The organism is Roseburia lenta (genome assembly GCF_014287435.1).
GTDB classification, from domain to species: Bacteria; Bacillota; Clostridia; order Lachnospirales; family Lachnospiraceae; genus Pararoseburia; species Pararoseburia lenta.
In genome coordinates this window covers 115,344-173,014 of record NZ_JACOPG010000004.1, presented here as the reverse complement: position 1 = coordinate 173,014, position 57,671 = coordinate 115,344, and the positions used below count along the sequence as shown (strand labels likewise).

50 protein-coding genes (2 of these 50 cut by a window edge) are annotated in these 57,671 nt (G+C 46.7%); 6 read left to right on the top strand and 44 right to left on the bottom strand.

Going from position 1 to position 57,671, the window contains the following annotated elements; genetic code table 11:
- The 18 genes from H8R94_RS10575 to argC form a co-directional block, all read right to left on the bottom strand.
- Window positions 1-383 carry the 5' portion of a SpoIIIAH-like family protein gene (locus H8R94_RS10575; protein ID WP_186854624.1) on the bottom strand. Its footprint begins 238 nt before the window's first position, so the window shows 383 of its 621 coding nt (coding positions 1-383); the start codon lies at window positions 381-383; its stop codon lies off the left edge, out of view.
- Window positions 380-934, bottom strand: coding sequence for a stage III sporulation protein AG (locus H8R94_RS10570; RefSeq protein ID WP_186854623.1), 555 nt, complete (start codon window positions 932-934; stop codon window positions 380-382). Before H8R94_RS10570 ends, H8R94_RS10575 begins: the two co-directional genes overlap by 4 nt.
- Complete coding sequence (locus H8R94_RS10565; protein ID WP_118282021.1) at window positions 934-1,227, bottom strand: stage III sporulation protein AF; 294 nt, start codon at window positions 1,225-1,227, stop codon at window positions 934-936. The genes H8R94_RS10570 and H8R94_RS10565 overlap by 1 nt, the downstream gene beginning before the upstream one ends.
- A gap of 1 nt (window position 1,228) precedes the next feature.
- Window positions 1,229-2,290: a stage III sporulation protein AE gene (locus H8R94_RS10560; protein ID WP_118535578.1), complete on the bottom strand. Its 1,062-nt coding sequence runs from the start codon at window positions 2,288-2,290 to the stop codon at window positions 1,229-1,231.
- Window positions 2,287-2,664 carry a SpoIIIAC/SpoIIIAD family protein gene (locus H8R94_RS10555; protein WP_186854622.1) on the bottom strand — a complete coding sequence of 126 codons (378 nt, stop codon included), beginning with the start codon at window positions 2,662-2,664 and terminating at the stop codon, window positions 2,287-2,289. Before H8R94_RS10555 ends, H8R94_RS10560 begins: the two co-directional genes overlap by 4 nt.
- 11 nt (window positions 2,665-2,675) lie before the next feature.
- Window positions 2,676-2,870 (bottom strand): stage III sporulation protein AC, encoded by a 195-nt coding sequence (gene spoIIIAC / locus H8R94_RS10550; RefSeq protein WP_118282024.1) that lies wholly within the window; start codon window positions 2,868-2,870, stop codon window positions 2,676-2,678.
- Window positions 2,871-2,874: 4 nt separating this feature from the next.
- Complete coding sequence (locus H8R94_RS10545) at window positions 2,875-3,390, bottom strand: hypothetical protein (protein WP_118535579.1); 516 nt, start codon at window positions 3,388-3,390, stop codon at window positions 2,875-2,877.
- Entirely contained in the window at window positions 3,369-4,310 is a 942-nt protein-coding gene (locus H8R94_RS10540; protein ID WP_147403380.1) for a stage III sporulation protein AA, read from the bottom strand. The genes H8R94_RS10545 and H8R94_RS10540 overlap by 22 nt, the downstream gene beginning before the upstream one ends.
- Before the next feature lie 48 nt (window positions 4,311-4,358).
- A complete protein-coding gene (locus H8R94_RS10535) occupies window positions 4,359-6,734 on the bottom strand; it encodes a DNA internalization-related competence protein ComEC/Rec2 (protein ID WP_186854621.1) in 2,376 nt (791 codons plus the stop codon).
- Between the two features lie 7 nt (window positions 6,735-6,741).
- Window positions 6,742-7,692: a GerMN domain-containing protein gene (locus H8R94_RS10530; protein WP_118282028.1), complete on the bottom strand. Its 951-nt coding sequence runs from the start codon at window positions 7,690-7,692 to the stop codon at window positions 6,742-6,744.
- A 33-nt stretch (window positions 7,693-7,725) separates the two neighbouring features.
- A complete protein-coding gene (locus tag H8R94_RS10525; RefSeq protein ID WP_118282029.1) occupies window positions 7,726-9,219 on the bottom strand; it encodes a sensor histidine kinase in 1,494 nt (497 codons plus the stop codon).
- Window positions 9,220-9,228: 9 nt separating this feature from the next.
- Window positions 9,229-9,921 carry a response regulator transcription factor gene (locus H8R94_RS10520; protein WP_118282030.1) on the bottom strand — a complete coding sequence of 231 codons (693 nt, stop codon included), beginning with the start codon at window positions 9,919-9,921 and terminating at the stop codon, window positions 9,229-9,231.
- Between the two features lie 11 nt (window positions 9,922-9,932).
- On the bottom strand, window positions 9,933-10,529 hold the full coding sequence (locus H8R94_RS10515) for a helix-hairpin-helix domain-containing protein (protein ID WP_118282031.1): 597 nt from the start codon (window positions 10,527-10,529) through the stop codon (window positions 9,933-9,935).
- 126 nt (window positions 10,530-10,655) lie between these two features.
- Window positions 10,656-11,858 (bottom strand): aspartate aminotransferase family protein, encoded by a 1,203-nt coding sequence (locus H8R94_RS10510; RefSeq protein ID WP_118282032.1) that lies wholly within the window; start codon window positions 11,856-11,858, stop codon window positions 10,656-10,658.
- Window positions 11,851-12,750 (bottom strand): acetylglutamate kinase, encoded by a 900-nt coding sequence (argB, locus tag H8R94_RS10505; RefSeq protein ID WP_118282033.1) that lies wholly within the window; start codon window positions 12,748-12,750, stop codon window positions 11,851-11,853. The genes H8R94_RS10510 and argB overlap by 8 nt, the downstream gene beginning before the upstream one ends.
- A 39-nt stretch (window positions 12,751-12,789) precedes the next feature.
- Complete coding sequence (gene argJ / locus H8R94_RS10500) at window positions 12,790-14,013, bottom strand: bifunctional glutamate N-acetyltransferase/amino-acid acetyltransferase ArgJ (protein ID WP_186854620.1); 1,224 nt, start codon at window positions 14,011-14,013, stop codon at window positions 12,790-12,792.
- A gap of 13 nt (window positions 14,014-14,026) precedes the next feature.
- Window positions 14,027-14,458 carry a GNAT family N-acetyltransferase gene (locus tag H8R94_RS10495; protein WP_243238504.1) on the bottom strand — a complete coding sequence of 144 codons (432 nt, stop codon included), beginning with the start codon at window positions 14,456-14,458 and terminating at the stop codon, window positions 14,027-14,029.
- Window positions 14,459-14,552: 94 nt separating this feature from the next.
- Window positions 14,553-15,620: an N-acetyl-gamma-glutamyl-phosphate reductase gene (gene argC, locus H8R94_RS10490; RefSeq protein WP_118282035.1), complete on the bottom strand. Its 1,068-nt coding sequence runs from the start codon at window positions 15,618-15,620 to the stop codon at window positions 14,553-14,555.
- A gap of 314 nt (window positions 15,621-15,934) precedes the next feature.
- Here argC and H8R94_RS10485 point away from each other — a divergent pair, with 314 nt between their 5' ends.
- Complete coding sequence (locus H8R94_RS10485; RefSeq protein WP_118282036.1) at window positions 15,935-17,161, top strand: argininosuccinate synthase; 1,227 nt, start codon at window positions 15,935-15,937, stop codon at window positions 17,159-17,161.
- A gap of 68 nt (window positions 17,162-17,229) precedes the next feature.
- On the opposite strand, the gene H8R94_RS10480 is transcribed toward H8R94_RS10485, so the two are convergent.
- Window positions 17,230-19,095, bottom strand: a complete 1,866-nt coding sequence (locus H8R94_RS10480; RefSeq protein WP_118282037.1) for a family 43 glycosylhydrolase — start codon at window positions 19,093-19,095, stop codon at window positions 17,230-17,232.
- Window positions 19,096-19,279: 184 nt separating this feature from the next.
- On the opposite strand from H8R94_RS10480, the gene H8R94_RS10475 reads away from it, so the two are divergent.
- Complete coding sequence (locus H8R94_RS10475; protein WP_186854619.1) at window positions 19,280-20,077, top strand: helix-turn-helix domain-containing protein; 798 nt, start codon at window positions 19,280-19,282, stop codon at window positions 20,075-20,077.
- On the opposite strand, the gene H8R94_RS10470 is transcribed toward H8R94_RS10475, so the two are convergent.
- Genes H8R94_RS10470 through H8R94_RS10455 form a run of 4 tightly spaced genes read right to left on the bottom strand, consistent with a single transcriptional unit; the run spans window position 20,078 to window position 25,590 of the window.
- Window positions 20,078-22,051, bottom strand: a complete 1,974-nt coding sequence (locus tag H8R94_RS10470) for a fructose-1,6-bisphosphatase (RefSeq protein ID WP_118282039.1) — start codon at window positions 22,049-22,051, stop codon at window positions 20,078-20,080.
- A 51-nt stretch (window positions 22,052-22,102) separates the two neighbouring features.
- Window positions 22,103-22,963, bottom strand: a complete 861-nt coding sequence (locus H8R94_RS10465; protein WP_118282040.1) for a DUF2225 domain-containing protein — start codon at window positions 22,961-22,963, stop codon at window positions 22,103-22,105.
- A 27-nt stretch (window positions 22,964-22,990) separates the two neighbouring features.
- Window positions 22,991-24,664, bottom strand: a complete 1,674-nt coding sequence (locus tag H8R94_RS10460; protein WP_118282041.1) for a glutamine--tRNA ligase/YqeY domain fusion protein — start codon at window positions 24,662-24,664, stop codon at window positions 22,991-22,993.
- 56 nt (window positions 24,665-24,720) lie between these two features.
- Window positions 24,721-25,590 (bottom strand): rhomboid family protein, encoded by an 870-nt coding sequence (locus H8R94_RS10455; protein ID WP_118282042.1) that lies wholly within the window; start codon window positions 25,588-25,590, stop codon window positions 24,721-24,723.
- Between the two features lie 252 nt (window positions 25,591-25,842).
- On the opposite strand from H8R94_RS10455, the gene H8R94_RS10450 reads away from it, so the two are divergent.
- The gene (locus H8R94_RS10450; RefSeq protein ID WP_186854618.1) at window positions 25,843-30,102 is read left to right on the top strand and encodes a 2-hydroxyacyl-CoA dehydratase; all 4,260 of its coding nucleotides are present in this window, start codon (window positions 25,843-25,845) and stop codon (window positions 30,100-30,102) included.
- A 46-nt stretch (window positions 30,103-30,148) separates the two neighbouring features.
- Here H8R94_RS10450 and H8R94_RS10445 read toward each other — a convergent pair whose 3' ends face one another.
- From H8R94_RS10445 to H8R94_RS10435, 3 genes are all read right to left on the bottom strand, one after another.
- Window positions 30,149-31,189, bottom strand: a complete 1,041-nt coding sequence (locus tag H8R94_RS10445; protein WP_118282044.1) for a DUF2804 domain-containing protein — start codon at window positions 31,187-31,189, stop codon at window positions 30,149-30,151.
- Window positions 31,190-31,328: 139 nt separating this feature from the next.
- Window positions 31,329-33,416, bottom strand: a complete 2,088-nt coding sequence (gene htpG, locus H8R94_RS10440; protein ID WP_186854617.1) for a molecular chaperone HtpG — start codon at window positions 33,414-33,416, stop codon at window positions 31,329-31,331.
- Window positions 33,417-33,547: 131 nt separating this feature from the next.
- Window positions 33,548-34,885 (bottom strand): MATE family efflux transporter, encoded by a 1,338-nt coding sequence (locus H8R94_RS10435; RefSeq protein ID WP_186854616.1) that lies wholly within the window; start codon window positions 34,883-34,885, stop codon window positions 33,548-33,550.
- A gap of 202 nt (window positions 34,886-35,087) precedes the next feature.
- Here H8R94_RS10435 and H8R94_RS10430 point away from each other — a divergent pair, with 202 nt between their 5' ends.
- Window positions 35,088-35,615, top strand: a complete 528-nt coding sequence (locus H8R94_RS10430) for a TetR/AcrR family transcriptional regulator (RefSeq protein WP_186854615.1) — start codon at window positions 35,088-35,090, stop codon at window positions 35,613-35,615.
- 84 nt (window positions 35,616-35,699) lie between these two features.
- Here the strand turns inward: H8R94_RS10430 and H8R94_RS10425 are convergent, their stop codons facing one another.
- From H8R94_RS10425 to rho, 14 genes are all read right to left on the bottom strand, one after another.
- Entirely contained in the window at window positions 35,700-36,212 is a 513-nt protein-coding gene (locus tag H8R94_RS10425) for a DUF6465 family protein (RefSeq protein WP_118282048.1), read from the bottom strand.
- Between the two features lie 78 nt (window positions 36,213-36,290).
- Complete coding sequence (locus tag H8R94_RS10420) at window positions 36,291-37,289, bottom strand: peptidylprolyl isomerase (RefSeq protein ID WP_118535597.1); 999 nt, start codon at window positions 37,287-37,289, stop codon at window positions 36,291-36,293.
- A gap of 4 nt (window positions 37,290-37,293) precedes the next feature.
- Window positions 37,294-37,560, bottom strand: coding sequence for a glyoxalase (locus tag H8R94_RS10415; RefSeq protein WP_118282050.1), 267 nt, complete (start codon window positions 37,558-37,560; stop codon window positions 37,294-37,296).
- Window positions 37,561-37,665: 105 nt separating this feature from the next.
- Complete coding sequence (gene addA, locus H8R94_RS10410) at window positions 37,666-41,298, bottom strand: helicase-exonuclease AddAB subunit AddA (protein ID WP_186854614.1); 3,633 nt, start codon at window positions 41,296-41,298, stop codon at window positions 37,666-37,668.
- Between the two features lies 1 nt (window position 41,299).
- Window positions 41,300-44,806, bottom strand: coding sequence for a PD-(D/E)XK nuclease family protein (locus H8R94_RS10405; protein ID WP_186854613.1), 3,507 nt, complete (start codon window positions 44,804-44,806; stop codon window positions 41,300-41,302).
- Between the two features lie 17 nt (window positions 44,807-44,823).
- Window positions 44,824-45,627: a DUF975 family protein gene (locus H8R94_RS10400; RefSeq protein ID WP_186854612.1), complete on the bottom strand. Its 804-nt coding sequence runs from the start codon at window positions 45,625-45,627 to the stop codon at window positions 44,824-44,826.
- A 54-nt stretch (window positions 45,628-45,681) separates the two neighbouring features.
- Window positions 45,682-45,948, bottom strand: a complete 267-nt coding sequence (locus H8R94_RS12495) for a restriction endonuclease (protein WP_243069571.1) — start codon at window positions 45,946-45,948, stop codon at window positions 45,682-45,684.
- Window positions 45,949-45,963: 15 nt separating this feature from the next.
- Window positions 45,964-46,275, bottom strand: a complete 312-nt coding sequence (locus tag H8R94_RS10395) for a type II toxin-antitoxin system RelE/ParE family toxin (protein ID WP_186854611.1) — start codon at window positions 46,273-46,275, stop codon at window positions 45,964-45,966.
- Window positions 46,265-46,525 carry a type II toxin-antitoxin system Phd/YefM family antitoxin gene (locus H8R94_RS10390; RefSeq protein WP_186854610.1) on the bottom strand — a complete coding sequence of 87 codons (261 nt, stop codon included), beginning with the start codon at window positions 46,523-46,525 and terminating at the stop codon, window positions 46,265-46,267. The genes H8R94_RS10395 and H8R94_RS10390 overlap by 11 nt, the downstream gene beginning before the upstream one ends.
- Window positions 46,526-46,727: 202 nt before the next feature.
- Window positions 46,728-47,804 (bottom strand): peptide chain release factor 1, encoded by a 1,077-nt coding sequence (prfA, locus tag H8R94_RS10385; RefSeq protein WP_118282055.1) that lies wholly within the window; start codon window positions 47,802-47,804, stop codon window positions 46,728-46,730.
- Window positions 47,805-47,863: 59 nt separating this feature from the next.
- Entirely contained in the window at window positions 47,864-48,700 is an 837-nt protein-coding gene (gene prmC / locus H8R94_RS10380) for a peptide chain release factor N(5)-glutamine methyltransferase (protein ID WP_118535601.1), read from the bottom strand.
- Window positions 48,690-49,616: a DUF1385 domain-containing protein gene (locus H8R94_RS10375; RefSeq protein WP_186854609.1), complete on the bottom strand. Its 927-nt coding sequence runs from the start codon at window positions 49,614-49,616 to the stop codon at window positions 48,690-48,692. Before H8R94_RS10375 ends, prmC begins: the two co-directional genes overlap by 11 nt.
- Window positions 49,617-49,706: 90 nt before the next feature.
- Entirely contained in the window at window positions 49,707-49,910 is a 204-nt protein-coding gene (rpmE, locus tag H8R94_RS10370) for a 50S ribosomal protein L31 (RefSeq protein WP_118282061.1), read from the bottom strand.
- Between the two features lie 153 nt (window positions 49,911-50,063).
- Window positions 50,064-51,524: a transcription termination factor Rho gene (gene rho, locus H8R94_RS10365; protein WP_186854608.1), complete on the bottom strand. Its 1,461-nt coding sequence runs from the start codon at window positions 51,522-51,524 to the stop codon at window positions 50,064-50,066.
- Between the two features lie 218 nt (window positions 51,525-51,742).
- Here rho and H8R94_RS10360 point away from each other — a divergent pair, with 218 nt between their 5' ends.
- Together H8R94_RS10360 and H8R94_RS10355 are read left to right on the top strand one after the other, a co-directional pair.
- A complete protein-coding gene (locus H8R94_RS10360; protein ID WP_178010488.1) occupies window positions 51,743-52,897 on the top strand; it encodes an NAD(P)-dependent malic enzyme in 1,155 nt (384 codons plus the stop codon).
- A 55-nt stretch (window positions 52,898-52,952) separates the two neighbouring features.
- The gene (locus H8R94_RS10355; RefSeq protein ID WP_158573076.1) at window positions 52,953-53,468 is read left to right on the top strand and encodes a DUF4364 family protein; all 516 of its coding nucleotides are present in this window, start codon (window positions 52,953-52,955) and stop codon (window positions 53,466-53,468) included.
- 65 nt (window positions 53,469-53,533) lie between these two features.
- On the opposite strand, the gene H8R94_RS10350 is transcribed toward H8R94_RS10355, so the two are convergent.
- The 4 genes from H8R94_RS10350 to nifJ form a co-directional block, all read right to left on the bottom strand.
- Window positions 53,534-54,100, bottom strand: a complete 567-nt coding sequence (locus H8R94_RS10350; protein ID WP_186854607.1) for a flavin reductase family protein — start codon at window positions 54,098-54,100, stop codon at window positions 53,534-53,536.
- A 19-nt stretch (window positions 54,101-54,119) separates the two neighbouring features.
- Window positions 54,120-55,769, bottom strand: a complete 1,650-nt coding sequence (locus H8R94_RS10345) for a putative manganese-dependent inorganic diphosphatase (protein WP_186854606.1) — start codon at window positions 55,767-55,769, stop codon at window positions 54,120-54,122.
- Window positions 55,770-55,841: 72 nt separating this feature from the next.
- Window positions 55,842-56,471, bottom strand: a complete 630-nt coding sequence (locus H8R94_RS10340; RefSeq protein ID WP_118282077.1) for a hypothetical protein — start codon at window positions 56,469-56,471, stop codon at window positions 55,842-55,844.
- A gap of 387 nt (window positions 56,472-56,858) precedes the next feature.
- A protein-coding gene (gene nifJ / locus H8R94_RS10335) for a pyruvate:ferredoxin (flavodoxin) oxidoreductase (protein ID WP_186854605.1) crosses the window boundary here: on the bottom strand, window positions 56,859-57,671 show its 3' portion. It continues 2,736 nt past the right edge of the window; 813 of the gene's 3,549 nt are visible here — the last part of the coding sequence; the start codon falls outside the window, past its right edge — the gene reads right to left on this strand; it ends in the stop codon at window positions 56,859-56,861.

Sequence of the window (57,671 nt, the reverse complement as noted above, 5' to 3'; positions counted from 1 at the left end):
TGTTTTTCCACATCCGTCAAAGCAGCATTATTGACCACTTCCATCAGCGTTGCCTTGCTGGCTGCCCTGGTCTGCTCCCGATCCATCTTAAGGCTTGCCGCTTTTGACACCTGCACATTAGTACTGTCCGTCAGTACCGTCTCCCCTGCACTGTCATCCCCCATATCATCACTGCTTGCCTCCGTATCGGTCAGGATCTCCTCCTCGCTCAGGGATGCCGACGCCTCCGTATCTTTTGCTTTTTCCTCCTTGCTGTCCTTTGCCGCCATAGTCGCAATATCTTTTTCATCATTTTCATATGTATAATTGAGATAACCGGCTCCGGCAATGAGAAGTGCCAAGGCTGCTACCACGATCTGATTTTTTCGGAATATACGTTTCATGTTCCCTCCTGTGATCCCATTTCTACTATTGATATCTTATGTGCGTCCACGGAAAATAATGCCTGAATCGCCTCATAGATCGCCACTTTTGTCCGATTGTCCGATGCTCCCTCCGCCACCACGCAGACCCCACGGATCTTTGGCTCAATGGTCTTGGTCTCATAGGGTGCATCCTGCGAGAGTACGGTCGTGCGGTCAGAACTCATCTCCTCCTTGGTCGTCTCCCCCTCTTTGGTCGTGGATGACTGGCTGCTGATGTCCTGTGCCACGACATTCTCCCCCTGATCTTCCAAGGTGATCATGACCCGGACCGCTCCTACGCCATCCATCTGCCCCAACAGGTCTTCCAGTTCTCTCTCCATCTGTTCCACATAAGAAGAACTTTCCGTTTCCGTGGTCTGTACTGACTCTTGCGTTCCGGCATCCTGCTTCTTGGAATCGACCGGTATGGCTATAACCAAGAGCAACACACCGATCAAAATGCACACGATCCATTTCTGTCTGTCCATATTCCTTAGCATTTTTTCTGCCAATTTCTTCCAGTTTTTCATCATTCCTCCTGCCCATTTACCACTGCATCTATATAATTCTGATCCAAATAGGAATAGTCCTCGGCTTCCTTTTTTCTTTGCTCCCACTGCGCATAATACTGGGAAAAAGTCTGATTCCACTGCTTTTCGTAATCTTGTTTTCCGATCCCTAAAATGGAAGTCAGGCAAAAGAGTACCAAGACCATCTCCAGAAAAAAGCGCAGATATCTGCGATACTGCCCGGAGGGGAGCAGGTACAAAAACATGGCAAAGATCAGAAAAAGAGAAATATACGCCTTGATCCACGCGATCACATCATCTGCCTCCTATTAATGTCGTCATTGCCACCGTGATAAAGATCAGTATGGCGCAGTTGGTCAGCAGTTTAAAAAGCATACCGCCTCCCTTTGCCGCCACCAGTATAGCATTGCTGATCCTTTTATCTGCCACCGGCTCCACAAAGGCTGCCAGAACCCGGTAAAAAAATGTCATGATTCCCACTTTGGACAAGGGTACGGCAACCAGGATCACAAGTACGACCAGAGCCGCCGCCCCGATGCCGCTGCGTATGACATCGCTTGCCGCCAGAAAAAGATCCGATGCCGCCGACAATGTCGAACCGATCCCCGGCACAAATGCCAGCGATTTTCTCAGCGTCTGTCTGGCAAAGGTATCTGTGACCGGGGCAATGGCATTCTTGATGATATTTAGCCCAAGAACTACGGATGTTAAGATCTTGAGTGCCCAGGAAACCATATTTTCCAAAAGATCCGTCAGTTTGGAAAATCTTCCTTCCTCCATGACATAATTCAAAAGCCCCATGACAACATATATGCGGATCAGCGGCACCAGACCGTCCGCTAAGATCCACTGCACCAGATAGACCACAAGAAAACCCAGTTCATAAAATCCCATAGCCGTTGCATCCCCGCCCGCCACCACAACGGTCGTCGCAAAGACGGGGACAAATGCCGTCATAAAATCCAGCACCACCGCAATGGTCTGCTGCACGACCTGATCCAATAGCAGTACCGACTTCATCAATAGCACCATCAAAAGTGCATAGACCAGTAAAAAGCAGACATTTGATATGTAGGACTGTTCAAAGACCTGCGCAAAATTTTTCAAAAGGGAAAAGGCAATCGTCAAAAGCAGGATATAGATCAGATACTTTCGGTTGGTCTCCCACTCGCCCCAAAAAAACTGCCAGACCATCTGCCCCAGGCCCTGACTGATGTCATATTCCCCAGAGATCAGTTTTTCTACAATTTGTTCAAACCGCAGATCTCCCCATCCGTCACTGCCCCTTAAGGCATCTTCAATACCACTTAAGTCCAATGAGGAAAACAGGCGATCCACTGCGCTTCCTTCCGTCATAAAAATGCCTCCACCGTCGATAAGAACGCCATCAGAACCGGCATCCCCAGTGCTAAGATCGACAACTTCGCCAATACCTGAATCTGCCCGGCAATGCTGGCATAACCCGCATCTTTGCAGATGGCAGATGCAAACTCTGAAATATAAGTAATACCGATCATTTTTAAGATCACGCCCATATACAGGGCATCCACATGGATCAGGTCTGCCAGACTCTGTATGTAATCCATGACATCCCTGATCTTTGCCAGCACACAAAAAAAGATAAAAAGGCAACAAGCCAAGGAAAGCATCATGGCAATTTCCGGTTTCTGCTGCCGGAACAAAAGCGCCAGCAAGACCGTCACAATGCCAGCCACCGCAACACCTATCAAAGTACCGCCCCCTAAAGATCAAATAATTTTTGCATCATCTCAAAGAGATCTAAAATGTAAGGCACGACCCAGAACAAAACGACCAGAAGTCCGCCCAGCGAGATAAAAAAAGCCTGTTCATCCCTGCCACTGTGTTTTAAGACCTGATTTAAGATAGTCACGATAATACCAACTGCTGCAATTTTAAATAAGAGTTCAATGGGCATATCCTTACAGTAACAGCACCAGAACCAGCATGAGACCCATCCCGGTCGTAGCCGCCGTCACCTTTCCCCTTTCTTTTTTTGTTTGTTGCTCCTTCTCCAGTAACTTTGCAAAAGAATCGTAATAGATACCAAATTCCTCCGCCTGTCCGGGCAGGCAGGCAGAAAATAAGGAGCAAAGAGCCTGTACAAACAGACGTCTTTCCTCCTCTTTCGTAAGCCTTCGCATATCCGGTGTCATTTCTTGCCAGAGCGTCGGTTCCATATCTTCTTTTTTATGCTTCTGCATTTCCCTTAACACTGCCGCAAAGTAATCGGATAAAACCGGGATACCGTGCCCGCTTTCCTGCCTTAGGATGGCATGCATGGGCAGGTTTCTCTGGGCTACCGCCTGCCGTATCCGAAGCAGACTCGCCTGCATTTCCTGTAAAAAGTACCATCTTTGTCGGGAATTATACCACTGCTGTAGCAAAAGTCCCGCTCCCCCCAAAAGAAAGGTGGCTATGCCGATTCCTTTACACATAACAGTTCCCCCGCTTCATCATATAAGAAAAACTGCCGTCTGCCGGACTTTTTGTCGATCCAGAGCAGACGCCGGAAATGACATTTTTCCAAAAGCGGCTCCCACTCTCTTTTCTGCTGATACTCCAAAAGGCTTCCGGCATGCATGGTCGCAAGGACGCCCACCCCACAGTGCATGGCATAGACCAGACTTTCCAGATCCTTTTTCCCACCGATCTCGTCCACCGCCAAGATCTGCGGCGCCATGGTGCGGATCGCCTGCATACAGCCCGCCTCCTTGGCGTAACCGGAATAGACATCCGTATGCAGTCCCACATCATTTTGCGGAATGCCAAAATTGGCTGCCGCCACTTCATATCTTTCGTCGATCAATGCCAGCCCCCGACAGGTCGGACGGTCGGATAGAACCCGTACCAGATCCCGCAAAAAAGTAGTCTTTCCCATGCCAGGTGCCGCCAGGATCAGTGTATGTAAAAATGTCTCCCCCTCTATGAGCCATGGCTCTATCCACGCCGCGCATCCCTTCTTCTCATGGGGAATGCGGATGGAAAAATACATGGGATATTCCATGCCTATCCGTCCGTCTTCCTCTGCCATATACTGCCCGCATAGTCCCAGACGGATGCCGCCATCCAAGGCGAGAAATCCCTGCCGCATTTGCCTGGCATAGGCATAGCGGGAATACTCACAAACATAGGTCAGCATTTCCCGCAGGTCTTCCTCCCCCAGTGCAAGTCCGCCTTTTGCCTGTGTCATCAGGCGCTTTTCCCGGGGATCCAGATAAAAGGATGCCTGCGACGTCACAAACTGTACCGGTCTTTGGATGCGGATGCGGATCTCTTCTAAATCCTCCCGATACCATGTCACCTGCGACAGGATCTCCCGCAGCCTAACCGGAAATATTTTCATTAACTCGTCCATTTGTTCTTCAGCCATAGTCTAATATATGAATGCTTTACCGTTTTATGATCATTTTGCAAATTTTACTTGGGCAGGGCTTTCCTGATCGAATAAAATTCGGATCTGTCCTGCATCCATAGTGATATAAATATCATCTTTTCCCATCACATCTTCCAAGCGCTCCAAGGTCTCCTTGCCGGGATGTCCGTAAGAGTTATTCTTTCCACAGGAGATCAAGGCAATCTTCGGAGCCAAGGCATCCAAAAAGTCCTCGCCACTGGAATACTTCGAGCCATGGTGCGCCACTTTTAAAAAGACCAACGTCCCATTCTCTTCAAGCGCGCTTTGAACCTCTGCCACCAAAGACGCTTCCTGGTCCATGGCTATATCTCCGGTAAAAAGTCCTTGAAAATCTCCACAGGTCAATAAAAGACAAAGGCTCATGGCATTGCAATCCGCGGCAAAATCCCTGCTGATCGCCTGAGTCGGTCCGACACATTGCAGTCTCAGGTCTCCGCTGATCAGCCGATCTCCCACTTCCATATAAAGGATCTGGCTTCCCTGCTTTTTTGCCGTCTGTATCAGTTTCTCCATGGCATCCCCATCTTCCACCCCCTCCTTTTGCGCCTTAGCAAAGACCAGGTGCTCGATTTCATAACCCCTCTCCAGACACTCCTGCAAGCCGTTGATATGATCCAGATCCGTATGGGACACAAACCAGTAGTCTATCTTGCGGATGCCATGGTATTTTAAGAAAGGCAGGATCCGATACGTGCCGACCTTGGTCACATCCGTACTTCCCCCATCTATAAAAAAATGATCGCCGGCACTACTTTGCAGATAAATGCCATCCCCCTGTCCAACATCCAGCATGACCATCTGATTCTGCGTCTTTTTGGGACAGAACAAAAATACAAGTCCAAACAGTCCGCAAAGCAGAGCCTGCCCATATCTGCGCCCCACTTTTTCCTTCTTCTTTTCCTTCGTCCTGCCATTTTTACCCTTGAGCAAAAAAAGTCCCAGATATAAAAGCCCATAATAGAGAAAGATCCTTCCCCATGCCGGAGCGCCCACGATCTGTCTTGCCCCCGGCAGACGCAGGGTCAGATCTGCCATCCATTCGTAAAAATACAGGAGCACATGACAGATCGTAAGGATCTTGCCTGCCAGTCCCTGCCAAAAAAGACCTACCAACCCACCGATCAGTCCACAGCCCAGCAAAAGCCCCAGCAAAGGAAGTAGTACCAGATTTAAAACGATACTGTATAGCGGGATTTCATAATAAAACCTTGCCACAAGGGGCAGGGTAAACAACTGTAGCCCCAGTGAAAAGACAAAAGCATCCACTGCCTTCCCTTTCCCTTTTACCACTTCCACCAGAGGTGATGCAAAGGAAATAACACCAAGTACAGCCACAAAAGAAAAGATAACCCCAGTATTTTTCATACAAAGCGGATCTTGCACGACCAGAACAATCCCTGCCAGCATGAGGGCATTGCCCGAATCATAGACCTCCCCCAAGACATTTGCCAGAAGATAGATCCCATACATAAAAACAGCACGTTTGGTCGAACTTCCCATACCGCAAAGGATGCCATAGGAGACCACCAGACTCCCCGCAAGGATACCGGCGGTAAAGAAGCCTGTGCCCCTGCGTCGTAAGAAATTATAGATTGCCATGCCAACGACCGAGATATGCAGACCTGATATGGCTAAAATATGCGACAGTCCTGCCATCTGATATAAAGACTTGACCTCGGCATCCAGTCCGTCACGCTCCCCCAATGCCAGCGTTTTCATGACACCGCTCTCCTCGCCCGGCAGCCAGTTTTCATACGAGCGCGCCATATTTCCACGCAGATCATATAAGACCTGCCGCAGACAAAAACGCGGGACTATGCTTTTTATTTTTGCTGTCTCTTCCAACTTTGCGGCGATCCCACTACTCTCATAATAGGACAATTCATCAAAATTGCCGTCATTACGCGCCTGTCGAAATGCCTGTATCCTTGCCTTTCCTATATAAATGCTTCCTATGATTTCATCATCCGATCCCGGATAAAGAATAACTGATGAGCAAGTCATCTGCTCTTTTTGATCCCGCAGGATGACATCCCGCAGATAATAGATTGGCTGATCCGCCTTTTTCTCTTTCTTGTAGATCTCCCCTTGAAATTCGATCTCTTTTGCATCTGCCAAGAAATCCTGAATGTTCTTCTGCCTTTCTACTGCCCTCATGCCCCAGATGCTTCCCAAAAGAAATGCCATACACCAAAACAGCATCCGCCTCTTTCGCATGTTTATCGGCAAATATGGTCTAAGCCCCAGCAAAAGCCACAGAACATAGACCGCAAAAGCCGGACACCAGTAAAGGCTGTCATATATTTTCCATCCAACCCCAAGGAGAAATGCCATGCCGATCTGGCATAGATTTCTTCTTAACATGATCCCCTTAGTCTCCTTCTTTCATCAGGTCACGCTCTACCGCCTGCATGACCATAGATGTATCTCTTTCATAAGATGTTCCCAGTGAAAATTCCAGAGTAGAATCCGATGTGCTCTGCGCACCGTCTACCAGGATCTGCACCTTATTGATGTTATCCAGTTCCGTCAAAGAATTGACGATCGCATACAAGACAACATTGCTGTTGATCCCGGTTGGCGTCTTTAAAAATGCCGAATCCAGATTGACATAGCAGACACCGTCTGTCACCGTTACATTTAAGATCTTTGTCCCGGATGGAAAAACGGACTTAGCATCATCCGAATCCGGTCCCTTGAGCAAATAATCCATAATCAGGCGCTCTCTGGCTACATTCTTATTGTAATAAACATCCTTTTCCTGCTTGACCAAAGACTGCCCATCTGCACTGGCAAAGTACAATGTCAGTTTTGTCTTTTCCAGACTTCCGGTCTCTGCACCGTAGTCATTGATAAAAGTATCATCATTCATACTGCCGACCAGCGAGCCGTTGGCATCCAGAAGCGGATCTTCGCCAACATAAAAGGCAACACTGTCGATTCCCTTGATCTGTACCAAAGTCTTTACAATGGCTGCCCGCATCAGAACCTCCGTATAACCGGTCAATTCCTCATATTCCCGGTCAAAATACAGACTGAGCAGTCCATTATCCAGAACACGGTCTGTGATCTTGATACTGTCTGAGATCGTCTTGCGATAGTCGACACTGTCCGGATCTGTGGCAAGTGCCTGTAAGGCTTCATCGATCATAGCATCCGTCTTTGTCGCATCCATATGATAACCGACAGCACCGATCCCATCTCCCAAGGCATTGATATAATAGATCTTCATATTCTCTTTTTCTTTGGATCCGCCACATCCCGTCAGCAGACCACATAGCATAACGAGCGCCATGAGACACCCGATCCCTCTTTTTTTCATAGAAGTGTGCTCCTCATCACATTGCTTCCTGCCTTAATCATGTACCATCTTATGCTGTTTTCTGTTTTTATGGCTTCCGGCACTATTCTGTGGGCTGATATAGTTCAGCGGAATACGCACATCAAACATGGTTCCCTCACCCAGGACGCTATGTACCTTGATATCGCCATTGTGCATGGTGATGGCATTTTTCGTGATGGCAAGTCCCAGACCAGTACCACCGATCTCTCTGGAATGTGACTTATCCACACGGTAAAATCTTTCAAAAATAAAGTCCAGACTCTCCTGTGGGATTCCCATACCGGAATCCTCGACCTTAATGTAGCAATACTGATGGTCTGCATTCAAGGACACATGCACCCAGCCGCCCTCCTGGTTGTACTTGATCCCGTTTTCGACCAGATTGGTGATTGCAAGAGATATCTTGACTTCATCCACCTCAGCCGCAACCGGACGGAAACTCTCAAAAACGACCTCGACCTGCTGCTTTTCCGCGATCGGTCGTAAGCGTTTTAAGATCAGTTCAATCAACTCATTCATATTGACAGCGGACACATTCAAAGATGCCGCTGCACGATCCATCTTGACCAGACTTAAAAGATCATTGATGATCTTGGTCTCGCGGTCGATCTCCTCGCCGATATCTGCCATAAATTCCCGGTAGAGTTCCACCGGCACATTATCCTGTCCGTTCAGGGAATCTGCCAGCACTTTCATGGAAGTCAGCGGTGTCTTTAATTCATGTGACACATTGGATACAAATTCCTGTCGGGACTCATCCACCACCTTCATGCGGGCGATCAGGCTGTTTAATTTTTTGGAAACCTCAGCCGACTCCGTATAATCATCTACGGCGATCTCCTCTCCGTTATCGCTGCCCTTTTCCCTTGCCTCAATGGCTGTACCAAGTTTTCTAAAAGGTCTGGTAAAGCGGCCGGAAAAAAGAATCGCCAGTGCGATCACGACCACATATAAGACCAAGAGGGTAATGATGGCTACCGACTGGAAATATTCCAGATTGGTCGTGATATAAGTCATGGACTTATTCATCACCAGTACCCCTAAGACTTCATTATCATCCTTGCTCGTAGATAAAATGGGTATGGCTACTACCAGATAAGCATTTTCCTTATCATAATAGGATGCCGTCTTGCCGGTAAATGCCGTGATGACATCCGACCAGACGATCGTCTTGCCCTCGTCCACCCCATAGGTATCCTTGATGACATTTAAGGAAGAATTTACGATCATCATTCTACCGGAATAGGTCAAAGACAAGGCACTCAGTTGCTCATCTACATTTTTGGAATCTTTTTCATTCAGATAGCCGCTCGACATGATCTGCTTACCTAAGATCTGTCCATTGGCAACCATGTCCGTCACGTCGCTCTCCACGGAGCGTCTCACATATAAACTGGAAAAAAGCACAGAAAACAGCGTAGCAGGCAGGATCCCCACCAAAAGGACCACCACTACAATATGTGCCCTAAGACTTTTGATCATTTCTTTGAGTTTCTGTTTTTTCATGTCCTACCTCTAAACCTGCTGATAGTAGTAGCCTACCCCCCACTTAGTGTGCACATACTTTGGTTCACTGGCATTTGGCTCGATCTTCTCACGCAGACGCCGGATATGCACATCCACGGTACGCGCATCTCCCGGATAGTCCTCGCCCCAGATAGCACGGAGCAACTCATCCCTGCTGTAGACCTTGCCCGGATTGGTCACTAAAAGTAAGAGCATATCAAATTCTTTGGAGGTCACATTGATCTCCTGATCTAAAATAAAAAGACGGCGGTTTTCTGTATTGATGGTAAAATCTCCGCTTTTGATCTCTGTGATCTTTTGTTCCTTGACGACCTGTGGCGTCGTTCTGCGCATTATGGCCTTGATACGCGCCTTGACCTCTAAGATATTGAAAGGCTTGGTGATATAATCATCTGCACCATACTCTAAGCCTAAGATCTTATCCATATCATCCCCTTTTGCCGTCAGCATAACGATCGGCATATTGGAAAATTCACGGATACGCTGGCAGACTTCAAATCCATCCATCTTTGGCAGCATCACATCCAAAAGTATCATATCGTATGGTGTCGCCATGGCTTTATCCAGCGCTTCCTGTCCATCATAGGCACAATCCACTTCCATGCCGTCCTGCTCCAGACTAAAGCGGATCCCCTTTACGATCAATTTTTCATCATCCACCACTAATACTTTTTTTGCCATTTTTCAAAACCTCAATTCACTGTAATTGCATCTGCGATCTTTTGATAGGTCGCATCACCGATCCCGGATACTGCTTTTAGATCTTCCACTGCCGCAAAGGCTCCGTGCTCCTGCCGATAGGCGACAATGCTTTCTGCCCTGGTCTGTCCGATTCCCTTTAAACTTGTCAGTTCCTCCGTGGAAGCCGTATTGATGTTGACCTTTCCATCCGATGTCGAAGAACTTTCCTCTGTCGGTGCCAGCCCCTCTGCCGCTTCCTCTTTGGTATAGACATGGATCTTCTGCCCATCCGAAAGCCGCTCCGCCTGATTCAAAGAGACATCATACGCCTCTGGCAGCAGACCGCCCGCAGCCTCGATCAGTTCATACACGCGGCTGTCTGCAGGAAAAGTGTAAACACCGGGATCTGCCACTGCCCCACTGATCTGCACATAGATCTCTGTCTTTTTCTCTGTCTCTTCTGTTGTGTCCGCGGAATCCGTCGCATCTTCTGATGTGTCCTCACTAGAAAGATCAGACTGCTTTTCTAAATAAGATGTAGACTTGCAAGCCGTACATCCTAGCAAGATAAGAACTACAATACCAAGTAGTATGATTTGTTTTTTCACTTTACACTCCTTTCAAACAATAAGAAAAGGGAGCAGCAATGTCTGCTACCCCCTCTGGATCGCTGAAAGGAAACATGAATGCTATGCAAATCATTTTATCCAAAAGCGTCAATTATTACAAGAGTTTTACGAAATTATGTCACAAACCCCGGTCAAAATTTCTACCATATGATCGATATCTTCTTTTTCGATGACCAGTGGCGGCAAAAGTCGCAAGACATTCCCACCGGCTGAGAGCACGATCAGCCCTGCCTCCAGTGCCTTTGTCACAATAGAACCAACCGGGATACGCGCATCGATCACAATGCCCTGCATGAGTCCCATGCCACGTCTGCCTGTCATAAAGTCATATTTTGCGACCAGACCATCCAATGCCTTCTCAAAATATGGCGTCAGTTCTTTGACATGGTCAGTAATATGGCGGTTTTCCATCATATCCAATGTCTTATCAACTGCCGCACATACCAGCGGATTGCCTCCGTAAGTCGTACCATGGTCGCCCGGTACCAAAGAGTGCTCTGCCACGCGGTCGGTGAGTGCAAAGGCGCCGACCGGCACGCCTGCTCCAAGTGCTTTTGCGCAGGTCATGATGTCCGGCTTTACACCGTATTTCTGCCATGCAAACATGTAGCCTGTCCTGCCCATGCCGCACTGGATCTCGTCTAAGATCAATAAGATATCATGCGCATCACACAGATCCCGGACGCCCTGTAAAAAGTCCGCTTCTGCCGGATACAGACCACCCTCGCCCTGCACAGTCTCCATGATAATGGCACAAGTCTTGTCCGTGATCTGTGCCTTGACACTATCCAGATCGTTAAAATTGGCAAAACGCACGCCATCCATCAGCGGTAAAAATGGTTCTCTGTAGTGCTCCGTACCGGTCACAGACAAAGATCCCACTGTCCTGCCGTGGAAAGAATGTTCCATGGCAATGATCTCATGTCCGGCAAATCCATCGCGCAGATAAGCATATTTCTTGGCAGTCTTAATGGCTCCTTCAATCGCCTCGGCACCACTGTTGGTAAAGAATACCTTATCCATGCCGGATACCTGACAAAGTTTTTTGGCTGCCGAGATCATTGGCGGATGATAGTAGAGGTTGGAGGTATGGGTAATCTTGTCGATCTGATCCATGAGTGCCTGTTTGTATTCGCCGTCATTGTAACCAAATGCCATAACGCCGATCCCGGATGCAAAATCCAGATATTCCTTGCCATCCGTATCATAGATATGCACACCGTTCCCCTTTTCAAATACGACCGGGAACCGATTGTAGACATGGAACAAAGATTCTTCTGCTGTAGCAATATATTCTTCTTTATTCATGATTAAACTTTTTCTCCTTATCATCTAAAATAGCCGTTCCGATTCCCTTATTGGTAAAGATCTCCAAAAGCAGGCAGTGTGCGATACGCCCGTCCAGAATATGTACCCGGGAAACCCCTTTTTCGATTGCTTCCATACAGTTATTCAGTTTTGGCAGCATACCGCCACCGATAAAGCCGTCTGCGATCAGTTCTCTTGCTTCGGATACGGTCAATTCTGAGATCAGCGTTGATTTGTCCGCAGGATCTTTATAGACACCCTCGATATCCGTCAAGAATGCCAGTTTTTCTGCCTGTACTGCCTGCGCAATGGCACAAGCCGCATCATCCGCATTGATATTGTAAGTCTCATAATTGGCATCCATACCGATCGGGCAGACAATCGGGAGAAAATCGCGTTCCAGAAGATCCTCTAAGATCTTTGGATTGACTTCTGTGATCTCACCTACATAGCCGATATCCTGACCGTCGGAATATTTCTTTTCTACACGCAGCAGTCCGCCATCCTTGCCACTGATACCGATGGCATTGACCCCCAGTTCCTCGACCATCTGTACTAAAGACTTGTTGACCTTATTTAAGACCATCTCTGCGATCTCCATGGTCGCAGCATCCGTCTTGCGGAGTCCGTTGACAAATTCCGGCTGCATGCCTGTTTTTTCAACCCAGCGACTGATCTCCTTACCGCCGCCATGTACGATGATCGGCTTAAATCCGACCAGTTTTAAAAGTGTCACATCCTGAATAACATGTTTTTTTAATTCTTCGTCGATCATGGCACTTCCGCCATACTTTACAACAATGATCTTTCGGTTAAAACGCTGGATGTAAGGCAAAGCCTCGATCAGAACCTGTGCCTTTTCCATGACTTCCTGCATATTTTTCTCTTCCACTTTTGTATCCTCCTTATCGCGGATCTATGACATTCTTCATTAAGAACGATAATCGGCATTGATCTTGACATAATCATAGGTCAGGTCGCATCCCCAGGCAGTTGCCTCGGCATCCCCCTGTTTCATATCGCAGATGGCTGTCACAGCATCTGCCGTCAAGATCTTTGTGGCTTCTTCCTCACTGTAACCGGTTGCCACACCGTTTTCTATGATCTTCAATCTGCCATTGCTGCTCTCAAAGTAGAGATCTACCTTTTCCGGATCAAAGTCCACACCGGCATAACCCAGCGCGCAAAGGATCCTGCCCCAGTTGGCATCATGACCGTAGATCGCTGCCTTGGTCAGACTGGATGTAACGACAGATTTGGCGAGGGTCACTGCCTCTGCCTTGCTGGAAGCATTTATGACCTTGACCTCGAATAAGGCGGTCGCGCCTTCACCATCGCCCGCCATCATCTTGGCAAGTGTCTTGTTGACTTCAAAAAGAACTTCTACAAAAGCCTGATAATCAGCATTTTTCTCCGTAATCTCAGTATTGCCTGCCATACCATTAGCAAGCACCAGACAGGTATCATTGGTGGAAGTATCGCCATCCACAGAGATCATATTGTAAGTGTCGTCCACAACGCTGCTGAGTGCCTCCTGCAAAAGTTCGTGGGAGATTGCCAGATCCGTTGTGATAAAAGCAAGCATGGTACACATATTGGGATGGATCATACCGCTTCCCTTGCTCATACCGCCGACCGTCACGGTCTTTCCGTCCACCGTAAAGGTCACTGCCGCTTCCTTCTTGTGGGTATCGGTCGTCATGATGGCTTGTGCGGCTGCGGCTGCTGCCTGCCGCGTGTCCTCTAACTTAGGCACCATTGCCCCAATGCCCGCGCGCAGACGATCCATAGGCAGCTGCATGCCGATCACACCGGTCGATGCGACTAAGACTGCCTGACTCGGGATCCCAAGTGCAGATCCTGCCGCGTCAGCCGTCTCCTTACAATAGCCCATGCCTTCCTGTCCGGTACAGGCATTGGCGATCCCGGCATTCATGACTACCGCCTGAACGAAAGGACTCTCCCCTACCACCTGCTGATCCCATTTGACCGGTGCAGCCTTTACCACATTGCGGGTAAAAGTACCTGCTGCAACCGCCGGCACCTTGCTATAGATCATAGCCATGTCATCTCTGCCCTGATATTTGATTCCGGCTGCGGTGTGCGCTGCCAGAAAGCCCTTTGCTGCGGTAACTCCGCCATCTATCTTTTCCATCTTTGCCACTCCTTTATTTGTTAAATCGTGTTATGTTTTCTTCATTTAAAATAAAATCATATACATTCAGATCCTGACGCAATTTCCACCCTTCCTCATGCCAGAAGGCATTGCCTAAAGCATTGTCCTTAAATGCCACCAGAGAGATCTTATTGATGCCCTCCTCCTGCAGACGCCGCATACAGGTCGTTGCCATGGCTTTTCCGATGCCGTGCTTGCGGTAGCCCTCTGCCACGCAGACATGATAGAAGCATCCCTGTCTGCCATCGTGCCCGCAGAGAATGGATCCCACGATCCTGCCGTCCGCCTCAGCCACGATACTGGTGGTCGGATTTCGCTTGATAAAACGTAAAACGCCTTCCTTGGAATCATCGATGCTGCGAATGGCAAATCCGTTGATCTGCATCCACAGCGCATGCACCTCAGCAAAATCTCCTTTTTCCATAGTGCGGAGTTGCACTCCTTCCGGCAATCGAAAATCCTTATTCTGTCTCATTTTTTCTGTCAATCTTTTCTTCTCCTGATCTGCTATCACATTTTTACGGAAACATGGGAACCAGTTCCAATCCTTCCTGTTCTTTAAAGCCAAACAAAAGATTCATATTCTGTACGGCTTGTCCTGCTGCGCCCTTAACCAGATTGTCCAGTGCGCCCATAAGGATCACGCGGTGCGTTCTCGGATCCACTTTCAGGCAGACATCCACAAAATTAGAACCTTCTACCCACTTGGTCTCCGGTGTCATGCCAGCCTCTAAAACACGCACAAAATATTCCTTATCATAATACTTGTGATAAACATCCAGCAGCATGTCCTCGGTCGGATAGTCAACATGCCCATCCGGGTAAGCCACCTTTTTTAAGGAAGCGTATGCCGTTACCAAGATGCCACGGTTCATAGGCACAAGATGCGGTGTAAAGGAAATGGTCACGTCCTCCCCACAGGCATAGCCCAACTGTTCCTCGATCTCCGGGGTATGGCGGTGTGTCGCTACACCGTATGCCTTCATATTCTCATTGACTTCACAGAAAAGGTTTTGTACCTTTGCCCCTCTGCCCGCGCCGGATGTACCGGACTTAGCATCTACGATCAGGGTGTGGTGATCGATCAGCCCCTCTTTGACAAATGGATAAGTCGTCAAAATGGAACAGGTCGTATAACAGCCCGGATTGGCTACCAGACGCACACCCTGCATCTTGTCGCGGTTGATCTCACACAGACCGTAAACCGCTTCCTCTATAAACTGTGGGCTCTTGTGTGTGATGCCATACCACTTCTCATAAGTAGCGACATCTTTGATGCGGTAGTCTGCGCTCAGATCTATGATCTTAACCTGACTCAGGATCTCCTCTGTCAATATGGATGCCAGATAACCCTGCGGTGTTGCCGTAAAGATCACATCCACCTGTCTTGCCAGTTCCTGCAGATTATCGTCCAGACAGGTTGCATCCACAATATCAAACATATTACGATAGACATGTGCATATTTCTCGTCCACATAAGAACGGGAACCATACCACACAATCTCTACTTCTTTATGTCCTAGCAAAAGGCGGACCAGTTCACCGCCTGCATAACCGGTTGCTCCAATAATTCCTGCTTTTATCATCTTTCGCCCTCTTTTCTTAATCGAAAAATCTCTTTTTTCATATTAGTACATTCTCCCCTGTTCGTAAAGAGGAAAATGTAAGTTTTTTACAATTTTAATGAATATTTATGCACCGCGCTTTTTTATTCTTTGTTTAGTTTGTGAGTTTATATATCTTACCATGTTTATTTATTCTTTTAAAATGCATATTTTTACACTTGCACTGCCAAAGTATTTGTTGTATATTATTTCTAGGTCTGATGTAAGAGAAAAGACGATATTTCAGATACAAATTGCACGATCGCGTGCCTATCAATAAGGAGGAACATTTCATTATGAAAGAAAAAGTAGTATTAGCCTACTCAGGCGGGCTGGACACCACAGCCATTATCCCATGGCTCAAGGAGAATTACGGATACGATGTCGTATGTTGCTGTATCGACTGCGGTCAGGGCGAAGAATTGGACGGATTGGAAGAACGTGCCAGATTATCCGGTGCTTCCAAGTTATATATCGAAGATATCACGGATGAATTTTGTGATGATTATATCATTCCTTGTGTGCAGGCAGGTGCGGTTTATGAGAATAAATATCTGCTCGGTACTTCCATGGCTCGTCCGGGCATCGCAAAGAAATTAGTGGAAGTTGCCCGCAAAGAGGGAGCCGTTGCCATCTGTCACGGTGCTACCGGTAAGGGAAATGACCAGATCCGTTTTGAACTCGGTATCAAGGCTCTTGCCCCTGACATCAAGGTTATCGCTCCTTGGCGTGATGACAAGTGGAAGATGGATTCCCGCGAATCCGAGATCGAATACTGCAAGGCTCACGGCATTGATCTTCCATTCTCTACCGACCAGTCTTACAGCCGTGACCGTAACTTATGGCATATCAGTCACGAAGGTCTGGAACTCGAAGATCCTTCTTTAGAGCCAAATTACGATCATATGTTAGTTCTGGGCGTTACACCACAGAAGGCTCCTGACCAGGGCGAATATGTTACTATGACCTTTGAAAAGGGTATTCCTACTTCTGTCAATGGTAAAAAGATGAAAGTTTCCGACATCATCCGTGAATTGAACCGCCTGGGCGGCAAACATGGTATCGGTATCGTAGATATCGTAGAAAACCGTGTTGTTGGTATGAAGAGCCGTGGCGTATATGAAACACCGGGCGGAACCATCCTCATGGAAGCACATTCTCAGTTAGAGGAACTGGTACTTGACCGTGCTACCATGGAAGTCAAGAAAGACATGGGCAACAAATTAGCACAGGTCGTTTACGAAGGTAAATGGTTTACCCCACTGCGCGAAGCCATTCAGGCTTTCGTTACTTCTACCCAGGAATACGTAACAGGCGAAGTCAAGTTCCAGTTATACAAGGGCAACATCATCAAGGCCGGTACGACTTCTCCATACTCACTCTACAGTGAGTCACTTGCAAGTTTCACGACCGGAGATCTCTACGATCACCATGATGCTGAAGGCTTTATCACACTCTTTGGTCTTCCGCTCAAGGTTCGTGCTATGAAGATGCAGGAATTAGAAAAGAATAAGGCAAAATAACCTAAAAGGTGCCTATGATAAGAATACCCATCACAGTAAAAACAAACTGTGATGGGTATTTTTAATGATTACATTTTATTTTTAACAGGCAGGCATTTACCATGGGTGATGCCATTTTCGTTAAAAGCATCAATGCGCACATAATACTGTGACATCTGCGAAACTAATGCACGTATGGTTTTTTCCTTATCTCCAAAGACCCGATAGCTGTGATACAATTTATCTTTTTCATGTCCCCAGAGAATCTCATACCCAACTGCACTCCCCTTCCATGCCAGATTCATATCTGTGCCGCTTATTCTCTCCGCCGTTACATCCGTAACCGGCGCCGGGGCTTGCCCATCACCAAGTCCAAAAATACGGATCCCTGCCATGCAGGCACTCGGTTCATGTGGCTGACTTACGACCGTAACCCGGATAAATCTATACATAATTCCCTGCTCCCATACCAAAAAATCGTGTGGCAAACTTGTTGTTACCTGTTCTTTATCTGCCAGTGTCTCCCAGTTTTTTCCATCTTCTGAGCCCTCTAACAGATAATTGATCGGATCCAGTTCATCTTCAATATATCGACTTCCCTTGATACGCTCGGTCAACTCCTCCGGATTCTCTTTCTCCATCCTCTCTTGCGGCATGTCCACTTCCTTATGATCATCCATAAAATTAAGTTGGATAGCATGAATATCCATTGCTTTCCCCAGATCAACCATAATCCACGGTTGGCTGTCTTCATCCAAGGCTTTCCACCAAGTCTGACAATTTTCGTCAACCACATTGGCGGCAGATTTTCCTGCTTCTTTCTGACTCGATGCTTTAACCTGTTTTCCATAGGATAAAAGCATCCAATCCGGTTCTCTCCACGGATCTTGCTCCTTATTTTCATCCAGAAGAATCGGCCAATCTCCGTAACGTTGATTGCAGAAAAGTTCTCCATCCCTATCAAATCCTGCCGGCCAGAGGCCAAGACGTCGTTCAAATTCATGATTGCAGGAAATGCGCATCGTTGCTGTATGCCACCAATTATTTTTTAGATCCTGCATTGTTGATCCATGTCCTGCTCCCGGCATAAACCCTCCCGGGCTATATGAATACGGATTGTTTTTTGCCAAGGTAAAAGGTCCCAATGGGTGGTCTGCTTCATAAACTCCATCCGGGTAAATATTGTACTCTGTTCCTGCTGCTGCATATTGCAGATAGTATTTCCCCTGATATTTGGTCATCCACGCCCCTTCCATATTCGGTGTTGGACCTAATAAGCGTTCCATAAAAAGGCGTCTTTCCTCTGGCAAAAGTTCTATCAGTTCATATACGTCTGCTACCTCACTCGGATTTTTCCCAAACTGTGCACTCAACCCCTGAATAAGCATTTGCTCAAATGCCATATCTCTCCGCTTCTGTTCATTATGATCCTCTCCCACACGTTCATAGCCATAATCATTCTTATGATTATCAAATAAAGCCATCGGCTGGCCAATCTGTTTCATAGTCTTTGGATCAAGTTCCACACCGTAAATCGGTTCCACAGAGGAACATCCCCAGTAAAAATAGACACGTCCGTCATCATCCACAAAGAGATTCGGATCCCAAAAATCAAAAGTCCCCTCTATTTTTTCAAAGACACCTGATTCCGGATCTTTTGTCCGGTAAAAATCACAATTGGCATCTCTGCGGGATGCACTGAAATACAAGTATTCCCCCATCACGCGCACATCCGGGGCATAATCATAAACCGGTAATCCCTGCAATTTTTTCACTTGCCAATTTACCATATCCTCGCTGACTAAATATCCTTTTGTCATGGATGGAAACATATAGTATTTTCCATGAAATACTACCAGTGACGGATCTGCCGCCTCTCTATAAATGACCGCCCGATCGTCTTTTTTTACATACTGATAGCGATAGGGTATATTGATCGGATTGCAATAATACATCCTTTTCTCCTCCTCTTTTTACCTTTTATTCCAGAAGCATTATGTATAGTTCCAAGATGATATCCATTGTACTTGTAAAGGAGTCTAAGGAATAGAAGATAACTCTTGAAAAACAGTAAAGTTCTATGCTATTATCCAAATTATCATTGAATTATCTTTTTATCAAAAAGGAGTGCGCAAAAAAATGTATCTGGATTCCCTACTAGAGGATATTTTTTCTACCCATAACAATTTTTATGATGTAACAAAGGAGAATTTTCCACAGAATTATAAGATGGATGACTTTTATGCAGAACTTCGTTTTATTAACGAGCGCAATGCGTCAGAACAACGTCTGCATCAGGCGATCGTGGAAGGGAATGCCGCAAAAGCCAAGCATGAACTCCGTTTAACAAAGCAGACGCTCCAACATAGTGATGGACATATTTGTTCTATTCCCATTTCCCCACTGCGTCAGTTTAAAGATTCTGCCCTTTCAATGAATACACTTTTCCGCAAGGATATTGAGCAAAATTATGTACCCAATATCTACATCAATCACTACGCCTCACGCTTTACCTATCTAATCGAGATAGCAAGTAGTTTTGATGAAGTCGGACAGATCATTGAAAAAATGATTGATACCTATTGTATGCTATCCAACACATTTTCCCTTGCTGCCTACACCAGACCAATTCAAGATTGTATCCTCTATTTAGAACTGCACATGAATGAAGAAATTTCCGTAGAACATCTTGCAAAAGAATTGTCGTTGACACCAAACTACCTTTCTACGCTCTTTAAAAAAGAAGTAGGAAAGACAATAACCCAATATCTGCTCTGCCGTCGTATCTCTGAAGCCTGTTTGCTCCTGCGTTGCACGACATCCAGTATTGCTGATATTGCAGCCTCTGTTGGCATCAACGACTCTAATTACTTTACAAAATTATTTAAAAAACAAATGTATATGACACCTATGCAATATAGAAAAAGACACAGATAATCAACGTTCATGCCGCTCAGGGATCAGCCCTGTGCGATAGGCTTCCAAAAGCCCTTGCAAATCCGCAACATTTTCTTTTAATTCCCGCCCGATATCCGTATCTGCCACGCGCTTGCGCTTCAAGACCTGCTGGACCAGAATACGGTCGGAATGGATATCACTTCCCTGCTCTACTGCCTTGGCTACCGATGTAAAAGGCTCATGGGCTGCCAAGACCAGTCCATAGGAATTGTAGATCAGTGTATATCCGGCAATACCGGTCTTTGGCTGATAGGCTTTAGACAGACCACCGTCAATGATGAGCAGTTTGCCGTTACATTTGACCGGCGATTCTCCCGCCTTTGCCTCGACCGGGATGTGTCCGTTAATAATGTGGGCATCTGCGCCCGACAAACCAAATTCCTTTAAGACGGCATCTGCCATCTTTTCATCATTGAGCATCTGATAGTATGGGTTCTTCGGCTCTACATGCAAGGCTTTGTCTGCCACGAAATAGCGTTCAAAGGTCGCCATCTTTTCCTTGCCGAATACCGGTGAATCCGGATTCTCCCACAAATACCAGAGGATCGCCTGCCCGCGTATTCTTTCCCTGTCGTCCGTCGCATAATAGCCTTTCCTGGCATAGGAATCCAATACATCATACAGGGCTCTGCCCGTATAAGTCTTTCCGAATAAGCGGACCGGTAAGAACTTGCCATCCTTGGTCAGCGGAATACAGCCATGATACAAAAGGTTGCCATTGTAGACCTTGTAAAGGCTTCCATGAGAGTACAAAAACTGTATGTGCTGCTGCAATTTCTCGCAATGCATAAAGGATTGCTGGATCTGGTCGATCACTTCCTGTTCCTGCTCGGTCAAAAGATATGGATGCTCAGGATCTAATGTCGGAAAATGCTTATCCTTCATCGGATAAGAAATGCCATCGATCGTCACACTGCCCTGGGAAAGATCGATCTTATCCAGCAGCAGACGGTCTTCCATGCCAAAATCCGGATGGGATAAGATCATCTGTCCCTCGATCTTAAACTGCATGAGGGTAATTGCCTTGTGCATCTTTTCTTCCAGACTGGTATCTAAGGTCAGATGCTTCGCCTGGTCTAAATTCTGATAAGCACTCTGCTCACGGAAACAGAGACATGGATCATCCCCATAATATTCCATCGCCAGTTTGGCAAGCGGCAAAAGATTGATGCCATAGCCCTCCTCCAAGGTCGCCAGATTGCCGTAGCGCGCCGCAATACGGATGACATTGCAAATGCAAGGTCTGCTTCCTGCCGCTGCTCCCATCCACAGGATGTCATGATTGCCCCACTGGATATCCACGGAATGATGGTTCATAAGAGAATCCAGGATCAGGTGTGGGCTTGGTCCCCTGTCATAAATATCACCCACCACATGCAGATGATCGACGACCATACGGCGGATCAGGTCTGCACATGCCACGATCATCTCTCTTGCCCTGCCTGTCGTGATGACCGAATGGATGATCTCATTGTAATAAGCCTCCTGGTCTGCCTCATCCGGTCTGCCGCTCATCAACTCCTCGATCACATAGGCAAAATCCGTCGGCATTGCTTTTCGTACCTTGGAACGCGTGTACTTGGATGCCGCACTCCGGCAGAGCAGGATCATACGGTGGATGGTCACCTGATACCATTCCTCGATGTCCTTTTCCTTGGCCTCCACCTGCTCTAACTTTTCCCGCGGATAATAGATAAGCGCTGCCAGTTCCTTTTTTTCTTCCATGCGCAGTGTCGGTCCGAATACATCATCGATCTTTCTTCGGATCGCCCCGGATGCATTACGCAGGATGTGACGGAATTGTAAATATTCGCCATGCACATCGGTGATAAAATGCTCTGTCCCCTTTGGCAGATTTAGGATTGCCTGTAAGTTGATGATCTCCGTTGCCGCAGACGCGACATTCGGATACTGCTTTGCTAAACCCTTGTAAAAACGAATTTCCTGCTCCATCTTCTCCTCTTAACTTCCAAACCGGACAGAAAAACTCTGCCCGGTCTTATACTAATTTGCCTTTGCCTTCAAGTCTGCTACGATCTGTTCCTTTAACTCCAGACACTTATCCTTCATGCGCTTGGATGTGCCGGAAGATGTGATCAGACGACTGATCAGTTTGGACGCAATGTCATAATCTTTATAGTGGACTGCCATGTTTGCCAGAATATAATCGACCGTATTGGCATCCATACCATTGTAAGGCGGCATCTCTGTGCTGGTCACTTTCATAAAGCCATCGTATGCCTGACGGTAAAATCCCTCATATTCTTTCTGGCAGTTTTCGATACGTTTCTTATTCATCGGCGTATCATCCGGTATGGTCTTAATCTCGGCACGGCGCAGCCACGCGATGTTTAAGCATATGTATGCCTTCTCACTCAGTTTTGCCTTTTTTGCCATAGCGGAAACCAGCGCCAGTTTGTACTTTTCTACCGCATAATCATAGGTGTAGACTTCCATCTTTGGCTCTTCGACCGGCTTAAAATTGGCTGAGATCTGCTCACGGATCCATTTGCGCTGTGTCGGTGACAAATGTTCAAAATTTCGGCGCAGGGCTGCATATCCGCAGGACGGGCAGGCACATACACCGTACTTTAAGGTATCGACATACTCATGGTTTGGACGAAGATCCGCATCCGGTTCCTTTCTCTTGACCTTGGAACTCTTTACCCCTTTGACAACAAATTCCTTGTCGCAGATCGGGCACTTCATCTTGTGATCCAAAAGGAAATCCTTTTCAGTCAATTCTACCACTTCTGCCTTTGCCTTTTCGGTCTGTTTCTTTTTCGCCTCGCTGCCATCATTTAAGATGTCTAACTCGCCATCGCCTTTCAGGCCAAATTTCTCTAATCCAGATAATAAATTCATTATTTCACACTTTCTGCTAAAACCAACTTAGGCTGTCGGCAATTTGTAGGAAGACTTCAAAGATACGATCCGGTTGAATACCAGATGCTCCTTGGAAGAATCCTTTGCATCTACGCAGAAGAAGCCCTGACGTACAAACTGGAAACTGTCATACGCCTCTGCCTCTGCGATGGATGGCTCCACATAACAATTCTCCAAAACCGTCAGAGAATTTGGATTTAAGTTGAGGCTACCATCCTCATTGTAAACGCCGGCTTCCTCATCTACGATATTCTCATAGAGGCGGATGGTTGCCGGAACGGCTGTCTCGCAGGATACCCAGTGGATAGTGCCCTTTACCTTTCGTCCATCCGGGCTGTTACCGCCTCTGGATGCCGGATCATAGGTACAATGGATCTCTGTGATATTGCCATTTTCGTCCTTTTCAAAAGAATTACAGGTCACGAAGTAAGCATTCATCAGGCGCACTTCATTGCCCGGGAACATACGGAAATACTTGCGTGGCGGTTCTTCCATAAAATCATTGCGCTCAATATAGATCTCTCTGGAAAATGGTACCTGACGGGTGCCAAGTTCCGGATTTTCCAGGTTATTCGGTGCTTCCAGATACTCGATCTGTCCTTCCGGATAATTGTCGATCACAACCTTGATTGGATCAAGCACTGCCATCACACGGCTCTTTTTGTTCTTTAAGTCCTCACGGATACAATACTCAAGCATGGCATAATCTACAGAAGAATTGCTCTTTGACACGCCACAGAGTTCTACGAACTTTGCAATGGACTCCGGTGTGAAGCCACGGCGGCGCAGGGCTGCAATGGATACCAGACGCGGATCATCCCAGCCGTCTACGATGCCTTCTTCTACCAGACGCTTGATGTAACGCTTGCCGGTAACGACATTGGTCAGATACATCTTGGCAAATTCGATCTGTCTTGGCGGATGTGCAAAACCGACCTCACGAACGACCCAGTCATAGAGTGGTCTGTGGTCTTCAAATTCCAGTGTGCAGATAGAATGTGTGATGCCCTCGATCGCATCCTCGATCGGATGTGCGAAATCATACATAGGATAAATGCACCACTTATCACCGGTGTTGTGATGATGCATATGTGCCACACGGTAGAGAATCGGATCTCTCATATTGATATTCGGTGATGTCATATCGATCTTGGCACGCAGTACCATGGAGCCGTCCTCGTATTTGCCGTTTTTCATATCTTCAAAGATCTGTAAATTTTCTTCGATGCTACGGCCTGCATTCGGATCTTCCTTGCCAGGCTCTGTCAAAGTACCGCGGTACTCACGGATCTGGTCTGCATTTAAGTCAGAGCAGTATGCCCTGCCCTTTTTGATCAGAGTAATAGCTGCTTCATACATCTGGTCAAAATAGTTGGATGCAAAATACAGATGGTCGCCCCAGTCTGCGCCCAGCCACTGAATATCTTTTTTGATGGACTCTACAAATTCCTCACGTTCCTTGGTTGGGTTGGTGTCGTCAAAACGCATGTGAAATTCGCCATTGTATTTTTTTGCCAGACCATAGTTTAACAGGATGGACTTGGCATGACCGATATGCAGATAACCATTTGGCTCCGGCGGGAAACGGGTACATACGGTGTCGTAAACCCCCTCTGCCAGGTCCTTGTCGATCTCCATCTCGATAAAATTCTTTGATACTACTTCTTTTTCGTTCTCCATTGATCTATTCCTCTCCATCTGTGGACTTATCCACTTATATTCCTCTTTGGTATTGCCTACTGGATGTGTTTGTGTGTAAACAGATGATCCTGACAATATTCATAATTGCCGTTGCATTTTGAGCAGAAACGGAATTCCAGTTCCGGGTTTGTCAGTTCTGTCCTGCCGCATACCGCACACTTGTGTCTTGCGATCGGTGCGCCGCTCCTGTCTCTCCTTGGTCCTGCACCGGCTGCCGCCTTGCGCTTATATTCCTGCTTGCGGTGGATCTCACGCGGATCCACACGTCTGTAATTGCGGGATGACAGATAAAAGATCAGGAAGTTGAGCAGGGAGCAGATGATCGCCACACGACCTGACCAGGAGGATCCCACCAGACTGATCGCGATCATAACGGCATAAACCACTGCCATCCACTTCATCTTGATCGGAATGATAAAGTACAAAAGCACTTCCATATCCGGGAAGCATACGGCAAATGCTAAAAAGATCGACAGGTTGATGTACTGCATACTAAAATAACCGCCAACACCTGCTACCGGACTGCCGGTCACCGCACCGTAAATAAAATACAAAACAAAAGCACCGATCAGAGTCGCAAGCATGCCTCCAATGATATAGGCATTAAAGCGAAATGTCCCCCATGCATTCTCCAGCGCCGTTCCCAACTGATAATACAAAAGGAGCATGATCGCAAAGAACAGGATATTGGGAGTCTCCGGGATCATGATCCAGGTAAAGATACGCCAGATCTGGAACTTATGGATAATATAATAAGGTTCTAAGGTCATATAGGTCAGAAAGTTTACACTGGTAATGCGGCTTCCCAACATCAAAAAATACCCCAGCACATAGCCCCCGATCAAATAACGCATCAGATTCGGAATGGCATATTTACCCAGAGCACGTTCTAACTTATTTAGCATAAAAGTATTCTCCTCACTCTCGCAATATCTTAAGAAATGGTATAGTCACCGACGATATTGCATAATTATTTTAATTATAGGGTGCTTCCCACTTTTTGTCAACGAATCCGCTTCTTGTTTTTTGTCGATTTGTGTCGTATAATAACTCTGTTTGTTTTCTATATAATAAATAGGAAAAGACAGACTTCAATCTATGGGATTAACGGGAGTAAACAGTTATCATATAAGTTTTTAGAAAGGGTTTACATCATTATGAATGAAAAATTGTACAAGTTAGGAATCGACATCGGTTCTACAACCGTCAAAATTGCAATCCTTGATGAGCAGGACAATCTTATCTTTTCTGATTACGAACGCCATTTTGCCAACATTCAGGAAACCTTAAGTAACCTGTTACATAAAGCATTTGACAGCACCGGCGAGATCATGGTATCTCCGATGATCACCGGTTCCGGCGGTCTGACACTTGCCAAGCATCTGGGCATTGATTTTGTCCAGGAGGTTATCGCAGTCTCTACTGCCCTGACCCACTATGCACCACAGACAGACGTTGCCATTGAACTTGGTGGTGAGGATGCCAAGATCATCTACTTTGAAAACGGTAACGTAGAACAGCGTATGAACGGTATCTGTGCCGGTGGTACCGGTTCCTTTATCGACCAGATGGCTTCTCTGATCCAGACAGATGCCTCCGGTCTGAACGAATATGCCAAGAATTACAAGGCGATCTACCCGATCGCAGCCAGATGTGGTGTATTTGCCAAGACAGATATCCAGCCCCTCATCAACGAAGGAGCCACCAAGGAAGACCTGTCTGCCTCCATTTTCCAGGCGGTTGTCAACCAGACCATTTCCGGTCTTGCCTGCGGTAAGCCGATCCGCGGTCATGTTGCCTTTTTAGGAGGTCCTTTGCATTTCCTGGATCAGTTAAAAATGACCTTCATCCGTACCTTAAATCTGGATGATGAGCATGCCATCACGCCGGAGAACTCACATCTGTTCGCCGCGATCGGTTCAGCCCTTAATTATAAGGAAGAAAAGCAGTTTGCCATCACCGATATTATGGCAAAATTGTCTTCCAATATTCATATGGAATTTGAAGTAGCCCGCATGGAGCCACTCTTTGCCTCAAAAGAAGAATACGATACCTTTATCAAGCGCCACGGCAACAACCATGTCCGTACCGCTGACCTTGCCTCTTACCACGGCAACTGCTATCTGGGTATCGATGCCGGTTCGACCACGACCAAGATTGCACTGGTAGATGAGGACGGCTCACTGCTCTACTCTTTCTACAGCAACAACAACGGCAGCCCGCTTGCTACCGCCATCGGTGCCATCAAAGACATCTACAGCAAGTTGCCGGAGGATGCCCACATCGTTCATTCCTGCTCCACAGGATACGGCGAGGCACTCTTAAAGTCCGCACTCATGCTTGACGAAGGCGAAGTCGAGACCGTGGCACACTACTATGCTGCTGCCTTCTTTAACCCGGAGGTCGATTGTATCTTAGACATCGGCGGACAGGATATGAAATGCATCAAGATCAAGAACCAGACCGTTGACAGCGTGCAGTTGAATGAGGCATGTTCTTCCGGTTGCGGATCCTTTATCGAGACTTTTGCAAAATCTTTGAACTTTACCGTTGCGGATTTTGCTAAGGAAGCCTTGTTTGCCAAGAATCCGATTGATCTTGGTACAAGATGTACGGTATTTATGAACTCCAAGGTAAAGCAGGCGCAAAAGGAAGGTGCGACCGTGGCTGATATTTCTGCCGGTCTTGCTTATTCCGTGATCAAAAATGCCCTCTTTAAGGTTATCAAACTCTCCGATCCGAAAGAACTCGGAGAACACGTTGTCGTACAGGGCGGTACTTTTTACAATGACGCCGTGCTTCGTTCTTTCGAGCGCATTTCCGGCTGCCAGGCAGTAAGACCTGACATCGCCGGTATCATGGGTGCTTTCGGTTGTGCCCTGATTGCCAGAGAACGCCACGAAGAAGACTATCAGACCACTATGCTGACCATTGACCAGATCAATGAACTGACCTATACGACCAAACTTGCCCGTTGTCAGGGATGCACCAACCACTGTCTTTTGACCATCAACCGTTTCTCCGGCAACCGCAGTTACATTACCGGTAACCGTTGTGAAAAGGGTCTGGGCAAGGAAAAGAACAAAGAAAATATTCCAAACCTTTTTGAATATAAGAACAAGCGTATCTTTGATTACGAACCACTGCCAAGAGAAGAAGCAAAACGTGGCACGGTCGGACTTCCGAGAGTTTTGAATATGTACGAAAACTACCCATTCTGGGCAACTTTCTTTAAAAAACTCGGATTTTCCGTTGTCTTATCTCCTTCTTCTTCCAGAAAGATCTATGAGATGGGCATTGAATCCATTCCAAGTGAATCCGAATGTTATCCTGCCAAGTTGGCACACGGACATATCCAGTGGCTCATTGATGAGGGCAATGTAGACTTTATCTTCTATCCGGCACTCTTCTATGAAAGAAACGAGTTCCCGGATGCCGGTAACCACTACAACTGTCCGATCGTTACCTCTTATTCGGAAAACATCAAGAATAATGTGGACGAGATCACTTCCGGCAAGGTGCGTTTTATCAATCCTTTCATGTCCTTTGGCAGCGAGGAGAAGGCAAGCCTGACACTGGTCAAATGCTTCAAGGAAGAATTTGACATCCCAGAATCCGAAGTGCGCGAGGCTGTCACCGATGCCTGGAAAGAGCAGGAAGTGACCCGTCTGGAAATGATGAAAAAGGGTGAAGAAGTCCTCAAATATATGAAGGAAACCGGTAGACGCGGTATCGTTCTGGCAGGTCGTCCATACCATGTCGATCCTGAGATCAACCATGGTATCCCGGAACTGATCAACTCTTACGGCATCTGTGTTTTGACCGAGGATTCTGTGTCACATCTGGGTAATCTGGAGCGTCCGATCCTGGTTATGGATCAGTGGATGTATCATTCCAGACTTTACTCTGCCGCCAACTTTGTCAAGACCAGAGACGATCTGGATATGATCCAACTCAACTCTTTCGGCTGCGGTGTCGATGCCGTAACAACCGATATGGTCAGTGATATTTTGACAGGCTCCGGCAAGATCTATACCTGCTTAAAGATCGATGAAGTAAATAACTTGGGTGCTGCAAGGATCCGTATCCGCTCTCTCCTCTCTGCCATCCGTGTCAGAGAAAAGAAAGCCGAAAAGCGCGAGATCAAACCGGCAAACTTTGAGCGTGTCATCTTTACCGAGGAAATGCGCAAGGATTACACCATCATCTGTCCGCAAATGTCGCCGATCCATTTTGAACTTTTGGAACCAGCATTTGTTGCCGCAGGATACCATTTATCCATCCCACAGATCTCTGCCAGAGAATGTGTAGATGTCGGTCTGAAATATGTAAATAACGATGCCTGCTATCCGTCTCTGATCGTTGTCGGTCAGATCATGGCTGCCATTGCTTCCGGCAATTACGACATGAACAAGACAGCAATCCTCATCACCCAGACCGGTGGCGGATGCCGTGCGACCAACTATATCGCCTTTATCCGTCGTGCCCTTGCCAAGGCAGGTTACCCGGATGTTCCGGTCGTATCCTTAAATATGGTCGGATTGGAAAAGAATCCGGGATTTAAGATCACACCGGCTCTGATCCAGCATGGCCTATACGCCTTGGAATTTGGCGACATCTTCCTGCGCTGCTTATACCGCATGCGTCCATATGAAGTGACACCGGGTTCTGCCAATGCCCTGCATGAAAAATGGAAAGAGCGCGTCATTGCCTTTGTAACCCAGGACGGCTTCCTTTCCCATCGCAAGTACAAGCAGATGTGCCGCCAGATCATCCGCGATTTCGACTGTCTGCCGATCACAGATGAGAAGAAACCGCGTGTCGGCGTTGTCGGCGAAATTCTGGTAAAATACCATCCGGCAGCCAACAATGACGTAGTAACGCTTTTGGAATCTGAAGGTGCAGAAGCCGTTGTACCGGATCTGACAGACTTCCTGCTCTACTGCTGCTACAACCAGATCTACAAGGCAGACAATCTGGGCGAGTCCAAAAAGACAGCCCGCCTCAATAAGATGCTCATCCGTTTCTTTGAATGGATGCGAAAAGATGCTAGAGACGAACTGGCAAAGAGCAAGCACTTTGAACCGACCTGCTATATCGAAGACACAGCCAAAAATGCTGAGTCCATCGTATCCATTGGTAACCAGACCGGTGAAGGCTGGTTCTTAACCGGTGAAATGTTAGAACTCATGCATCAGGGCGTGCCGAATATCATTTGTGCCCAGCCGTTTGCATGTCTGCCAAACCACATTGTCGGAAAGGGTGTTATCAAAGAATTGCGCCACGAATATCCAAAGGCAAATATCGTTGCCATTGACTATGATCCGGGCGCATCGGAAGTAAACCAGCTCAACCGTATCAAACTTATGCTTTCTACGGCGCACAAGAACTTAAAAAAAGAAATTGCTTCCAAATAAACTTACATAAAAGCAGGTCAGCCTCACAAGAGACTGACCTGTTTTTTTAATAGCGGTTATGCACTTTTTCCGCAAAACATAAGACATCTTTTATATGAAGATGCGTGCCGTCATCTAAGACCGCCACGCCGCTCATTTTGCCAAAGACCTGGTGCTGATCGGAGACGATCAGTTTGTAGTCCATACAGGCACTGCGGTCAAGAATTGGCATAAACTCCATCTCAAAGCGTCCATCGCTGGAAGAAAAAGTCCAAGGCTTGCAATAATCGTCCTGTGGGATGTGGAAGGTCACATCATCGATCTTGTGTGCCACGCCATCATAAAAGATGACATTTTCAGTCGCCGCCTTGGTATTGCCAAATCCGTAGCCGATATTGAAGCCAAAGGCATGCCCATCTAAGTCACAGTTGCCGGATCCCCAATACCAGGTATTGTCATAAGTCCAGACTCCCCTGCCCCAATCCAGCGTTCCAAAATGCCTTGCCGGATCAAAGACATAGCGTTTGCCGTCATAGTCTGCCCAGCCGCTCGCCCGCATACAGTTGATCTTTTGATTGTAGTAAAAATGTCCGTCCTTATCCCAAGGGGTCGCAATGACCATGGTATCCATGTCCGGTTCTTCCAAGACAATATCACAGGAAAAAGGCTTCTTCTGATAAAAGTCTGCAAAATTGCCCCGGATATGCCGCACCCGCTTGCCCTCTATTTCTTCCAGACAATAAGATAATTGTAGCCTGCCCTTATCATAGACAATATCTCCGGCGGAAGAATTGCCCGGCAAGTGAAACTTTCCCATAGGAAAAGCATCCAAAATGGTCTCTGTGTGCTCCCAAGGATGCTCTCCCAATTCCAGCAAAGATACCGACTGTAAGCCCACATAGCCATCATCCGATAGGGTAAATGCCACGGCACATGCATCCCCTACCACCAGATAATAGTCCCATTCCTTGATACGGAACCTGGCTGCCTTGATCTTTGTCCGGTCATAGACCTGCAACTGTCTTCTCGACCAGCCCGGCTCTGCGATGTTTCCCCTGGCATCTAAGAGCGGCTGTCTTTTTGTCACTTCATGATTTCTTTCTGCCATAATCTGATCCCCCTGTTTTTATGCACATCCATGAAAAACTTCTCTTACTTTCATCATAATACGCATTTCTTTTCTGTCAATATAAAAAAAGACCGGATACAGACCTTTCTCTGTATCCGGTACATTTTTATTTTATATCTTACTTATCCTGTGCCAAAAGCATCATGATCTTGTTGCTACGGGCAACAAATGCTGTCATGGCTTCCGGTGCAAGTGGCTTATTTGCCAGACATGCCAGATCGTACAACTGCTGTGCGAACATCTCTACATTCTCGCCATCTGCATGCTCAAACATGTATTTGACAAGGTCGTTGTCCACATTGAGTACCAGCGTCTCGTCTCCGCCAAACATAGACGGATCCATGCCGTACATATTGTACATCTTCATCATTTCCTGCATACGTCTGCTTTCCTCAGAAACTGTCAGCATAGAAGAAATGTCCTTGTTCTTGAACTTCTCTACCTTTACGGTCAGATTGTCCTTGCCGCATGCCTTCTTAAAGAGTGCAGAAAGGGCATCCTGTGCAGCCTTCAAGTCTTCCTCAGAAGCCTCCTCAACCAAGTTTTCTGTCAGATCTGCATCGATTCGCAAGAACTTGTAGTCTTGATTGCGCTGCTCTAACTGTGTGATAAAGGAATTGTCGATCGTGTGGTCCAGAACAACCGCATTCATGCCCTGCTCACGGAACAGGTTGATATACTGGCTCTGCTGCTGCATATCAGTCACATAGAAGATGGTCTTTCTCTTATCTTCCGGCTCACCTTCAGCCGCACCGGCATCTTCCTTTACTTCCTCGACATCCACGGTCTCGCCGTTTTCATCCGTTGCCTTTTCCTCGGTCTTTTCTTCTGCAACAAGGAGTTCCGGTAAGGTCGTGTACTTGCCGTCAATATCCTTAAAGAGGATATAGTCATTCATCTTGTCACAGAACTTATTGTCCTTTAAGCAGCCAAACTTGATAAATGGGCTGATGTCATCCCAATATTTCTCATAATTTTCCTTGTCGGTCTTGCACATACCAATGAGTTTGTCAGCCACCTTCTTGGTAATGTACTCAGAAATCTTGGTAACAAATCCATCATTCTGCAAAGCGGAACGGGATACGTTCAGCGGCAGGTCCGGGCAGTCGATGACACCCTTTAAGAGCATCAGAAATTCCGGAATAACTTCCTTGATGTTGTCCGCGATAAATACCTGATTGTTGTATAACTTGATCGTACCCTCGATCGAATCGTACTCGGTGTTGATCTTCGGGAAGTACAAGATACCTTTCAGGTTGAATGGATAATCCATATTCAGATGGATCCAGAAAAGCGGCTCCTTGTAATCCATAAATACCTTCCGGTAAAAGGCGATATAATCTTCATCTGTACATTCGCTCGGGTTCTTTGTCCAAAGTGGGTTGGTATCGTTCAAAGGAACCGGACGCTTTACGATCTTGAGTTGGTCTTTGGCAGGCTCTACCTCGACCATCTCCTTGCTGCCATCCTCTTTTTCCTTTTCTTCCATCTTGGCATCGGTATGGATTTCCTCGATCACGGTATCGGTGTCGCGCTTGTCTGCTACATCGATGGTCTCATATTCTTCCGGTGCATCTTTCTTTGAAAGATAGATCTCCGTCGGCATGAATGAGCAATACTTTTCAATGACTTCTCTTGCACGGTATTCATTGGCAAATTCCAGGCAGTCCTCATTTAAGAACAAAGTGATCTTGGTTCCGACTTCTGTCTTGTCTCCGTCACCCATCTCGAACTCAGTACCGCCGTCACATTCCCAATGTACAGCCTTGGCACCTTCCTTATAAGATAAGGTATCGATATGTACCTCATCCGCAACCATGAAGGCAGAATAAAATCCCAATCCGAAATGACCGATGATCTGCTCCTCACTTGCCTTGTCCTTGTACTTCTCCAAGAAGTCGGTAGCACCGGAAAAAGCGATCTGATTGATGTATTCCTCTACTTCTTCTGCCGTCATACCAAGACCGTTATCGATAAAGGTAAGGGTCTTGTCCTCCGGGCTGACGATAACCTGGATCTTTGCCTTATAGTCTTCCGGGAGCTCGTATTCTCCCATCATATCCAGTTTCTTTAACTTAGTAATGGCATCACAGCCATTGGAGATCAATTCTCTATAAAAAATATCATGATCTGAATATAACCATTTCTTGATTACCGGAAAAATGTTTTCGCTTGTAATTGATAAACTTCCACGTTTGTTTTCCATTTCTATCATTCCTTCTTTCTATAAAATAGAACGGATGTCGCCATCTCTCACGTTCTAGAAAATATAATAAGACAGCCAAATGCAAAAGTCAACAAAAAATTAGCACTCATTCAAAATGAGTGCTAATAATTTTATTTTGACCTTATAATACAAAGGTTTTTTCGCATTAGATAAACGATCAGGGCAACGATCGTACTGATGACATCTGCGACCACATATGCCCAGACAACGCCATCCAGACCCGACAGACGGTTGCAGATATAAAGTGCCGGGATCAGGAGGAGCCCCTGACGAAGGATGGATACGACCAGAGATTCCATAGGCCGGTCGATTGCCTGAAAATAGCCTGACACCAGATAGACTACGCCTATGATAGGACTGGTCAAAAGCAGGATGGTCACCATATGAACGCCTAGGTCTAAGACATCCGTCGTTAAGAACTGTGCCATAATGACTTTTCGGAAGAGAAAGCAAAAGGCACCTGCCACAATACTGATAGCAAAGACCAGAATAGATAATTTGCGCACCACTTCCTTGAGACGCGGAATATTCTGTGCCCCATAATTATAGGAGATCAGTGCCTGACAGCCCATTCCTACTGCCATGACAAGGGTAGTAGCGATCATGGTACATTTGCCAGCCGCAGCCATGGCGGCAAGGGCATCCGTGCCGTAACCGCTCAAGATCTGGTTGCTAAAGGTGGATGCAAAACCGGATAAGATACTGGCAATGGCATTTGGAAGTCCCAGGATCAGAATATGGCCGATCGCACCTACGTCCTTTCTGGCATATTTTAAGGAAAATGACATTGCCTGCGATTTTTTGCTAATGACATAACTATAGTAAAAAGTTGCCAAAGCATTTCCTGCTACAGACGCCAGCGCTGCTCCTGCAACACCCCAGTGAAATACAAGAATAAAAATGGGATCTAGAATCAGATTTACCACTGTACCAATGAGGTTTCCGCAAAACCCTTCCATGACAGCACCTTCCGCACGAAGCAAAAGCGCAACAGATGTAGAGATCATCATAAAGGGGGATCCTAAGACGATCGGGATCATATACTTTTTGGCATAAAGGGCAACGTCACCTTTCGCCCCCAAAAAGGCAAGCAGGGGATCGACGAAGGTCAGTGCCAATACGATAAATACGACAGCAAGCACAATGGCGGTCCACATACAAAGGCTGGAATACGTCTTGGCCTTATCCTTTTCTCCCGCCCCAAAGGCTTTGGCAATCATGGTACAGCCTCCGTTTCCAAGCATCATGGCAATGGCTGACATAATGGAAAATACCGGAGATACCACAGAAACTGCCGCCACCTGTGCGTTGTCCCCCAATCTTGCGATAAAAAACATATCTGCGATATTGTAAAAGATCATGAGTATCATGATCACCGCGGACGGGATTGCCATAGACGCAATGGCTTTCCAGACAGACCCGCTTTTCATCATTTCTTCATTCTTCATCTTGATCCACTCCTTTTCTATCCTGATAAAATATTTTCAACTATAGGTTGTTTTTCCAACTCATAGTTGCATTTCCAACTTACAGTTGTTATTATAAGGACAAAACAAGGGTAAAACAATCAGCAGATAGACACCGTATCGTTGGTTAAGCAACGCTTTCTGTCCGATCCGTTGTTTTTCTGCAATGCAAAGGAGGATTTCTATGGATATCCGCGTACAAAAAACAAAAAAAGCCATCGCCGACGCCTTTCTTCGCATGACTGGCAAAAAGCCGATCGAAAAGATCACGGTAACTGATATCGTAACAGAGGCACAGATCAACAAATCTACCTTTTACGCCCATTATCGCGACATCTATGATCTCATGGATGCCCTTTCCAACGATGCCATATCCAGTGTGGTATCCGCCATGCACTATCTTGCCAATATGTTTGAGGATCCCCATGCCTTTTTCTTAGACATGTATGATGCACTTTCCATTTGTAAAAATGATAACATCCAGCCCTTTAGCAGTGGCAATATGAAGTTCAGCCAGCAACTGTCCGCCGCCCTAAATGCAAAAGCCATCGAACAGGGCTTACAGCCGGACAACTACCACTATGTCGGTGCCCTGCTCACCTTTACCATCAACGGCATCATTGCCCTGCACAAGGTCAAAGAGCCCGCCATCAATGATGAAGACTTAGAAAAACTTGCCAACTTTTTTGAAAACGGCGTGCGGTCTTTATAAGATCAAAAAAGAACCTATAGACAAGTTTACACCTGTCTATAGGTTCTTCTATATCACTATAAGATGTCCGTATGTATGATAAAATTATAAGTCGATTCTGCCTGCGTATTCGCTTTCTCCTGAAGTCACTACATAATAAGCCGCTCTTTCTTCCGGCTTGATATATACCTTGATATCAGAGATAGCCTTTCTCTTGTTCTCTGCCTTGAATGCAGCCTGTGCATTGGCGATGATCTCATCTACCTTAAAATCTTCTCCGCCAAACTGTAATACTGCTGACTTGGTCATTTCCGGCTTTTTCTTGCTAGTCTTTCTGGTCGTAGCCTTTTTGGCTGTCTTCTTTACAGTCTCGCTTGCTTTCTTGGTCTCGGTAACCACAGCCTCAGCCTGCTTTTCTGCCTCTTTCTTGACTTCAGTAGCCACGTTTTCTGCCTGCTTCTTGGTCTCGGTTGCGGCTGCCTCTGTCGCCTTCTTTGCTTTCTCAGCACCAGCCTTTACAGAAGATGCTGCCTTTGTTGCTGCAACTTTTACGCTCTCTGTGGCTTTCTTTGCTTCCTCAGCCATTTTCTTCATATCAACTTTTTTTGTATCTGCCATAACAAACACTCCTTTTCCTCTGATAACTTTTATCTGTTACTAACTTTTATTATACACATTCTTTCCATAATATCCAATTTAAAAGGTTATTTTATCATCTAAAGTAGTAAAAAAAGAATCGGTCGTGATCTTGTCGTTCTTGTCGATTGTGATCTTATCCCACAGTTTCTGGTTAAAATCCGAATAATAATCCGTCTCGATCGCAGAGATCACATCTTCCATCGCCTGTTCCTGTCGCTGGCTGACAATGGCAACCTTGTTCTGTTCTGAGAGTTCTTCGTTATATTTGCTGACACATTCAAAAAAGTAGTAGCCATCCTTCCCCTGGATCATATCGGAAATATCACCATCATCCAACTGGAAGACCACATCCTCTACGGCAGTCTCATAAGTATTTCTGCCAAAGGTCACATGGATGCTGTCTGCCTGACTGTAAGAACTTGCCAGCCGGTCAAAAGAAGCCCCGTTCTTTAACTGGGTCGCAATATCCTTTGCCAGAGTCTCATCCGTCACATAGATAACATTTGCCTCCATGATACGCGCCTCATCCTCGCTGACATTCTCATCGACACCACTCATCAACTGCTTGTAGACCTTTTCCGCCAGCGCATAATGCTCATACATCTTTGTAATGTCCTTTTTGGACGCCCCGGTGTATTTGCGCTCTGTCCGATTCAAAGACTTGTAATAGGTCTCCGCCGCCTGCGTCACCTTGTCCTTTTCCTCCTCGGAAAGTTCGATCTCTTTAGTCTGGGCATACATATCCAGCGAATAGACCTTGGTCAGATGACTGATGACCGCATCCTTGATGCTTTCCTCCATGGTCTTGGTATCATAATCCTCCGACCACAGATCTGTGTCATAGATCTTTCCATACAGATTTTTATAATTTGCCAGATAGACCTTTGCCTCTTCACGCGAACACGCCATCCGACCAATCTTAAATACCGTGTGTCCCCCGCTCTTGGAGGCAAAATACACCTGTCGGTCTCCGATGGAACAGCCTGTAAAAAGCAGACCAATCCCTAAGATCAGGACCAGCAAAAGTGCCGGTATTCTCTTCTTATACTGTCTCATACAACTATCCTTCTACTACCAGATATCGTCCGTCTCCGATGGCAAAGACTTCCTCCGCCTCCAAGATCTCCTCTTCTTCCATGCCTACGATATCCATCTCATCTTCCAAGTATTCGATGACCTCGTCCTTGTTGTCACAGACCATAGCCATACAATCTTCTAAGAAGGCTTCTGCCTCCTCCGGTGTCTCGGCTACCTCCTCCGGGAATAATTTCAACTGCTGCTCAAGAAATGCCTGAATACATGCCTCATCGTATTCGTAACTGCTCATTTCAAAAGTCCTCCTACTTATTATTTCTTCCTATGTCACAGATCTGGTGGTCTGTGTCACGATCTCATTTCCTACGAAACAATGTATAGTATAAATACTTGCTCCTTACAATGCAATCATTTTTTCCAGATAAAAGGAATAGATCAAAATTTCTTTGACCGGCAGATCCATGGTACGCCCCAATGCCAGTGCATAAAGCTGCAACTGTGCCTGATAACGCTTGACGAGTTCCTCTGCCTGCTGCACACGGTCTGTCTTGTAATCCAACAGTACAATGCCGTCCTCTTCCACAAAAAATACGTCAATGATCCCCTGCACCAAGACCGTATCACTCCGGCTGTCGGATTCCTCTTCGTCAAAGAGTTCCTGCGGAAAAACGCTCATGACAAAAGGCTTTTCCACGTATAGTTCATGCCTACCAGCCGCCTGCATCATGCGCTTTGCCACCCCGGTCTCCATAAAGGTATAAAGGCGGTCCATCTGCAAAAGTTCCTTTTGCTCCGGGTCCATGCGTCCCTCATGAAGCATCCGCTCTGCCTGCTCCTCCAGACTGGCTCTGCCTGTATAATTGCAAAAATCAAAGCACTCCATAAACCTGTGCATGGCAGTTCCCCGCAGGGCTCCGCGTGAGACCTCCTGGGTCTTTTTCTCTGCGATAAATGCTGGAACGATCTCTTTTGTCTCCTCCTTCAAAAAGTCCGGACGCACACTCTGGTCGTCTGCAAATGCCTTTTCCATCCGGTCATGCTTGATCTCCGATACGGAATATTTATTTTTGTACTTTCCGACGGATGCATAGGGATAAACATAAGCCATCTCGTCTTCTAACGCCTTTACCCAGGACGGTTTAGCCTGTCCGCTCAAAGCCTCCAGAGCCTCTTTTTTTGCCGCTTTATCCATCTGTCCGGCAACTTCTGCCACAACGACTTCTTCCGGCGAAATGACCTGTATCGGATATTTTTCCCGCACGGATGCTGTCGCACGCACGATCCACTCTAGATAAGACCTGGCTCCCTCCCTTTCAAAAAAGGTCAGTTTTCCGCGGTTTTCCTGCCATTTTTCCAGGGTCTCCTCTGCTTTTTTGAGTGTGCCCGTCAAGATAAGTTTCTCTTTTGCTCTGGTGAGTGCGACATAAAGGATACGCATTTCCTCGCCACAGGCATCTTCATGCAGCCTGCGTGCAACCACCTGTTTGTAAAGCGGTGTCATCTTGGTCTGTTCTTCATAATTGACCAGATCCAGTCCCACGCCCAGATCACCGTGCAGGATCATAGAACCCTTTTGGTCCGTTTCATTGAACTGCTTGCCCATACCGGATACAAAAACGACCGGAAATTCCAATCCCTTACTTTTATGGATACTCAGGATCGCCACGGCATCATCATTGTCGTTTATGAGTTCCGCCTCGCCCATATCCACCTGATACTTTTGTAACTGCCCGATATAGTTTATGAAATGAAAGAGACCTTTATAACTGGTCTTCTCATAAACCACTGCCTGTGCCATGAGTTTTTCCAGGTTGGCTCGCCGGCTCTCGCCACGCGGCATAGCACTTACATAGGTCAGATAGCCTGTCTTTTGCAAAAGCATCTCGATAAAAGAATGAATAGGCGTATCTGCCACTTTAGAGCGCATATCCTCCAAAAAGTTCAGAAAATCTCCCACCTTTTTCTCCTGTGAATGCTCTTTTTCATAAGCCTGCATGGCTTCATAAAGGGTCAGTTTGGGCTCTGTCATACGGATCAGAGCGATCTGGTCACTGGAAAAAGCAAACATGGCGGAATGTAGGACTGCCGCAAAAGGGATATCCTGCCTTGGATTGTCAATGATGCGGAGCAGATTTAGGACAGTCTGTACTTCCATGGTATCAAAATAACCAGTCTTATTTTCCGCAAAAGCCGGTATGCCGTTTTCTTCCAAGACAGCGATCATGCTCTCTGCCATGCTTCCGGGACTGCGCAACAAGATAACGACATCGCGGTAGCGCATAGGACGGAGTTTCCCCGACGCTTTATCCGTGACAAACTGCGTCTTTTTCATTTCCCGGATCTTGTCTGCAATGATCTTTGCCTCAAAGGCGATGCGGTCTTCGATCCCCGCATCCTCCATAAGGTCACTGTCCTGGTCTGCGATCAGTATCTCCCCCTGAAAGTCAGTATCATAATCTTCCGACGCAAAGAAATCCTCCGATTTTAAAATCCCGGGATAGATCGCACCGGGATAAAGTGCCGCCAGATCGTCATATTCCACATTGCCGATATCCGCATGCATGAGCTGGTAAAAGACATCATTGGTAAAGGTCAGCACTTCATTTCTGCTGCGGAAATTCTGGTGCAGATCAATGGCAATACTGCCTTCTTCCCTGCCGTGGAACCTCTCGTATTTATCCATAAAGATCTCCGGGCATGCCTGACGGAAACTATAGATGCTCTGCTTAACATCCCCCACCATAAACATATTATGCCCGCCGATCTCTTCCTTTGATACACTGCTTAGGATCTCTTCCTGAATATAGTTGCTGTCCTGATATTCGTCGATCATGATTTCCTGATAGTATGCCTGAAATTCTCTGGCAGTCGGCGTGGTCTGCTTGGTCCTTTGATCTTTTAAGATCTGCAGGGCAAAGTGTTCTATGTCATTAAAATCCATGACATTTTTGTTCCGCTTGTAGGCGGCAAAATCATCCATGAAATGTATGGTCAGACGCACCAATTCCCGAACAAAGGGCTGTATCCGCTGCATCTGTCGGACGATCTCTTCCAAAGAGAATGCGCCATAATCACTCTTTGCTTTTTCCATGCTTTTTTTGATGGCATCCCGTCCATCCTTTACTCGATTGAGGAGGACTTCGTCGCCGTCATAGCCGCGCGGCTTGCGCCCGATCGCACCATATTTTAAATCCCGGAAGGCATCGTAAAAACGCATCTTTTCGTCAAATGCCAGGATGTCCTCATATAATAAGAGATCCTGCTGCAAGCCCTTTTCGTAAAAAATAGGTCCCTCCGGTTGCCTGCACAGATCGATCAGACGCTCGGTCTTAGCCTTTGCCTCCTCCACCTGTATGCGTAGTCTGTCCAGTAAAAAGGCAAACCATGCACTTTCCTGCAAATCCTGTGTCGAGGTGACCTCATAGGCATCCACCAGGGATTGTAGCCATTCCTTCGGCCACGGATAGGACTGTGCCTTATCAAAGAGGCGCAGGATCATATCTGTTACCGCCTGATCCGAATTGCCCCGGACATAGGCATTCATAAAAGAATAGAAAAAGGTATCCTGTCCTGCTTCTTCTGCCGCCTCATACTCTTTTTGCATCATGGCATCCATAACGCTTCTTCGCATGAGCAGCATTTCTCCCTCATCCCCGATACGATAGTCCGGCTCCAGATCGATCTCATGGAAATGATTGCGCACGATATAATTACAAAAACTGTCGATCGTGGTAATCTGGGCATTATGGACCAAAGTCGCCTGCCGCATCAGATGCACATTTCCGGGATCTTCTTCCAATTTGCCGTTGATTGCCAAGAGGATCCTCTCACGCATCTCCGCTGCCGCCGCCTTGGTAAAGGTCACGACTACAATACGGTCTACGTCGATCGGTTTTTCTTCATCCAGGATACGCTGGATGATACGCTCCACCAAAACTGCCGTCTTACCGGAGCCTGCTGCCGCAGAAACCAACATATTCTTTTCTCTGCTATCAATGACCTGCTGCTGGTCGTCTGTCCACTGTGGCACCTTACTTCTCTCCTTCTTTTCTTTCTTCTCTGTAACGATCCTTTTGCAGATCCTCCTCCATGCGCGCCAAAATTTCCTCCCGATCTGCTTTGTCGGAAAGCCTGCGATAGGCAAAACCATCCATTCGGGCATCAAAACCACAAATGCCATGGTATTCGCAATAGGTACATCCGTTTTCCTGTCCCATGTGGTAAGGCGCACAATCGATCCTGCCGTCCACGATCTGTTTGCCGGTCTTTTGTATCAGCATACGGACATAGGATGACACCAGGGCAAATTCATCTTCGGAAAGCGCACTTGAGGTCTTAGATAAAGATCCATCCTTATTGATCCCCGCCGGAATGACATCCGACCGCCCTTCCAGTCCGTGATGCAATGCCTCGATCACATGCAGATCTGCATTGACGACACCTTTCATCTGCAATTCTTTTAAAAGCGCCTGCTCTTTTTCCTGCTCTGTACGATCTCCTGCCAGTAGCAGCGGACGGTCGATATGGTAGTAAAACATGGCGCCGGGGCTGATCTTCTTTTGCGGATAGCGTTCTTTTAATCCCTCCGCCGTCGCATCCATATAAAGGACCAACTGCACTTGTAGTCCCTGGTATAATTGTGCAAAGTCTATATCTTTGGCACCGGATTTGTAGTCCACGATCTTGACATAAACAGAAGGTCCGTCCTGATATAGATCCACACGGTCCACTTTTCCCCGCAGGCGCATGGTGTGCATCTCATCCAGTTGAAAACGCAAAGCATCCAGATCGGAAACCTGACGGAAATCCACCTCAAAAGCACTCGGCACAAAAGAACCCTTTCGCACCTGTTCGGTCAGGGCATGCACGGTCTGTTGCAGGGTCTTTTCCATACGCCGTAGGATATAACGATCCCGTCCTTCTTCCAAAACCTCTGTCTTTGCCATGGTCTGATAGGTGTAGGCAATGGCTTCTGCCAAAAGAGCATCACTTTGCTCCCTGCTGATCGTGTACCAGTTGACATCCTCTCTTTTTAAAAGCCGCTTGGAATACTCCTCCAAGGCTTCATGGTAGAGATTTCCCATGTCTGCCACCTCAAAGGCATGTTCCGGACGTGGAAGCAGCCCCAGACCATAACGCAGAAAATACGCATAAGCGCATCTGGCATACTGTTCCAACCGGCTGACGCTCTCTGTGATGGATGTGCCATACAAAGCATCCAGCGCGGCTTTTGACAGTCTTTCTTCCTTGTGCTCATAAAAGGCTGCATCCCGCAGACGGCGGAAAGTCACTTGGTCCTTTGCTTCTTCCCATGCAAGGCATGCCAGAAAGGCATCCTCTGTCCTGCCCTCCTCCACATACTGACGCAAGAGATCTACATAATAGTCCCGGGCGGTCTCCGCAGTCAGGATGCGGTTTCTTGCCGGAAGTTCTTCTAATTCTTCCACCCGGATATCCGGGAAAAGTTGTAAAAGGGTCTGGATCAGATAAGACCTGCGCACCGCCTTACTGTCGCCATCCACACGCGTATAGGTCACGACCAGTTCTCTTGACGGCTTTGTCATGACAAAATACAGATAAAAGCGCTGCATAAAGGCTTTTTGCCGGTCTGACGGTGCCACCTCTACATCCAGTGCCATCAGTTGTTCCCGATCCAGTTGGGACAAAATACCGCCATTGCCAAGTGCTTTTGGAATGGCACCATCATTTGCCCCGATCAGATACATGGTATGGATATCCGAAAGACGGGTACGCTCCATATCCCCAATAACGACACAATCCTGATCCGGCGGGATCATGCCCACCGCGATCGACTCAAAACCAGAAGACAGGATCTCCCGATACTCGCTTACCGTCATCGCTTCCTGTCCTAAAATGGCGACCAGTTTATCTAAAAGATCCATGCACTCGCCATAGATCTGTCGATATTCTTGACTCTTTACCACATGCCCTGCGGCTTCATAGTCCTCTGCCTTATTTTCCAGTTTTTCCTGCACATGATAAAAAACCAGATACTCATAAAGCCCATAGGAAAGGGCTCGTACCGATAGGCTTTTTGCCGGTGTCAGCCATGCCCCAGCCTTTTTTTCCTGGGTCCTTTCATCCTGTGCAAAGACCTTCTGCACAAAGTGCTCGATCGGGGCAAACAGGCGCAAACGAATCTCATTTAAGGCAACCATGTCTTCCGGGCTATAGCCTCTTGGCGCGATCGTAAAAGGTTCACTGTACTTCTTTCGCCCCCGTATACCGGATGCCAGCAGATAATTTTCCAGTCGGTCGATCTCATCCACGCTCAGATCGCTCAGTCCGGTACGGAGCAGGCGCATGATGCTCTCATAGGAAAAATTTTCTTCCAGTACCATAAGAAGCCCATAGATAAACTCGATCATAGGATGAAAGACGATCTCCGCCTTGACATCCAAAAAATACGGTAAATGGTAGTCTTCCATGACTGCCGGAGCACTGTAACGATAGGTATCCAGATCTGCACACACGATGGCAAAATCGCGATATCTGCGCCCCTCTTGCCGCACGGCGCGCGTGATCTCACCGGCAGCATATGCCAGTTCCTGCCTTGGATTTTTCAGACTGACGATGCGGATGGCATCTTCCGATGCTTCTTTCTGTTTCCAGGCATGCGCCGACGGGCGGAAAAGATTTGCCTCAAGATGCGCCAGTCTTCCTCCTGCCACAAAACGTCTTTCCTGCGCATTGTCAAGTAAGACCGGATTCTCCAAGAGACAGCCTGTCTGCCTGCAAAGATCTACAAGTTTTGCCATGGTCTTTTTACTCATGGCAAAAAGTTCCTCATCATGAATCCTGCCAAAGAATTCTTCTTTTGTATCACAGGTGATCGTTACCATGATCTTGTCCGCAATGCGCAGAAGCATTTCCAATACCTGATTTTGGATGGGTGTAAAGCCCGTAAAGCCGTCAAAAACGATGGTCGATCCACGCAGGATCTTAGAGTCTTTCGCCACATCCAAAAATTTTTGCAGGATCTGTTCCGTCGTGATGTAGGAACCTGCAATCTTTTCCTCAAATGCCCGGTACATGGTGACCAGATCTGCTCCCTTGTATCGGAAACTCTGGCTGAGTTCCGGTCGCTGCATGATCTCATCCAGAGCGTCCGGTGTGATATTGTACTGCGCAAATTCCGATATTAAAGACTTGACCTGGGCAATATACCCAGGCCGTTTCATATTCTTTCCAAGTGCATGTAATTCTGTTTCCTGCTCCTGTGCCACTTTGCGCAAGAGCAGATTCTTTCCGGTCTCCTCTAAGACCTCTAAGGTATCCGTCCCCAGTTCATCAAAAATACGATATGCCATACGATCAAAACTCAGAACGTCAATGTTCATGATCGCATGCTTTGGATGCATAGCCACAAGTTCTTCCTGGGTATGCATGGTAAACTGTTCCGGCACGATAACCAGATAATTTTTTTGCGGATGTTTGATCGCTTCCGCGATCACATGCCGGTAAAGATAGGTAGACTTACCGCTTCCCGCATTTCCTATCACAAACTGTAGTGACATCTTGTATTCCCGCCTTTTTAGTACTGGTCAAATTCCTGATCTGCTGTCGTCTCCTGCTGCATTCTGCGGTTCTGATCACCGATCTTGATCGCATCATAAAGCATAGCGGCTGACTGGTTGTAGTAACCATTGACCCAGAATACATCAACAATACCAAAGGTGATAGCACCTAAGATATTCCATCCGATAAAGGTAAGGTCAAACCAGAACGCATCCAGTTTGTTGCCATCCATCATACGTTTACTGGTGGCAAAAGCCTCATCTGTACTCATGTCCGGATGTTCTGCCAAAAGATATGGCATCATACGATATTCATAGCTTTTTACAATTCCCGGAATGATAAATAACAACGTCCATAAAACCGTATATAAATCGCGCAGGAACATAGTTTTCACATTTCCGAGATAATTACGGTCAAAACCAAATCCCACTTCTTTTAATTCAGCCTTCTCATTTATATTGCGATAGAAGAAGCGACGTGCTCCAATTTCCAGTGGATTCAATACAAAAATAGCAAGGCAGATACCAATGATAACGGCAACTACCACCACACCAAGCATCATTCCGCCAAAAAGACCCCAGAAGCCAAGGGAATCCACCATCATGTCCGGATCAATATCTCCTCCGGAAAAGAATGTATCCTCATCGTAATCATCATACTGTGTCGTCTCTTTATCCCCTGTGACATAATTTCTGGCACTGGAGGATGCTCCTGTACCTCCTGATACCAAGGCAATGATAAGTCCAACCAAGAGCATCTTCCAGTAGTTGACCTTCATACGCTCCTTTGCTTTTTGTTTCAAGACTTTGTTATCCCACATAAGCCTGCTCCTTTCCTGTGTAAAAAATAAGTTATATTCATTATACACAATTTTTCATTTGCGTGGTAGTATATCCTGCAAATTAAGGAAGTTTAAGAAAGCGGTCCTGCCTGCATGGCAAAGACCGCTTTTTATTACATTTGTCTGGGTTGCCTCTGTCTTACCAGTTTTTGTCTCCACTATAAAATAGATGCCAACATCAACATTTGCAAGTGCCTCCTTGCGACAAACTACCGCCCAGTCAGGACTATAATTTCCATATGGTTTCTTATAAAATGAAAAAGTGCAAAAATTAGAGCCAGCCTTTCGACCGACTCTGATCTACCCCAAAACATATTATAATTTGCTCTGATAATTCTCTAACTGGTGGAATATACCAACTACATTCACAACATCCACTCTCACATCAAATATGACAATATAATTCATCTGTGGCACTACTGCCTCACGATATCCTTTCTTGGCAAGATATGTGTCCCTACACTCCGGATACTGATATGGATCAATTTCCAACCTGTCATATACAATATCTATGCTATCCAACAGATGTCTTGCTGCCTGTTTATTCTTTAAACGATTAACCAGATGATATACAAGATTATCAAGCAGTTCATCGGCATGCTCAGTAACGTTCAATTTATAAGCCATACTTTGCCCTCGTTTCTTTCAGTGCTGTTCTGGCATCTTTTACCTGTCCTGCCTCTATCTGCTTTTCAGATATCTCAATATCTCTATACATAGTGATTTGTTTCATCGTTGACTCATAAATCTCCATGCTCATGATAACCATATCGCCATAACCATTTTTTGTTACATAAATCGGCTCTTCTGCCTTGTGGCACATATCAGAAATCTCTGACGTATTTTTCAAATCTTTAATTGGGATTATTTGTGGCATAATAAACACCTCCTCATCTATATGGTATAATTATACCATAATTATATCCTTTTTCAATTTCTTTTATACAGTAAAACATGTAAAAAAACTTAGCCTATATAAGAAAAACGGTCTTTTGACTGTGTCAAAGACCGTTTTTCTTACGATTTTATTTAGTTTAAAAGAACCGATATTATTCAGAAAATCCAGCAAAATCAATGTTTTACGCTTCCTCGTTCATTTTTGCTAATTTCTTTGCCTGGTCGGCTGCGATACAGGCATCGATGATTTCCTGAATATCACCATTCATAATCTTATCCAGCTTGTACAATGTCAGATTAATTCTATGGTCGGTCACACGTCCCTGTGGGAAGTTATAGGTACGGATCTTCTCAGAACGATCTCCCGTACCGATCTGGCTACGTCTTTCCTCCGCTTCTGCATCCTGCTTTTTCTGCATTTCCAGATCGTATAACTTGGCACGTAAGAGGGCAAATGCCTTTGCCTTATTCTGCAGTTGGGATTTTTCTGTCTGGGAATAAATAACAATACCGGTCGGATAATGAGTCAAACGCACCGCAGAGTCCGTCGTGTTGACACACTGTCCACCGTTTCCGGACGCTCTCATAACATCAATACGGATATCCTTTTCATCGATCTGTACGTCTACTTCCTCTGCCTCCGGCATAACAGCCACGGAACAGGTTGAAGTCTGGATACGTCCCTGGGACTCAGTCTCCGGTACACGCTGTACACGATGTACCCCGGATTCATACTTGAGCACGGAATAAGCGCCCTCGCCCTTTACCATAAAGTTGACTGACTTCATACCACCGATGCCTGTCTCGTCTGCTTCCAGAAGTTCCACTTTCCAGCCACGGCTTTCCACATAATGTACATAAAGACGATACATCTCTGCCGCAAAAAGGGCTGCTTCCTCTCCACCTGCGCCTGCACGGATTTCTACGATAACGTTCTTATCATCATTCGGATCCTTTGGCAAAAGCAGGATTTTTAACTGTGTCTCTAATTCTTCAATGCGCTTTCTTGCTGTGGAAAGTTCCTCTTTTAACATATCACGCATTTCTTCATCAGATTCTTCTTCCAGCATGGCAAGAGAATCGTCAACCGTCTCTTTGCATGCCTTGTATTCTTTATAGGCATCTACGATCGGTGCCAGATTTGCCTGTTCCTTCATCAGATTGCGGAAACGGTTGGTGTCGTTGGCAACATCCGGTTCGCTTAATAGGTTCATGACTTCTTCGTAGCGAAGAATCAGGTCGTCTAATTTATCAAACATATTGGTTCACTCCTTATATAATCTTTCTAGGCAGATGTTCAGCTTCATATCAGTATCCGCTACAAGTCGTGCAGGCGGGCGCGGACAACGCGGTCATTACCGGCATAATCTTTTATGACGGCGATGTCACAAAAGCCTGCCTGCGCCAGCAGATCCGGGACGCTCTCGCCCTGATCGTAGCCGATCTCGAACAAAAGCCGGCCGCCCGGTTTGAGATAAAGCGGTGCCTGTTCAATGATCTTGCGATAAAAATACAAGCCATCCTCGTGACCGTCCAATGCCCGCTTTGGCTCATGGCAGATAACCTCCGGCATGAGTTCTTCCAGATCACGCGTCGCAATATAAGGCGGATTGGAAACAATGACATCAAACTCGCCCTTCACTTCTGTAAAAAGATCACTGACCAGCCACTCTGCCTCCACCTGATTATGCACGGCATTTTCCCTGGCGAGTGCAATAGAAGTCGCTGCCACATCAACGCCTATACCCTGACAAGTCTTTTTTTCATGTAAAAGACTGATCAAAATACAGCCGCTTCCGGTACACATATCAAGAATAAGATCGCCGTCTTTAAGGACAGACAGTGTCTCTTCCACCAAGGACTCAGTGTCTTGTCTTGGAATCAAAACCTCCGGCGAAACTGCAAAGGACAGTCCCATAAATTCCTGTTCCCCGGTGATATACTGCAAAGGTTCATGCGCCGCGCGCATTTTTATAAACTCGCGATAGCGCTCTATCACATCTTCCGGCGCCTGCTCCATCATACACATAAGATAAGACGCCCGGTTCATTCCGGAAACATATTCCAAGAGGTACTCTGCATCGATCTGTGCATCTGTGATCCCTGCTTTTTTCAGTTCTTCCATGCCCTCTTTTAAGAGTTCTCTATACTTCATCGAAGCACTCCTTATTTTCTTCTTGGAACTTTTTCCAGTCAAAGACCGCTTCTACCGATGCCATCCCTACTTCGATCATGGCATCGTCCGGCTCACTGGTCGTCAGATTTTGCAGCCACAAGCCCGGCTTACTGAGAATCTGCACCAGAGGATTTTCACTGCGTCCCGCCAGACGGATAAACTCATAAGAAACGCCGGCGATCAAAGGAATCAAGAGCAGACGGCATACCAGTTGCAAGACCGGTGAGTCAAAGCGGATAAACATAAATACGACCACACTGATGATGAGCACAAAGAGTAAGAAACTGGTTCCGCAGCGTTTGTGCTGGCGCGAACTCTTACGCACATTTTCCACCGTCAGTGGCAGACCATGCTCAATACAGTTGATGCACTTGTGTTCCGCCCCATGATACATAAAGACCCGCTTGATGTCTTCCATGCAGGAGATCGCCTTCACATAGACCACAAAGATCAGTATGCGGAATATGCCCTCGATCAAAGCCATCAGCGTTGTCGAATCTACAAATCTTCCCACAAAACGGGAAAAATAATATGGGATCAAAAGGAAAATGACCAGCGCCAGAACAATGGAAAACAAAAGTGTTCCTGTCATTTCTGCCTTGTCCTGTTTTTCTTTCTTTTTCTTTTCTTCCTCCGTCAAGACCGTTGGTTCTTCCTCCTCAAAATAGGATGCCGAATCCATCAGTGTTGACATACCGATCACAAGGGAGGAAACGAAACTACAGATACCCCGGATGATCGGGATCTTATACCAGATGCCCTCCTGCCCTTTTGTCTTTTTCTTATCTACATGGATCGAGCCGTCATTTAAGCGGACCGCAATCGCATAATCATTGCCATTGCGCATCATCACACCTTCCATGACCGCCTGACCGCCAATACCGGAAAATTTCATGTGCAAATCCCCTATATTATTTGCCATTTCTCATGACATAAAAGAATAGGGTCAGACCCGAAAGATCTGACCCCTGTAAGCGACTGTGTCCTACTGCTCAATACCGTACTTCTTGTTGAACTTGTCAATACGTCCACGAGCCTTTGTAGCCTTCTGCTGTCCTGTGTAGAAAGGATGACACTTAGAACAGATTTCTACGTGGATATCTTCCTTTGTAGATCCTGTTACAAATGTGTTACCACAGTTACATGTTACAGTAGCCTGATAATAATCTGGATGAATACCTTGTCTCATTACTTACACCTCTCTAAAAACATAATCTATTGTATTGCATGTTTTATGTCCGAAGACATACACGATACTATTTACATCCCGATAAACAGCTCCATTATTGTAGCATAGGGTCTGTCAGATTGCAAGATGTATGCGCATTTTTTATTAGAAATTTTAGAACATACGGCTGCGGAGTACCTTGGCGATATATTCTTTATTGTTTCTGGTGTGGGCAAACATATTTAAGATGCTCTCCACTGCTTCATCCTTGCGCATGCCGTTTAAGCCACGGCGCATGATCTCCATTGCATTCTGCTCTTCCTTATCCAGAAGCAGATCGTCACGGCGTGTACCGGATTTTGCAATATCAATAGCAGGGAATACGCGCTTCTCAGAAAGTTTACGATCCAGGATCACTTCCATGTTACCGGTTCCCTTGAATTCCTCAAATACAACATCATCCATCTTGCTTCCTGTATCTACCAGTGCCGTTGCAAGAATGGTAAGGCTTCCGCCCTCACGCATATTTCTGGCTGCACCAAAGAACTTCTTTGGCATATGCAAAGCAGCCGGATCCAGACCACCGGATAAAGTACGTCCACTTGGTGGAACCGTCAGGTTGTAGGCACGTGCCAGACGTGTGATGCTATCCATCAGGATCATGACATCCTGTTTGTGCTCAACCAGTCTCTTGGCTCTTTCCATGACCATCTCAGACACACGCTTGTGGTGTTCCGGCAATTCATCAAAGGTAGAATAGATTACTTCTACATTTTTGCCCTGAATGGCTTCCCGGATATCCGTTACTTCCTCCGGGCGTTCATCGATCAGTAAGATGATCAGATGCATATCCGGGTAAGAAGTTGTGACAGACTTTGCGATCTCCTTTAAAAGGGTTGTCTTTCCGGCTTTTGGCTGGGAAACGATCATACCACGCTGTCCTTTACCGATCGGAGAAACCAGGTCTACGATACGCATAGCAACGGAAGATCCCGGCTGTTCCAGACGGATACGCTCGTTCGGGAAGATCGGTGTCAGATCTTCAAAATTCTTACGCTTTGCAGCTTCTTCCGGTGCAAATCCATTGATGGTCTCCAAATGTACCAGTGCTCCAAACTTGTCTGTCGGATTGTTACGTCTAGTCTTGCCTACCAGAATGTCGCCCGTCTTTAAGTTGAGTTTGCGAATCTGCAATGGTGCCACATAAACATCGTTATCACCCGGCAGGTAATTGTCACTGCGGATAAATCCAAAGCCGTCCTGCATGATCTCTAAGATACCGGCGCAGTCTCTCGGTTCTTCCAGTACAGGTGCTTCTGCGTTTTCCTCACCATGTTCTGCGCGCACATTATCATGATGCTCGCTTCTATGCTCTCTTCTGCCCTCTGCACTGCCACGGCTATGATGCACGCTGGTCGTACGCTCTGTTTTCTCTGTTTTTTCTGACTCTGCCTTAGCAGCGGTCTTTGGCTTTGCGGCTTCTTCCGCTTTCTTGCTTTCTGCCTCGCTCTCATCGAGTGCAAGCATGGCTTCTACAAGTTGTGCCTTCTTCATGGTCGAAGTCCCCTTAATGCCTCTTGACTTTGCAAGTTCACGCAATACACTGGCAGATAAACTTTCGTATTTTTCTCTCATGCCCTACTCCTTGTCCTACTTCATTTATGATAAACTCTTTGTCTTTATCTCTAATCCAATGGGTAACCTGTCTGAAATGACCTAGATCATCACGATTGCATATAGTATATCTTATTTGCGGCAAAATGGGAATACCCTATTTTAGATTGCCCCCCTTTATGCTATAATAAGGAAACAAATAAATTCATATTTTTACAGGAAGGATAGGATAAAACATCATGAGTATTGACGAAAAAGCCGTTTTTTTACACAAACAATGGAATGGAAAGATCAAGACCTGTGCAAAGGCTCCGGTCAAGAGCCGTGAGGATCTTGCCATTGCTTATACCCCGGGCGTAGCAGCCCCTTGCCGCATCATTGCAGAGGATAAAGAAGCCGTATATACTTACACCCTCAAGGCAAATACCGTTGCCGTTGTCTCTGACGGCAGTGCTGTGCTTGGTCTGGGCAATATCGGACCTGAGGCTGCCATGCCTGTTATGGAGGGCAAATGTGTCCTCTTCAAAGAGTTTGGCGATATCAATGCTTTTCCTATCTGCCTGTCAACGCAGGATCCCGACGAGATTGTTGCCGCAGTCAAGGCGATCGCACCGACCTTTGGTGGTATTAACTTAGAGGACATTTCCGCTCCCAGATGTTTTGAAATCGAGGAACGTCTGAAAAAAGAATTAAACATTCCGGTCTTCCATGATGACCAGCACGGCACGGCGATCGTCGTTCTTGCCGGCATCATCAATGGTCTTAAGGTTGTCGGCAAAGACAAAGAAGACTGTCAGGTAGTTGTAAACGGTGCCGGTTCTGCCGGAATCGCCATTACCAAGTTACTGCTCCGCTACGGTTTCAAGCATGTGACCATGTGTGACCGCGAGGGCATCATCGGCAAAGATTATCCAAATCTGAACTGGATGCAAAAGGAAATGACCGAGGTCACCAATTTGGAAAATAAAAAAGGATCTCTTGCTGATGCCTTAGTCGGTGCTGATATCTTTGTCGGCGTTTCTGCTCCAAACATTGTTTCCGCCGAGATGGTCGCTTCCATGAACCGCGATGCCATCATCTTTGCTATGGCAAACCCTACACCGGAGATCATGCCGGATGTGGCAAAGGCTGCCGGAGCCAAGGTCGTTGGTACCGGACGCAGTGATTTTCCAAATCAGGTCAACAATGTTGTTGCTTTCCCGGGTATCTTTAAGGGTGCGCTGGAAGGCCGTGCGACACAGATCACAGAAGACATGAAACTGGCTGCCGCAAATGCGCTGGCAAACCTTGTGGATCCTGATCAATTAAACGAAGACTTCATTTTACCGGAGGCTTTTGATCCAAGAGTGGCTCAGGTGGTATCCCAAGCCGTCAAAGATCACATTGTAAGATAAATGCCGCATGCCACAGGGACGTTCCTGTGGCTCTGCAAAAAGAAAGGAGAAATTTATGGCCGAGCCTAATATGATCTACAAAATTTCAGTGCTGCTTCTTCTCTCTAAAGTAGATATTCCTCTGAGCAACGCTCAGATCGTTCAGTTTTTTTTAGATAAAGAATACACAGACTATTTTACCATCCAACAGGTCATCAGTGACTTGGAGGAAGCCCATCTTGTGAGTCTTTCCCAGTCTCACAACAATACCCTGTACTCCCTGACAGATGAGGGAAGTCAGACCCTGTCTCTCATGCGTGACAAGGTCAGTTCTGCCATTGAGGCGGATATGGTCGAGTATCTGTCCAACCACAAATTTGAAATAAAAAAAGACAATGCCCTAACCGCCAACTATGACCTTGCAACCGGCGGTGGTTACATTGTCCATTGTAAATTCACACAGGACGGACACACTATGCTGGATCTGTCACTACACGCTTCTACCAGCGAGCAGGCAGAGACCATCTGCAATAACTGGAAAGTCCGCCATGAGGATGTCTATATGAGTCTCATGGATACTTTGATCCAATAATTTTTGTACCAAAAATCAAAAAGCCGCAGGATGCCCTATGATATGATATGCACCCTGCGGTCTTTTTACTTTTTCTTCTTTACCGAATAGCCAAATGTCCCTAACTTTTCTCCCAGACTATAGTATGTGCCATGGGAATAGGCGATCGGTTCCGCCTGATCCAGACAAAATCTGCCTGTCTCGTCCATATATTTTTCATCTGCATGAACTGCCACCACATCTGCAAGAAACATATGATGGGAGCCAAGTTCCTTGATCTCGCGCACCTTGCACTCGATATTGACCGGGCTTTCTGCGATCAGCGGTGCCGAAACCTCGTCTGCGGCTTCCTTTGTCAGATGACACTTGGCAAATTTATCGACATCCCGTCCCGATGTCACGCCACAATAATCGGTCGCCCATGCCAGATCCCTGGTCGTCAGATTGATCACGAACTCGCCCGATTCTTTTATCATATGATAAGAATAGCGCTCCGGTCGCACAGAAATATATGCCATGGGCGGATCGGTACAGATGGTTCCTGTCCACGCCACGGTGATGATATTATCCTGCCCTGCCTGATCCCGCACCGACACCATAACTGCCGGCAGTGGATAGACCATATTTCCAGGTTTCCATGACTGTTTTGCCATTTTTCTCCTTCTCTTTCCCCTATGACTGCATTGCCTGCATCATAGGCGGAATCAACTGTTTTTTACGCGATACGACATTTGCAAGCATAAAGCCGCCATTTTCCTCTGACACGCCAAAAGCCTGTTCGATCACCCCTTTTGCCATGCCTCCGGCATAGATGAGTTCGGTCTCCTCCTGAAGAATATCGGTCAGCATGACAAAGACCATCTTGAGCCCCTTCTCTGCCAATACCTTTTCCAGATATGCCTGCAATTCCGGCTTGATCGAATTCAACTGTCTGCGGCTGACCGCGCTGACCTGTGCCACGCCAAAGGTAATATCATCTGAATCAAAGATCTTGAAATCCTGATAAAAGATCTCTTCGGTCGTCTTGGCGCTGAAATCGGATCCTGCTTCAAACATGGCGGTCGCCAATTCTTCCACATCGACCTCTGCGATCTGCGCCAACTGCTCTGCTACCATCTTGTCTATAGCGGTGCAGGTCGGTGATCGGAACATCAGGGTATCTGAAAGGATAGCAGAGCACAAAAGTCCTGCGATCTGCGAATTGATCTCCACGCCCTTTTCCTGATACATCTGATAAATGATGGTCGCCGTACAGCCCAGCGGCTGGTTTCTGAAAAAGATCGGCGAAATGGTCTCCAGACTGCCTAATCTATGGTGGTCGATGATCTCCAGGATGTCCGCCTGTTCGATCCCGTCGACCGCCTGCGTCTTTTCATTATGATCCACAAGGATCAGTTGTTTCTTTTTCATATTGAGCAAGTTTCTGCGCGACATCATACCAACCAGATGACGCTGCTCATCCAAGATCGGGAAGTCGCGATGGCGGATCTTTGACATAGTCTCCTTGACGTCATCCACATAGTCATCCGGCTCAAAAGTGATGAGATTTTCTTTGGTCATAAAATAGCGAATCGGCATACTCTGATGGATCAGACGCGCCGTTGTAAAGGAATCATACGGTGTTGTGATCAGCACACATTCCTTCTTCTGCGCCCGCTCGATCACGCCCGGGTTGACCTTGGTCTCCCCACAGATGATTACACAACTTGCATTTTGCTCGATGGCGATAAGTTGGCGCGCCGTGATATTTCCCACAATGACCAGATCATCATCCTCGATCTCATCACGCATGGTCTCCCGGTTGCCAGATGCTACGACGACCTTGCCCTTGGTAAAATAGGCATGATCGTTGCCTGTCACCATGCAGCCGTTGATGGTCTCGATGACATTGCGATACTGGGTCTTGGCACGTCCCAAAATACGGTTATCCAAGACATCCATATAGGAATATGCGATATCTCCATTGACGATCAGACCAGTCAGACGTTTGCTCTCATCCACGACCGGCAGGGTAACAACATCCAGAGAACGCATGAGTTCCCATGCCTTTTTCAACGAGAAATGACCACTGACACCCTCGGTCTGACGATAGTCAATATCCTTGATCTGGGCGCCGACATCCGTGATCAGCCCCGGTTCTTTTGCCCCAAAACGCTCCAGCACATAACGCGTCTCATTGTTGATGCTCCCCGCTCTCTTTGCGATAAAATGCCCGTCTTCGGTCTGATTTTTCAAATATGCATATGAAATAGCCGCACATATGGAATCGGTATCCGGGTTCTTATGCCCTACGACCCAAACACATCTTTCCTGTTTTGCCATAATACCCTCCTTAGAAAAAGGGCTCCTAAAAAGAAGCCCCATCCTGTCAAAATACTGATACTATGTATGATATTAGATAATGCCAAAAGTTGCTAAGATCAGTGTCACAACTGCAACGACATTGACGATAGAAACAACTGTCACTAAAGTAATGCGCTTCTTGACAACAGAGAACTCCTCCTCGCTCTTCTTGGCTGTTTCCTCGCGATTATCCAATTCCTTTAAAAGATCCTGAATATTGCGATATTGCAGTACATTCTCAGAGTGTACCTTCTCAGACAGTTCTCCCTTGATCGCATCCAAGCCGGATGTCATATCCTCCAAGGTGTCCTTGACTGCCTGTGTCTGAACGGCTGCATTCTCCTGATTGTCCGCCACTTGCTGCTGAATGCGCTGCTCTAAATCATCTACGCTTCCGCGCAGGGTCTGCATCATGCGATCCACCTGTGTCTCGACATCTGCGGCAATCCCGTCAGCCTCTGCCTGCTTCTTGGCAAGTTCTTCCTGCAACTGGTTGTTGCGTTCTTCCTTGGCGCGAACCATCGCCTCTAATTCCTTGACCTTGCGCTCCTTGGCACTGATCAGGGTCTGTAATTGCTTTGCCTTATCTCGAAATGCATCAATCTGAGCAAGGAGCATATCTTCACCACTCGGCTCCTCCAACATCTCGTCTACCTGATTTTCTACCTTAATCTCTTCCATGATACATGTCCCTTCTTTAATCTAAAGTTTATTTTATCATTGCATGTCCCCTTTGTAAACACACTAAATATGGTAGTCGCTGGATCAAGCAGGCACAGGGCAGATAGACCGAGGCAGGCAGCAGGGGCTGGGGCAAGACAACTTTGGAGCAGGTTAGGTGAGTCTCTTCGAGAAACCTTTTTCTTTTAATAAAGTGTCTCTTGCACAGTTTCTTGCCCCAGCCCCTGCTGCCTGCCTCGGTCTATCTGCCCTGTGCCTGTCTGCCCCCTCTCCATGCCAAAGGGGACACTCCTTGTGGCAAAAGGAACGTCCCTGGACAAAAAAATCCCGCCGGAGCAAATGCCCCGACGGGATTTATTATTTTGAAACGATTAACGTCTCTATTTTTTAACTGTAAAGATCAACTAACTTCTGTAAGTGATCGTAACGTTCCTTAGCAGCTTCTTCAGACTTAGCAAAGAGTCTTTCAGCACGCTCTGGGAATGGCTTGATCAGACGAGTATAACGAGCCTCGTTGTTCAAGAAGTCTTGGTAAGAACCGTCTCCAGCCTTTGATGTCAAAGTGAATGGATTCTTTCCTTCTGCCTTCTTAGCAGGATCGAATGAGAACAGGTTCCAGTAACCAGCGGCTACTGCCTTCTTCATTTCATCCTGGCAGTGGTTCATACCACCCTTAGCGATACCGTGCAACTCACATGGAGCATAGCCGATGATAAGTGAAGGTCCGTTGTATGCCTCAGCCTCTGCGATAGCCTTAACAGCCTGTGCAGGGTTAGCACCAAGTGCGATCTGTGCAACGTATACATAACCGTAACTCATAGCGATCTCTGCAAGAGACTTCTTGCCGATCTCCTTACCTGCTGCAGCGAACTGACATACTTCACCGATGTTAGAAGCCTTAGAAGCCTGTCCACCTGTGTTAGAGTACATCTCTGTATCGAATACCATAACGTTGACGTTCTCACCGGAAGCAAGTACGTGATCCAATCCGCCGAATCCGATATCGTATGCCCAACCGTCACCACCGAAGATCCATACAGACTTCTTAGCAAGGTAATCTTTCTTAGCAAGTGCTTCCTTAGCATCCGGGCATCCTGCAGCTGCTGCTTTTTCAAGTTCAACTACAAGTGCTTCTGTTGCAGGAGTATTTGCCTTTGTATCATCCTTAGTCTCTTCGAACTTAGCAAATGCAGCCTTAAG

What these genes read in the sequence shown, in the direction of transcription:
- H8R94_RS10570 (WP_186854623.1), bottom strand. Translation starts at nt 934, where the DNA reads ATGAAAAACTGGAAGAAATTGGCAGAAAAAATGCTAAGGAATATGGAC.
- H8R94_RS10560 (WP_118535578.1), bottom strand. Translation starts at nt 2,290, where the DNA reads ATGACGGAAGGAAGCGCAGTGGATCGCCTGTTTTCCTCATTGGACTTA.
- spoIIIAC (WP_118282024.1), bottom strand. Translation starts at nt 2,870, where the DNA reads ATGCCCATTGAACTCTTATTTAAAATTGCAGCAGTTGGTATTATCGTG.
- H8R94_RS10545 (WP_118535579.1), bottom strand. Translation starts at nt 3,390, where the DNA reads ATGTGTAAAGGAATCGGCATAGCCACCTTTCTTTTGGGGGGAGCGGGA.
- H8R94_RS10540 (WP_147403380.1), bottom strand. Translation starts at nt 4,310, where the DNA reads ATGGACGAGTTAATGAAAATATTTCCGGTTAGGCTGCGGGAGATCCTG.
- H8R94_RS10535 (WP_186854621.1), bottom strand. Translation starts at nt 6,734, where the DNA reads ATGTTAAGAAGAAATCTATGCCAGATCGGCATGGCATTTCTCCTTGGG.
- H8R94_RS10530 (WP_118282028.1), bottom strand. Translation starts at nt 7,692, where the DNA reads ATGAAAAAAAGAGGGATCGGGTGTCTCATGGCGCTCGTTATGCTATGT.
- H8R94_RS10525 (WP_118282029.1), bottom strand. Translation starts at nt 9,219, where the DNA reads ATGAAAAAACAGAAACTCAAAGAAATGATCAAAAGTCTTAGGGCACAT.
- H8R94_RS10520 (WP_118282030.1), bottom strand. Translation starts at nt 9,921, where the DNA reads ATGGCAAAAAAAGTATTAGTGGTGGATGATGAAAAATTGATCGTAAAG.
- H8R94_RS10510 (WP_118282032.1), bottom strand. Translation starts at nt 11,858, where the DNA reads ATGAATAAAGAAGAATATATTGCTACAGCAGAAGAATCTTTGTTCCAT.
- argJ (WP_186854620.1), bottom strand. Translation starts at nt 14,013, where the DNA reads ATGGAAAAGATAGATGGCGGAGTTACCGCAGCAAAGGGCTTTCTGGCA.
- H8R94_RS10495 (WP_243238504.1), bottom strand. Translation starts at nt 14,458, where the DNA reads ATGGAAAAAGGAGATTTTGCTGAGGTGCATGCGCTGTGGATGCAGATC.
- argC (WP_118282035.1), bottom strand. Translation starts at nt 15,620, where the DNA reads ATGATAAAAGCAGGAATTATTGGAGCAACCGGTTATGCAGGCGGTGAA.
- H8R94_RS10485 (WP_118282036.1), top strand. Translation starts at nt 15,935, where the DNA reads ATGAAAGAAAAAGTAGTATTAGCCTACTCAGGCGGGCTGGACACCACA.
- H8R94_RS10480 (WP_118282037.1), bottom strand. Translation starts at nt 19,095, where the DNA reads ATGTATTATTGCAATCCGATCAATATACCCTATCGCTATCAGTATGTA.
- H8R94_RS10475 (WP_186854619.1), top strand. Translation starts at nt 19,280, where the DNA reads ATGTATCTGGATTCCCTACTAGAGGATATTTTTTCTACCCATAACAAT.
- H8R94_RS10470 (WP_118282039.1), bottom strand. Translation starts at nt 22,051, where the DNA reads ATGGAGCAGGAAATTCGTTTTTACAAGGGTTTAGCAAAGCAGTATCCG.
- H8R94_RS10465 (WP_118282040.1), bottom strand. Translation starts at nt 22,963, where the DNA reads ATGAATTTATTATCTGGATTAGAGAAATTTGGCCTGAAAGGCGATGGC.
- H8R94_RS10460 (WP_118282041.1), bottom strand. Translation starts at nt 24,664, where the DNA reads ATGGAGAACGAAAAAGAAGTAGTATCAAAGAATTTTATCGAGATGGAG.
- H8R94_RS10455 (WP_118282042.1), bottom strand. Translation starts at nt 25,590, where the DNA reads ATGCTAAATAAGTTAGAACGTGCTCTGGGTAAATATGCCATTCCGAAT.
- H8R94_RS10450 (WP_186854618.1), top strand. Translation starts at nt 25,843, where the DNA reads ATGAATGAAAAATTGTACAAGTTAGGAATCGACATCGGTTCTACAACC.
- H8R94_RS10445 (WP_118282044.1), bottom strand. Translation starts at nt 31,189, where the DNA reads ATGGCAGAAAGAAATCATGAAGTGACAAAAAGACAGCCGCTCTTAGAT.
- htpG (WP_186854617.1), bottom strand. Translation starts at nt 33,416, where the DNA reads ATGGAAAACAAACGTGGAAGTTTATCAATTACAAGCGAAAACATTTTT.
- H8R94_RS10435 (WP_186854616.1), bottom strand. Translation starts at nt 34,885, where the DNA reads ATGAAGAATGAAGAAATGATGAAAAGCGGGTCTGTCTGGAAAGCCATT.
- H8R94_RS10430 (WP_186854615.1), top strand. Translation starts at nt 35,088, where the DNA reads ATGGATATCCGCGTACAAAAAACAAAAAAAGCCATCGCCGACGCCTTT.
- H8R94_RS10425 (WP_118282048.1), bottom strand. Translation starts at nt 36,212, where the DNA reads ATGGCAGATACAAAAAAAGTTGATATGAAGAAAATGGCTGAGGAAGCA.
- H8R94_RS10420 (WP_118535597.1), bottom strand. Translation starts at nt 37,289, where the DNA reads ATGAGACAGTATAAGAAGAGAATACCGGCACTTTTGCTGGTCCTGATC.
- H8R94_RS10415 (WP_118282050.1), bottom strand. Translation starts at nt 37,560, where the DNA reads ATGAGCAGTTACGAATACGATGAGGCATGTATTCAGGCATTTCTTGAG.
- H8R94_RS10405 (WP_186854613.1), bottom strand. Translation starts at nt 44,806, where the DNA reads ATGTCACTACAGTTTGTGATAGGAAATGCGGGAAGCGGTAAGTCTACC.
- H8R94_RS10400 (WP_186854612.1), bottom strand. Translation starts at nt 45,627, where the DNA reads ATGTGGGATAACAAAGTCTTGAAACAAAAAGCAAAGGAGCGTATGAAG.
- H8R94_RS10395 (WP_186854611.1), bottom strand. Translation starts at nt 46,275, where the DNA reads ATGGCTTATAAATTGAACGTTACTGAGCATGCCGATGAACTGCTTGAT.
- H8R94_RS10390 (WP_186854610.1), bottom strand. Translation starts at nt 46,525, where the DNA reads ATGCCACAAATAATCCCAATTAAAGATTTGAAAAATACGTCAGAGATT.
- prfA (WP_118282055.1), bottom strand. Translation starts at nt 47,804, where the DNA reads ATGTTTGATAAATTAGACGACCTGATTCTTCGCTACGAAGAAGTCATG.
- prmC (WP_118535601.1), bottom strand. Translation starts at nt 48,700, where the DNA reads ATGAAGTATAGAGAACTCTTAAAAGAGGGCATGGAAGAACTGAAAAAA.
- H8R94_RS10375 (WP_186854609.1), bottom strand. Translation starts at nt 49,616, where the DNA reads ATGAAATTTTCCGGTATTGGCGGTCAGGCGGTCATGGAAGGTGTGATG.
- rpmE (WP_118282061.1), bottom strand. Translation starts at nt 49,910, where the DNA reads ATGAGACAAGGTATTCATCCAGATTATTATCAGGCTACTGTAACATGT.
- rho (WP_186854608.1), bottom strand. Translation starts at nt 51,524, where the DNA reads ATGAGAGAAAAATACGAAAGTTTATCTGCCAGTGTATTGCGTGAACTT.
- H8R94_RS10360 (WP_178010488.1), top strand. Translation starts at nt 51,743, where the DNA reads ATGAGTATTGACGAAAAAGCCGTTTTTTTACACAAACAATGGAATGGA.
- H8R94_RS10355 (WP_158573076.1), top strand. Translation starts at nt 52,953, where the DNA reads ATGGCCGAGCCTAATATGATCTACAAAATTTCAGTGCTGCTTCTTCTC.
- H8R94_RS10350 (WP_186854607.1), bottom strand. Translation starts at nt 54,100, where the DNA reads ATGGCAAAACAGTCATGGAAACCTGGAAATATGGTCTATCCACTGCCG.
- H8R94_RS10345 (WP_186854606.1), bottom strand. Translation starts at nt 55,769, where the DNA reads ATGGCAAAACAGGAAAGATGTGTTTGGGTCGTAGGGCATAAGAACCCG.
- H8R94_RS10340 (WP_118282077.1), bottom strand. Translation starts at nt 56,471, where the DNA reads ATGGAAGAGATTAAGGTAGAAAATCAGGTAGACGAGATGTTGGAGGAG.